Here is a 45209-nt window from a genome sequence, read left to right as displayed (position 1 = left end):
GCCCTGTCCCGCCCGCTCTACGAATGCATCCTCACCGGCGTCGTGCCCATCGACAGCGGGATCGTGCACAACAACGTCTCGCGCCTGTCGAACCAGCGCAGCATTTTCCACTACGCCACCCAGGCCGGCCTGAGCACGGCGGCTGCGGCGTATCACTGGGTCAGCGAACTCTACAACGCGTCCCCCTTCGTCGCCGGTCGCGACCGGCACACCGACAACCCCGGCCTGCCGATCCAATACGGGCATTTCTATTGGAATGACCACTACCCCGATTCCCATCTGTTCGCCGACGCCGAACACCTGCGCCTGCGCTACTTGCCGAACTTCCTGCTGGTGCACCCGATGAATATCGACGACGCCGGCCACAAGCACGGCCTCGACACCCCGCAATACCGCAACAGCGCCCGCTCGGCCGATATCAACCTGGCGGTCTATCTGCAAGCGTGGCTCGACGCCGGTTACCAGGTGCTGGTGACCGCCGACCATGGCATGAACAACGACCGTTCCCACAACGGCCTGCTGGCTGAAGAACGGGAAGTGCCGCTGTTCGTGCTGGGTGACAGCTTCAGCCTCGATCCCGCTGCCGCGCCCAAGCAGACCGAACTGTGCGGCACGATTTGCCAATTGCTCGGCGTCGACCACGACAAACCTTATTGCCAGGAGCTACTCAAGTGAACGCCATGACGCGCGGCAAATGGCTGGCAGCGTTGTGCCTGGTGCCCTTCGCGATTTTCTTCATCGTGTTCCAGATCGCCCCGCTGCTCTGGGTGCTGGTCAACAGCCTGGAATCGGAGGAGTTCGGCTGGGGCCTGGCCAACTTCAGCAAAATCTTCAGTTCGAAGTTTTATCGGCAGGCAATCCAGCACAGCCTGGAGATCAGCTTCTGGTCCAGCGTGTTCGGCATCGTCATTGCCGTGCTCGGCAGCTATTCGCTGCGCCGGGTGGATTCGCGGCTGCGCAATTTCGTCAATGCGTTCGCCAACATGACCAGCAACTTCGCCGGCGTGCCCCTGGCCTTCGCCTTCATCATCTTGCTGGGGTTCAACGGCAGCATCACGCTCATGCTCAAGCAGGCGGGGATCATCGAGGATTTCAACCTGTATTCGAAAACCGGGCTGATCATTCTCTACACCTACTTCCAGATTCCCCTGGGCGTGCTGCTGCTCTACCCGGCCTTCGACGCCCTGCGCGAAGACTGGCGCGAGTCCGCCGAGTTGCTCGGCGCCAACGGCTGGCAGTTCTGGCGGCACATCGGCTTGCCGGTGCTGACCCCGGCGCTGCTGGGCACTTTCGTGATCCTGCTGGCCAACGCCCTCGGCGCCTACGCCACGGTCTACGCGTTGACCACCGGCAACTTCAACGTGCTGCCGATCCGCATCGCCGCCATGGTCTCCGGCGACATTTCCCTCGACCCGAACATGGCCAGTGCCCTGGCCGTGATACTGGTGGCGTTGATGACCGTGGTGACCGTCGTCCATCAGTTGCTGCTCAAGAGGAGCTACCATGTCTCGCGCTGAACCGGGCTCCGTCGGGCTCTATCATCGGATAGTGGTATACCTGCTGTTCGCCATCCTGCTGCTGCCCCTGGCCGGCACACTCGTCTACTCCATCGCAAGCAGTTGGTCGGCCACCGTGCTGCCCAGCGGCTTCACCTTCAAATGGTATGTGCAGTTGTGGAGCGACCCGCGTTTTCTCCACGCCTTCGGTCAATCGCTGCTGGTCTGCGTCGGTGCGCTGGTGCTCTCGGTGGTGTTGATCCTGCCGTTGTTGTTCGTGGTGCATTACCACTTTCCCAAGCTCGACGCGCTGATGAACATCCTGATCCTGCTGCCCTTCGCGGTGCCGCCGGTGGTGTCGTCGGTGGGGCTGTTGCAACTCTATGGTTCCGGGCCGCTGGCGATGGTCGGTACGCCGTGGATCCTGATCGGTTGCTACTTCACCGTCGCCCTGCCCTTCATGTACCGGGCGATCACCAACAACCTGCAAGCGATCAACCTGCGCGACTTGATGGACGCTGCCCAACTGCTCGGCGCCAGCACCTTCCAGGCCGCGTTCCTGGTGGTGCTGCCGAACCTGCGCAAGGGCCTGATGGTGGCGCTGCTGCTGTCCTTTTCGTTTCTGTTCGGCGAGTTCGTGTTTGCCAACATTCTCGTCGGCACCCGCTATGAAACCCTGCAGGTCTACCTGAACAACATGCGCAACAGCAGCGGTCACTTCACCAGTGCCCTGGTGATTTCCTATTTCTTCTTCGTACTGGTCCTGACCTGGGCGGCCAACATCTTGAGCAAGGACAAAAGCCAATGAGCTACGTCAGCGTCCAACACCTGCAAAAAAGCTACGCCGGCACGCCGGTGTTCAGCGACATCAACTGCGAGATCGGCAAGGGCGAATTCGTCACCCTCCTCGGCCCTTCCGGTTGTGGCAAATCCACGCTGTTGCGCTGCATCGCCGGCCTGACTGCGGTGGATGCCGGCCAGATCATCCTCGACGGACAAGACATCGTCCCGCTGAGCCCGCAGAAACGCGGCATCGGCATGGTTTTCCAGAGCTACGCCTTGTTTCCCAACATGACCGTTGAGCAGAACGTCGCCTTCGGCCTGCGCATGCAGAAGGTCGATGCTGGCGACAGCCGCCAGCGCGTACTGGAGATCCTGCGCCTGGTGGAGCTGCATGAGTTTGCCGGCCGCTATCCCCATCAACTCTCCGGCGGCCAATGCCAGCGCGTCGCACTGGCCCGCTCCCTGGGCACACGGCCGCGCCTGTTGCTGCTGGACGAGCCGCTGTCGGCCCTGGATGCGCGGATTCGCAAGCACTTGCGCGAACAGATCCGACAGATCCAGCGTGAGTTGGGCCTGACCACGATCTTCGTCACACACGATCAGGAAGAAGCCCTGACCATGTCTGACCGGATTTTCCTGATGAACCAGGGAAAGATCGTACAAAGCGGCGATGCCGAAACCCTTTACACGGCGCCAGTCGATGTCTTTGCCGCCGGCTTCATCGGCAACTACAACCTCCTGGACGCCGACAGCGCGAGCAAACTGCTGCAGCGGCCGGTGAGCGGTCGCATTGCCATCCGCCCGGAAGCCATCGAGCTGAGCCGTAGCGGCGAGGCCGACGCGCTGATCCGCAGCCACAGCCTGTTGGGCAACGTCATCCGTTACCGGGTCGAGGCCCGCGGCGTGGAACTGGTGGTGGATGTGCTCAATCGCTCGGCCGCCGACCTGCATGCTGACGGCACACGGCTGGCACTTTCCATCGATCCGTCGGCCCTGTGTGAGGTAGCCTGACGGCCTTGTTGATTTTGAAGCTGATCTTAAGAAGGAAAACCTGCTGATGGCCCTGGCAATTTTTGATTTGGACGAAACCCTGATCCACGGCGACTGCGCCACCCTCTGGAGTGAGCAAATGGGCCGCCTGGGCTGGGTCGATCCCGAGTCGTTCATGCGGCGCAACAACGAGCTGATGGACGCCTACAGCCACGGCAAGTTGAGCATGGAAACGTACATGGACTTCAGCCTGGAGCCGATGATCGGCCGCACGCCCGAGGAGATCGAGCATCTGGTGGCGCCGTGGGTGGAAGATTTCATCGAGCCAATCATCTTCAGCGACGCCACCAAGGCCATTGCCGAACACCGCAAGGCCGGTGACCGGATCCTGGTGATCTCGGCCTCGGGCACACACCTGGTCAAGCCGATTGCCGAACGCCTGGGCATCGACGAAATCCTGGCCATCGAACTGGAAGTGGCCCATGGGGTGTACAGCGGCCAGACCGTCGGCACCCTGACCTACCGCGAAGGCAAGATCGCCCGGCTGCTGGACTGGCTGGATGCCGAGGAAGAGAACCTGGAAGGCGCGAGTTTTTATTCCGACTCGCGCAATGACTTGCCGCTGTTGCTCAAGGTCGATCACCCGCACGTGGTGAACCCCGACCCGGTATTGAAGGCCCATGCCGAATCGGCCGGCTGGCCGATCCATACCTGGAAATAAATACCGGACGGGAACAAAACTCCGGTCCCTGTGGCGAGGGAGCTTGCTCCCGCTCGGCTGCGAAGCAGTCGTAAAACCGGCTGACGCGGTCTACCTGGATACTTGCGTCGTCCCGATTGGGGCGGCTGCGCCACCCAGCGGGAGCAAGCTCCCTCGCCACGGGGGCGATCCATGCCTGCGAATACAAGACCTGTGGGAGCGAGCTTGCTCGCCCACAGGTTCAACCTAGCAGCAGCCAAAAACTCCAGCCGAGCAACAACACACCGCAGAGACGACTGAGCCAGAGTCCCTGGGGCAGGTTTTTTTCCAGCAAGATGAAGGCACCGATCACTGCCACCCAAAGCAGGTTCATCACACCGACCACGAACAGCAGGCCCATCAGGGCCCAGCAGCAGCCCAGGCAGTAAGCGCCATGGGCCAGGCCCATGCGCCAGCCGCCGAGCACGTCGGGGCGCCAGTAGGCGAGAAGAAAATGCAGCGGCCCGCGACAATGCTCAAGGCAGGCCGCCTTGCTTGGCAGCCACTGATAGACCCCAGCGACCAGCAACAGGCCGGCGCCCAGCCCGGTACTGGTGGTGCGCATCCCTGGGCTGAGCAAGGCGAGCTGCTCGAGCGTCCATTGCAGCGCCGTGGCGCCGAGGGCGAAGCCGGCCCAGACCACGCCATAGGCACTGCAGAACAGCAGCAGGGCCAGGTGTCGCTGCGGTGTCGGCATGCGCTTGCGCAGCATCTGCTGGTAGATCAGCAACATGGGCAGGGCGCTGGGCAGCATCATGCCGATCATCATCACCGTCCACATGGCGAACATCAGCAGCGCATCGGCCGGGCTCCAGGGCATGATCATGCCGGCCATAGCCGCATCCGCCATGCCGCCCGGCGCACTCATGTCGCGGGCCATGTGCAGCAGTGTCAGCCAGGCCAGGGAGGTCAGCGCGAGCAGGCAGAGCAGCAGGAGCCACTGCTCGCCTGTCAGCCGCTTGCCCGGGGTCGCCGCCTGGGGTTCTGCCATCGCTACGGCTCTATGCCGTGGCCGGTGAAGTGCACGTGGGCGAGGTGGCTATGACTGCCCTGGGATTGCAGCTTGAGGGCTGAATGCGTCTGGTAGCTGCCGCTGGCGACTTCGGCCTCATGGAACTCGAAGCCCTCGGGCAGGGACAAGCGGACGCGATGCGGTGAGCCGTCGATCGGGCTGCGGATCGGCTCGCCGCTGGCCTGCAACACGCCTGGAATGTCCAGGTGCGCCAAGCGCTGGTCGACATCGATGGATAGGGTGATGGGCACGAACAGCGGATCGAACGCTTCAGTCATGGTGCTGCTGAACACCTGGAACACGTTGGCCCCAGGGTCGCTCTCCAGCCCGGAAAGGATCGTCAACAGGGCCTGGCGTAGCGCCTCGTCGGCACGTTCATCGATGAACACCTGACAACTGCCGTTGCCCTCGTGGATGGCGCCCGGCCAAGCGAAGGTGGCGGCCCAGCACAAGCCGTCCAGCGCCACCTGATTGAAATACCCGTGTTCCACTCGCATCGACGCCACCGCCTGGCAGTGGCCGTGGGTCGGTGGCGCATTGAACTGGCAGGGGCAGCCCCAATTGCAGTTGCAGGCAATGAATTCGACGCCCTGCATGCGCCATTCGGCGATGGCCATGATCAACCTCTTCACCTCACGGGTGAAATGAAAGCTGCGGTTACCCCATCCCCCATTAGTTAACGCTAGCAGGACGCGCGCATCGGATACGGGCGGCCGACCGAAGGTGCACAGTAGGCGCCCCTGCAAATAAACAAACCTGTGGGAGCGAGCTTGCTCGCGATGGCGGTCGATCATTCAACAACGTCAATGACTGTCACACCGCTATCGCGAGCAAGCTCGCTCCCACAGGATCTGTATCAGCTCAGGCTTTCATCGATCAGCAGCACCAACTTCCCGGACACCTGGTTGGTCGCCAGCTCGGCAAACGCCGCTTCAGCATCCTTGATCGCGAAGGTCCGGGCCAGTTGCGGGCTCAGGCGTTTGTCGGCAAACAGCGGCCACACTTGTTGCCACAGTTCGCTGATCAGGTCGGCCTTGAACTGCTCGTCGCGACTGCGCAAGGTCGAGCCGAGCAATTGGATACGCTTGCCCAATACCTGTGCCAGATCGAGTTCGGTCGTGCGCCCGCCCATCAGGCCGATCAACACCCAGCGGCCGTCAACTGACAAAAGTTTCACGTTGAGTTTGGCGTAGCTGCCGCCCACCGGATCGAGGATCACGTCGAAGGGGCCAAGGTCGTTCAGGCTCTCCAGGCCATCGGTGCGGATTACACCGCCTTGGGCACCCAGGGCCTCGCAATAGGCCAGCCGTTCGGCCGAACCGACACTGACCCAGCACGGGTTGCCAAAGGCCTTGCACAACTGGATCGCGGCCGAACCGACACCGCTGGCGCCGGCGTGCAGCAGCACTTTCTCGCCCGGTTTGAGCGCCGCCAGCTGGAACAGATTCAGCCACGCGGTGCTGTAGACCTCAGGCAGCGCGGCCGCTTCAGCCAATGACAAGCCCTCCGGCACCGGCAACACATGCCGGCCATCGACCACCACCTCCTCGGCCATCCCGCCGCCAGCCAGCAACGCGCAAACGCGGTCGCCCACCTGCCAGGACGAGCCCGGCCCCACCTCGCTGATCACCCCCGAACACTCCAACCCCAACACTTGGCTGGCGCCGGGTGGCGGCGGGTAAAGTCCGGCTTTTTGCAACAAATCGGCCCGATTCAGGCCGGCGGCCGCCACACGGATGCGAACTTGCCCGACATCACATGCCGGACTTGGCTCATCAGCCCATACCACTTGGCCTTCAACGCCTTGCAATGCTTTCACGGTGCCTCCATAGTGAGTCTCGACTGGGCCCGCTGCTTCAACGCCGGGCTTTCTTGCATTATGCGCCCGGGCCACATGGAACCGGCGACTTCAAAGACGGCCTAATATGCGTTATCAATTGTCCCTGCGTCGAATCAGCATGAAGCACCTGTTCCCCAGCACCGCCCTCGCGCTCGTCATTGGCCTCGGCCTGTTACCGTTGTCGAACGATACGTTCGCGGCCAACAGCTGGGACAAGCTTCAGCCCGATCGCGACGAAGTGATTGCCAGCCTTAACGTCGTCGAATTGCTCAAGCGCCATCACTACAGCAAGCCTCCGCTCGATGACGCCCGCTCGGTCATCATCTACGACAGCTACTTGAAGCTGCTTGATCCATCGCGCAGTTACTTCCTGGCCAGTGACATCGCCGAATTCGACAAGTGGAAAACCCAGTTCGACGATTTCCTCAAGAGCGGCGACCTGAACGCCGGGTTCACCATCTACAAACGTTACCTGGACCGCGTGAAGGCGCGCCTGGACTACACCCTGGCCGAACTGAACAAAGGCGTCGACAAAATCGACTTCAATGCCAAGGAAACCTTGCAAGTCGACCGCAAGGACGCCCCTTGGCTCAAAAGCACGGCCGAACTCGATGACCTGTGGCGCAAGCGCGTCAAGGACGAAGTGCTGCGCATGAAGATCGCCGGCAAGGATTCCAAGCAGATCCAGGAAACCCTGACCAAGCGCTACAAGAACCAGTTGGCGCGCCTGGACCAGACCCGCGCCGAGGATATTTTCCAGGCGTACATCAATACCTTCGCCATGTCCTACGACCCGCACACCAATTACCTGTCGCCGGATAACGCGGAAAACTTCGACATCAACATGAGCCTGTCCCTGGAAGGCATCGGCGCGGTGCTGCAGAGCGATAACGATCAAGTGAAGATCGTGCGCCTGGTACCGGCCGGGCCTGCCGACAAGACCAAGCAGGTCAGCCCGGCGGACAAGATCATCGGCGTCGCCCAGGGCAACAAGGAAATGGTCGACGTGGTCGGCTGGCGCCTGGAGGAAGTGGTCAAGCTGATCCGCGGCCCGAAAGGCTCGGTGGTGCGCCTGGAGGTCATTCCGGCCAGCAATGCGCCGAACGACCAGACCAGCAAGATCGTGTCCATCACCCGTGAAGCGGTGAATCTGGATGACCAGGCAGCGAAGAAATCGGTCCTCAACCTCAAGCAGGATGGCAAGGACTACAAGATCGGCATCATCGAGATCCCGACCTTCTACCTGAACTTCAAGGCGTTCCGCGCTGGCGATCCGGACTACAAGAGCACGACTCGCGACGTCAAGAAGCTGCTGACCGAACTGCAAAAGGAAAACGTCGACGGTGTCGTCATCGACCTGCGCCACACCGGCGGCGGCTCCCTGCAGGAAGCCACCGAGTTGACCAGCCTGTTCATCGACAAGGGCCCGACCGTGCTCGTGCGCAACGCCGATGGCCGAGTGGATGTGCTGGAAGACGAAAATCCGGGCGCGTTCTACAAGGGGCCGATGGCCTTGCTGGTCAACCGCCTGTCGGCGTCGGCCTCGGAGATTTTCGCCGGCGCCATGCAGGACTATCACCGTGCGCTGATCATCGGCGGCCAGACCTTCGGCAAAGGCACCGTGCAGACCATCCAGCCGCTCAACCACGGCGAATTGAAGCTGACCCTGGCGAAGTTCTACCGGGTGTCCGGCCAGAGCACCCAGCACCAAGGCGTGCTGCCTGACATCGATTACCCGTCGATCATCGACACCAAGGAAATCGGTGAAAGCGCCCTGCCCGAAGCCATGCCGTGGGACACCATCCGACCGGCGATCAAACCTGCCGTGGACCCGTTCAAGCCGTATCTGGACCAACTCAAGTCGGACCAAGACGCGCGCTCGTCCCAGGACGCGGAGTTCGTGTTTATCCGCGACAAGCTGGCCCTGGCGCAGAAGTTGATGATGGAAAAAACCGTCACCCTCAACGAAGCCGACCGTCGGGCGCAGCATGCCGACATCGAGGCCAAGCAACTGGCCATGGAAAACCTGCGTCGCAAGGCCAAGGGCGAAGAACCGCTCAAAGAGCTGAAGAAAGAAGACGAAGACCTGATCACCGAGCCGGAGAAAACCAAGCCGGAAGACGACGCCTACCTGAGCGAGACCGGGCGGATCCTGCTGGATTACCTGAAACTCAACACGGCCATCGCCAAGCACTAAGATGATGGCCATTTAATGGTGATGCTCGTCGGAGTGTCATCAAACTGACATCAGTCTGTCGTGAAATACAGGACTGGGTGCCCCGCACCCGGTCCTTTTTTTATCGCCAGAGATTGCCATGACCACGACAGAACAGCTGGGTGCCTTGAGTTCGATCCTGGCTCAAAGCGGTTTGCACAGTCTGTTCCAACCGATCATCTGCCTTTCCGAACGGCGCATCGTGGGCTATGAAGCCTTGACCCGCGGCCCTTCCAACAGCCCGCTGCACTCCCCTATCGCATTGCTTTCGGTAGCGCGCCAAGCCGGACGCCTTAGCGAGCTGGAACTGGCCTGCCGCCGCAGCGCCTGCCAACGCTTCAATGAGCAAAAGCTGCCGGGCAAGCTGTTTCTCAACGTTTCGCCCGAATCCCTGCTGGAATCCGCGCACCAGACAGGACGCACACTGCAATTGCTGCAAGACTTCGGCATCGCCCCCAGCCAGGTGGTGATCGAACTGACCGAACAGACCCCCATCGATGACTTCCAGCTCTTGCAAACCGCCCTGCATCATTACCGGGCGATGGGTTTCTCGATTGCCTTGGACGACCTCGGTGCCGGTTATTCGAGCCTGCGGCTGTGGTCCGAATTGCGCCCCGATTATGTGAAGATCGACCGGCACTTCATCGACGGCATTCATCAGGACGCCCTCAAGCGCGAGTTCGTCGGCTCGATCCTGAAAATCGCCCGGGCTTCCCGCGCCCAGGTGATTGCCGAGGGCATCGAACTGCCGGAAGAACTGGCGGTGCTGATCGAAATGGGCGTCGACCTGGTCCAGGGCTATCTGCTGGCCCGTCCCCAGGAACAACCGTCGCGCGATGCCAGGGCACTGATGCCCCGGCAGGACAGCGGCGTGGTGGCGCTGAATGATGAGATCAACGACCTCAGTGCGCTGCTCAACGAACAGCCGGCGGTGGCTCACGACACGCCGACAGCCTCCGTGCTGGAAGCGTTCCGGCGCCAGGCCAATCTCAACTCCCTGGCGGTGCTGGACAATCAGAATCAGCCCTGTGGCATCGTCCATCGCCATTCACTCTCGGACGCCTTGCTCAAGCCCTTTGCCACCGCCCTGTTCGCCCGCAAGCCCATCAGTCGGCTGATGAGCGATGACTTCCTGGCGGTGGAGTTGAACCAGTCGCTGCAACAAGTCAGCCGCCTGATCACCAGCCGCGCCCGGCAACGCATCGAAGAAGATTTCATCATCACCCTCAACGGCGGCTACCTGGGCCTGGGCCGGGTGATCGACGTGCTCAAACTCATCACCGAACTGAAAATCCAACAGGCCCGCTACGCCAACCCCCTGACCCTGCTGCCGGGCAACGTGCCGATCCAGCAATGCCTCACGCGCCTGTTGCAACAACGGCAGGAATCGGTGATCTGCTACGTCGACATCGACAGCTTCAAACGCTTCAACGACATCTACGGCTACGGTCGCGGCGACGAAGTCCTGCTGTGCCTGGCCCAATGCCAGAACGACCGCATCGACCCCAGCCGCGACTTCGTCGGCCACATCGGCGGCGACGACTTCCTGCTGGTCCTCGGCCCGGACGACTGGCGCAAGCGTCTGGACCAGTTGCTCAGCGACTTCCAGACCCACTGCCGCCGCTTCTACCGCCCCGAGCATTTGGAGGCGGGATGCTTTACGGCGTTGAATCGGCAGGGGATTAGGCAGGAGTTCGCGGTGTTGTCATTGTCGATTGGCGTGGTGCACTTGCGTGCCGAGGCTTGTGGGGAATTGGATGCCAGCCAGTTGGCGGAATTGGCTTCGCAGGCCAAGCACCATGCCAAGGAGATTTTGGGAGGGAGTGTGTATTTGGTGGTGGGTTTGGCTGAGCGGGAGGTTGTGGTGGAGTTGGGGGTGTCGGTGTAAGTGAGTCCCGCATTGACCCGAACGCCAGGCGCTAACCCTGTGGCGAGGGAGCTTGCTCCCGCTGGGCTGCGCAGCAGCCCTAAAAACAACCCACTCGGTCAGTCAGACACACCGAGGCGTCGGTCAGAAGAGGGGGCTGCTGCGCAGCCCAGCGGGAGCAAGCTCCCTCGCCACAAAAGCGGTTTGGTGGTGCAGTAGGAACGATCATATCTCCACCTTTGAGACAAATCCCCTTATCGGCAATTCTACTATATATAATCCCAAGTAGATCTGTCCTCAGATTCAGCTTTGCGAAGATCATCCGCCCATAGCTCACTTGCCAGTCTGTATATATCTTCAAAAAAAATTCTTGGGTCGTTCATTGTGTCCCACCCGTCGGGTAGCGATGAGCACTCCTGACAATCATGTTCTAGTAAAGTCTGAAAATCATAATCGCTGTCTTGCAACGCTTCTTCTAAACTTTTATACAATGCAAATTTTTGCCTGTACGTTATTTTCCATTTTTTAGACAGCGAGTAGTTTAAGATTAATATCTCTCGATCCGCTGGGCTGTTGGGGTCATATTTTTCAAGCTCTTCCCCTAGCGTTTCTTCTCGATCATATATATCAAAACAACCCAAAAAATACGCAGGCGTGGGTATATATGGCTGGCCGGTGCTTGGATCGATCACTTTATTACTTCCTATTTTATTGGATACAGTGTAAATGGAATTTCGGTATCCCGATCAAATTTCATTTCTATACGGTTCATGTCAACCAGTTTTGGATTGGTTGGATCCTTGGAGTTTGGAATGTATCCTTTCCCCGCACCCGGTAGATCTGCCCGTAGATATTTGCTTCCGCTTTTGTCTACCAGCAGTTCATGCCCGCTATTTTTTTTTGCAATTGCTAACTCATAGGCCTTTAGCTGTAACTCCCAACTATTAAACCTTGAACTTGGATTCCCCTTCCTATGCGAAGGGGTTCTACCAGTTAAGGGATCTGTACCATCAATGGCTCGCTGCTTCCACACTTGGTCTGGAACCGCAAGGCTATGCTTACCAACCATATGCATGCCTTGCTCCCGATCTAGACGCCTGACTTCTTTTTCGGCCAACTCAGCGGCAGTCGGCTTGGGCAGCGCCGGCTCACCCTCATCCACCCCAACCTTCGCCGCCGGATCCTGATCCCCAACCGCCGGCCTACACCCACCCTTCCCCGGACAATCCACCAACCCCAACGGATCCACCCACCCCGTCGGGTTCAGGGTGTACCGGTACCCATTGAGCCCACCCACCAACTTGCTCGGATCAGGCGTCAAATAGCGGCCGGTCTCGGGATTGTAGTAGCGGTGGCGGTTGTAGTGCAGGCCGCTTTCCGGATCGAAGTATTGGCCCTGGAAACGCAGCGGTTGTTCAAGCTGTTCGCCGTCGCCATGCTTGAGTGCGGTGACTTTTCCGTAGCCGTGGTAGCGCGCCGACCAGACGATCTGGCCGTTGGGGTTGGTCAGTTCCTGGGGCGTGCCCAGGTGGTCGAGGTGGTAGTAGAACGGCGCGGCTTTTTCCGGGCCTTCTCCATTGAGCATCGCCAATGGACGGAAGGTGCCCGGCTCGTAGACGTAGCTGCGGTGGTGGCGCGGGCTGTTTTCAGCGACGAGCTGGTCGCCCTGCCAGAAAAATTCCGTGGTCAGGCCGTCCACGGTCTTGCTGATGCGTCGGCCGAAGGCGTCGTAGCGGTAGGAGGTTTCGCAGCCGTCCGCCGTGGTGATGCCGACCAGGCGGTGTTGGCTGTCGTAGCGATAAGCGCTGACCAGGGCCTCGCCGCGGCGTTCGCGGATCAGGTTGCCGAAGGCGTCGTAGTCGTAGTGGCGGTCGCCCTCCTTCAGCAGGCGGTTGCCCTTGAGGGTGGTCGGGCCGGGGCGGTCCTGCATCAGCAGGTTGCCGGCCGGGTCGTGGCTGAAGTGTTCCGGCGGTTCGCTGTGGGAAAAGTCGATGCGGGTCAGGCGATCTAGAGAATCGTACTGGTAGCTGCGGCGGCTTCGGTGGTCGGAAAGGGTTTGCAGGTTGCCCTTGGGGCTGTAGGTATAGTCGCGCCAGAGCAGTTGCTGCTGTGGGTTCTGCCACACGGTCTGGGCCTTGAGGCGGCCCTGTTCGTCGTACCTGTAGTCACTGAGCAACTGGCCTTGCTGGCGCTGTCGTTCGCGGCTGCCGTCAAAGCGGTGTTCGGTCAGGCGCGCGCCGTTGAGGTCGATGGCGGTCAGTACACCGCCTGGGGCGTGGTGGTAGTCGAGTTGGCTGTCGTCCGGCAGGCGCAGGTGGTTGAGGCGCCCGCAGGCATCGTAGCGATAACGCAGGGTGCCCCAGCCCTGGTGCTCAGTGATCAGCCGATCCTGGGCGTCGTATTCGAAGGCCAGCGGATGGTCGCTGCCATCATCGACATAAACCAGCCGGCCCAGTTCGTCGTAGCGGTACTCGATGGCCTGGCCGTCGGGCAAGGTCTTGAGTTGCAGCCGCCCGGCCGCGGCGCGCTGGTAGCGGGTGACCCATTGCGAGCCGTCCTCGCCGTGCTCGGTTTTTTCCAGCAGGTAACCGTTGAGGTCGTAGGCGTAGGCGGTGCGTTGGCCGTCGAAGCCGACTTGCTGTCGGATCAAGCCGTTGGGCGTGTAGTCCAGCTGATATTGTTCGCCGGATTCGTTCTCGATCTCGGTCAGCAACAGCCGCGCCGAGTCGTAGCGGTACTTCAGCTCACTGCCGTCGGGGTTCAGGCGACGACTGACCAGGTGCAGGTCATCGGCGTATTCGTAGCGGGTGGTCCGGCCCTGCTCGTCGCGTTCGGCGATGACCTTGCCGTAGGCGTTGTAGCTCCAGGCCCGGATGGCGCCGGTGGGCAGGGTCACTTGCAGCAGTCGGCCGACGGCGTCCCATTGGTAGTGCGTGAGGGCGCCGTGGTCGTCCCGGCGGCTGAGCAAACGTCCCAGGGCATCGTAGGAAAAATGCCGGTGACCGCCGTCGGGCAGGATTTCTTCAGTCAGTTGGCCCAGGCGACTCCAGGTGAAGCGATGTTCGCCGCCGTCCGGGTCGTACCTTGCCAGCAGTTGCCCATGGGCGTCGTAGGCATATTCCGTACGCTGGCCGTCCGGGTCGATGCTGGCGATCACATCACCGTGGTCATTGCGCCGGTAAGTCCACACTGCCTTGCCACGGGAACGGGTGTGCAGGAAACCGTTGCGGTATTCGTAGGAGGTTGGTGCCTCGTCCGGTGGAATCAACGCCAGCAGCCGTCCGACGTCGTCGTAGCGGTATTCGCGGACCGCCCCCAGCGGGTCCTGTTCGGCGATCAGCCGGCCCTGCTCGTCATAGGCCTTGAGGTGTTCGCCGCCGTCGGGCTCGACCTTGCGCACCAGCCGCGCCCGGTCGTCGTGGACATACACCTCCTGGCTGCCATCCAGGTGCCGGACCGTGACACTGCCGTCCTCGCCCCAGGTGTAGCGGCTGTCCATCTGCGCAAACGAGGCCCAATGCCGTACGCAACGGGACGCCGGCCCGACGCCTTGCCACTCCCAATAAAAACTCGCCCCGCCGGCCAATTGCCGCTGGAGTATGACGTGCTGGTCGTCGTAGTCGTAGCGTGCGCTTTCTCCGGCGGCATTGGTCGCTTCGATCAGTCGGAAACGTCCGTCGTAGCGGTAGGACACCAGCGTCTGCTCGGTCCGCCAGGCCTCGTCGAGGGTGATGGCCGGGTGGAAGCTCTGGTAGTCGACGGCGATCAGGTGGCGCTGTTCGTAGCGCAGGCGCAGGGACCGCCCGGCGCCGTTGTCCAAACGGCAGATGTCGCCGTGGATGTTGCGCTGGAGGGTCAGGCGGGTGTCGTAGCGGTCGCTGAGGGCGATCAGGTGGCCGTCGCGAAAATGCAGGAACGGGGCGTTTTCCCCAGGCTGTGCGACGATCAGTTCGTCCGGCTCGGTTCCCAGGTAGATTGCTGCGCGGGCCAGGCTGTTGTGGATTGCCGGGCGCTGGGTGGTGGGCAATGGAAAGAGCGTGCGACGGTTTTCCTGGTCGACCCAGGTGACCTGTTCGCCGTCGAGTTCCAGGCGATGGGCCAGGGCAGGGCGCCAGCCGCGTCCGAGGCCGACGTCCAGGTCGGCGGCGCTGGTGCGGTACAAACGGGTAAAAACGAACGGCAAACGGCCGTCGAGGGGGCCATCGTCGAGGGTCAGCAGTTCTTCGCCGGTGACCATCGACACCGGGCAGCCGCTGGTCTGGGTCTGGGCGGCGGTGTCGGCGCTGTCGCGGTTGGGGGTTTTCGATTGGGCGGGGGCGTCGTCGTGATGTTCGTGTTTTTTCAGCGTGGTATGGCGCTGCGCATCCCAGCGCAGTTGCATCCGACCTTTTTTTATTCCCGCCGCGATGCCGCGTGCCGCCACGGTTTTGTAGCGGTCCACGTAGGTCATGAAGCCGTTGACCATCGCGAAGATCGCACGGATGAAACGTTGCAGGGCACCCAGCAGGTGCACACCTACATTCCCCAGGCGCATCGACAGATAAGCGATACCGGCCCCCGCCCCGGTGAAGGTCAGGACGACACCGATCAACAGATCGATCAACAACTGCACCGTCACCCTCGACAAGGCTTCGGCCGTGTCACCAGCAATCTCACTGGGCGGCAGCATGTCCAGCCAGAGACTGGCGGTGCGCACCAACAGGCACAGTGCCGCTTCGTCGCTGGTCAGCAGCTGCAGCCTGGCCATCACTTGCGGCGTGTCCTGAGCCAGTTTTTTCAACTGATCAGCGCTTTCGCCCAACCGATCAACAAACTGACCGGGATCCTTGAGGATGTCCGAGAGCAAGCTGATGCTGTCCCACACACTTTCAATCGCTGCCCAACTGCCAGCGAGCAACCCGTTCCCCACCGCAGCCGCCGACGTCGCCAAGGACTGCTGCGCCCATCGCGGCTTGAAACCTTGCCACTCGCCGCGTAGCCAGTCCGTCAGATCACCGGCCAAGCCGTCGTAGGAAGAAAACAAGTTCTCTATTTGCTTGGCAGACACCTCGCCCTGAACGTGAACCCGATAGGACTGGCCCGCCTCCCCAGTGAAGGTCCCCAGGCCCTGGGCGTCCAGAGTGACCGGTGTAACCTCGCCGCCCTCCCCCGCCACCACATCCACCACGATGTCGCCCAAGGGGATGTCGTACACCGACTCGAACTTGCTCTCGATCGTCATCACGCCGCCCTGGGGGCACTGGACGACCGTGGAGAGAAAATCATCGTCACGGGTGCCGACGGCAGTGGTGCTGTCGCCGAAGCGGAGCAGCCGTTCCATGCCCATCAGCGAGGGCAAGTCGGCCGCGTGGCTGGCCCGGTCCGCCGCCCGGCTGTACCAGCGCTGAAGCTGCTCGCGGTAGACCGACAAGGTGTCTTTGAAGCTGTCGAGTTCCTGCTCGATACGGCTAACCTGCTCCATCAGGACACGGCTCGCTCAAGGGCCGGCAGGAAAAAACGGTCGAACATGGGCAATGTCTCGCAGCACTCAAGGAGCGCGAGACTGTGCCGGGGATGGCGGAGGAATTAAGTCAGGGGAACGGGACAAAGGATGTAGGGCGATTCGCTAAATTCGCCCGACTGCACCACGAATAGCCTGTGGATAACGCTAAGGGTCGCGGGCTTCGAGGGCCTTGAGCTTGATCTCGGCCAACGGATGCCCGGCTTTCGCCGCCAAGGTCCACCAGCGTGCCGCTTCGAGCGGGTCCGGCGCCTTGTTGGTGGTACCGGCCAGGCTGATCACGCCGACTTGGTAGGCGGCCTTGCCATCACCGGCCAGTGCCGCCAGGCGCAGCAGGCGAATCCCTTCTTCACGGGCGCCCAGCCCTTGGCCGCGAAAGGTGAGGATGTGCCCGTAGAAACTTTGCGCACCGACATCGCCCAGGTTGGCCATGCGCGAGAACTGGCCCTCGAGCCAGGCCCAGCCACGCGCCTGGCGAACGAACCACGACCAGTGAAACAACCGACGCGCCAGCCAATAACCGAGCCGCGCCTTGAGTCGCCAGAGCACTCAGGCCTCCGCCGACTCGGGGTATTCGTATTCAAACACCCGGACCACTTCCGAAGCGTGCCAGGAAGCGGCGGCCACCCCATCGGAAGGCCCGGAAAAGCGGCCCAGGCGTTCTACGCACTCGAAGAACCCCGTACGCGGCAACCGGCTCGCGCCCTGGCTGATCACCAGGGAACTGCGCAGCGGCTGTTCTGCCCGGGCGTCCAGCGCCGCCAGCTGCTCAAGGGCCGCGGTCAAGGTCTGCATGGCCGGGCTGGGGAGTTGCAAGCGCTCCAGCAAGGCGCGGTAAGTCAATAAATGGCGCTGGCGCCGCGCCTGGTCCAATTCACCCAACAACCCATCCCAATGCTGCCGACTGATACGTACGCTCACGATTCTTCCCTCCAACCCGGCACCGTCAACTCCCAGGCCAGACTGCGCCGAATCGCGGCATCGGGCTGTCGCTCGCCGCTCTCGATCAAGGCCAGATAAGACGGGCTGATACCTACCGTGCGAGCCAACGCCTCAATGGCGATGCCCTTTCCTTCGCGCAAACTGCGTAACTGATCCAGGCCAGGGAGAACCTGGTCGGGTGCCGCCGCGTGCCGGACTGTCGCTTCGCGCGGCGGAGCTTGATTGACACCTGCTGCTTTCAACAACGCTTGGTACTGATCCCACGGCAAAACCGCGTACTCGGGCTCTCCGTCACGTGTGATTATTTGAATATCCATGTCTACCCCGTAGGACAACAACACTTAGCGAGTCAGCCTTTTTCCTTGGAAGTGTAATCCTAAATGCCGGCTAAGGTCGCGGGGTGATGCATTCTCAGGGGATCAGGGCTTTTTCTGACCTTGGAGCTGGAGTTGTTCCGGAGTGTCGGGAAGCCTTTCGACTTTGGCCAGCGTCTCGGGTGACTGTCGATAACGCCAGGCGCGGAATGCCTCGAGCTCAACGTCGAGGGTTTTCATGATCCAGGCCAGCACCGCGATGTCATCGAACATGCCAAACATTGGCAAGAGGTCTGGAATGGCGTCCAAGGGGCTGAGGAAGTACATGAGCCCCGCCACTATCGACAGCATCGACTTGGCGCTGACCGCGCGGTATTCGCCGCGCCAGTAGGCCAGGCACAAGGCCTGCAACAGGCGCAGGTCCTCCTTGAGCTTGCCCAGCCGCCCACCCTCTCGGGCACCTTTGCTGGCGACGGCGAAGAGCAATGTCGGCAATCGACCGCGGGCCAACAGGCGGCCTGCCAAGGGCAGAAATCGCGCAAAATTCCACGGGGCCTTCATTTTTTCTCCCACTGAAATGTTATCCACACAAATTGTGGATAACCTTGTGAACAGAGCTGCATTTCACCGCTGAAGCCCCCGTTCCATAAGGGCCCGGCTTAGATCGGGCGTTTTTTACTCACATAAAAAAACCCAATATTTCATTGACTTGACCAGCCGACTGCGTCTAGCACAGCGCCTGTAATGCCTATGACTATAGCGTGCGCCGGGCGTTCGTTTTTTTGCCATCTTGCCGCCGCCCAGATGCAACAACGCCCCGCATAAGCGAGGCGTTGTCGTTATAACAGACGCGGTTACTTGGCTGCGTCTTCTTTTGCCGGATCCTTGATCGCCAGCAGCTCCAGGTCGAACACCAGGACCGAGTTGGCCGGGATGGCCGGGCTCGGGCTCTGGGCGCCGTAGGCCAGGTCGCTCGGGATGTACAGCTTGTACTTCTCGCCGACGTGCATCAGTTGCAGGCCTTCGACCCCACCTGGGATCACGCCGCTGACCGGCAGGTCAATCGGGCTGCCACGCTCGACGGAGCTGTCGAACACGGTGCCATTGGTCAGCTTGCCGGTGTAGTGAACGGTCACTACGTCGGTCGGCTTAGGCTGCGCGCCATCGGCTTTCTTGACCACTTCGTACTGCAGGCCGGAAGCGGTGGTGGTGACACCGGCTTTCTTGCCATTTTCTTCGAGGAATTTCTTGCCGGCGGCTGCCGACTCTTCGCTCATCTTGGCCATGCGCTCTTCGGCACGCTTTTGCAGCGCGGCAAAGGCTTCGACCAGTTCTTCGTCTTTCAGCTTCTGTTCTTTCTTGCCGACGGCATCTTCGATGCCCTGGGCAACCGCTTTGGAGTCCAGGTCATCCATACCTTCCTGAGCCAGGCTTTTGCCCATGTTCAGGCCGATACCGTAGGAAGCTTTCTGCGCCGGGGTTTTCAGCTCTACGCTGGTCTGCGAGTCGCAACCCGCGAGTACCAGGCCAACCAGGGCTACCGCCGCCGCCAACCGATGCTGTTTCATGCTATTTCCTTGTTCATGCGCCTAAAGGGCAATCGAGTAAAGCCGCGAGCTTATCAGGCGGCCACGACCAATGGCTACCGGCATGTGAGCCGCAAAGTGATGATAAGTTCAGGTCCGCAAACGCTTTTTAATCCCAGGCAAATGAAGCATCTGTCATCCGTTACGCACAGGGACACCTCGCCGCTCCCCCACAGGCCGGGGCTACTGGCCACTTGCCCGCCGCGCAGCGCTGAGGCATAAGGGCATATCAAAAAAAACAAGGACGTTACCGTGCGCCTCCTCTCTCGCATTCTCTTGCTGCTCCTCGCGCTGCTGATCGTCGTCGTGGCCGTGGTGCTTTATTACGTCGCCAATCCCCGGCTGCCGTTCTATGAGCCCATCCAACAGGTGCATTACCTGGATCAATGGAGCGCCGCCGAACGCCAGACCTATTACTTCACGCCCCAGGGCACCCAGGTCAAAGGCCTGCGCTACGACTGGTTCACGGCCCTCGAACTGCCGTTTTCGCAACAACGCTTCGCATCGCCGGAGTACTTGGCGCGCTTTGGCTTCCTGATCGATCCGGCCCAGAAAGCCACGCCTGAGAATCCCGGCAATCTGCCGGTGGGTTTCACCCGGCACCAGAACGCCGGCAGCGCCGACCAATTCCTCGATATCACCTGCGCTGCGTGCCACACCGGCGAATTGCGCTTCAAGGGCCAGGCGATACGAATCGACGGCGGCTCGGCACAGCACGTGCTGCCTTCCAGCGTTCCTACGCTACGCGGTGGCAGTTTCGGACAGGCATTAGTCGCCAGTCTGGCATCTACGTACTACAACCCTTGGAAATTCGAACGCTTCGCCCGCCAAGTCCTGGGCAAGGACTACGACGCCCGCCACGAGGACCTGCGCAAGGCGTTCAAGGACTCCCTGGATACTTTCCTGCGGGTGGCCTGGAACGATACCCATCGCGGCCTCTACCCCACCGAAGAAGGCCCTGGCCGTACCGACGCCTTCGGCCGCATCGCCAATGCCAGCTTCGGCGACGCCATCTCGGCGGAAAACAACCGGGTCGCCATCGCGCCGGTGGACTACCCACAGTTGTGGGAAATGTGGACCTTCGACTGGGTGCAGTGGAACGGATCGGCCCAGCAACCGATGGCCCGAAACGTCGGTGAAGCGCTGGGAGTCGGCGCCACACTGAATTTTTTCGACGCCCAGGGCAAACCGCTGCAGGGCGACGCGCGATACCCCTCCAGCGTGCGCGTGCGGGACTTGAACAAGATCGAAGAGACCCTGCAACTGCTCAAGGCGCCCGTGTGGCCGGAAGCGTTGCTGGGCGCGGTCGATAAACCGCTGGCCGCCAAGGGCCAGGCCCTGTTCGTCGAAAACTGCGCCGGCTGCCATGTGCCCAAAGTGGTCCAGGGGCCCGACAGGCCGGTACAGCAGTTGCACATGCTGCCGGTGAAAGTGATCGGCACCGACCCGGGCACTGCCAATAATATTGCTGATCACCGTTACGACCTGACCAGCCTGCAATGGGACCCGGCTGAACTGGCGAAGCTGGAAGTGCAACTGCACCCGACCCCGACGGAGCCGCTGGACCTGAGCCAACTCTCGGTCGCCAAAGGCTTGGCCTACGTCACTGCCTTCGTCGAAAACCGCGCTTACCGTGACGCCGGGGTCACCCCCGCCGAACGCCCGGCCCTGGACGGTTTCGGCCTGCCCATCGGCGTACGTGAATTGCGCGCCTACAAGGCACGGCCGTTGGCGGGTGTCTGGGCCACGCCACCGTTCCTGCACAACGGCTCGGTGCCGACGATCTACCAACTGTTGTCCCCCCAGGCTGAGCGGGCGACCACCTTCTATAAAGGCAACTTCGAATACGACCCACGCCATTTGGGCTATCGCACCGAAGCCTTCACTAACGGCTTTAACTTCGATACCCGGATTACCGGCAATCACTACAGCGGCCATGAATTCCGCGCGGGCGAACGCGGCAACGGCGTCATTGGCCGCCTGCTGCAACCGCAGGAACGCTGGGCCTTGCTGGAGTATTTAAAAGTGCTGGGCGGGCCACTGGAGTCGCAACTGTAATGATGAACCCCACCGGTAAAAGGATGTTGGCATGTTGATCACGCTCTGGCTGCGCCTCGGCGCCTTTTTGGGCAAGACGCTCCTATGGCTGCTGGGCATCGGGTTGCTCGGCTGGGCACTGTCCTCGGCCTGGTTTGCCTGGCAATACAGGGGGCCTGTCCCGGACAAGGAACAGGTGGCACCCGGCGAAGCCGCCATGACCCAGGACATCATCCAGACTGCGATCCGCATCGTCGATCAGCACCGCGAAGGCACACGCTATCTGCGGGATGCCCATGCCAAGGCGCACGGTTGCGTCATGGCCGAGGTCCAGGTGCAGAGCGACCTGCCTAGCCCGTTGCGCCAGGGGGTGTTCGCCGAACCGGGCAAGACCTGGCAGGCCACCATCCGCCTGTCCAACGGCAACGCTTATCCGCAATTCGACAGCCTGCGCGATGCCCGGGGGATGGCGATCAAGCTGCTGAACGTGCCCGGCAAGCAATTGCTGGCGGACCGGCAATCATTCGGCGAGCAGGATTTCGTGATGTTCAATCATCCGAACTTCTTTGTCAGCGATGTCGCCGAGTACCGTCAGAATGTGGCCGCTCAGGCTGACGGGAAGAAGGCGATGGCTTTTTTTCCGAGCCTGGACCCACGCACTTGGCAGATTCGGCATCTGTTCATCGCTTTGGCGACCCTCTCGCCCGCTCCTGCCAGTCCGACCCAGACCACTTATTTCTCGGTATCGCCTTATAAGTTTGGCGAAGCCAACGCCAAGTTTCGCGTCGCGCCGGATCCGGACAGCTGTCCAAGCTATACCCTGCCACCGCAGAATCAGGATTTGCCGAATTTCTTGCGCAGCGCGCTGAACCAGCAGTTATCCACAGACCGGATGCCGGCGTGTTTTGTCTTGCAGGTCCAGCGTCAGGATCCGAGCAAGTACATGCCGATCGAAGACACCAGTATTGAATGGCAGGAAAGTGATGCGCCGTTCGAAACCGTGGCGCGCATTAAGGTGCCGGCTCAGGATTTTGATACGCCCAAGTTGAATCTGGCTTGTGATAATCAGTCGTTCAATCCTTGGTTTGGGATTGAGGCGCATCGGCCGATCGGGGGGATTAATCGGTTGCGTAAGGCGGTGTATGAGGCGGTCAGCGATTATCGGCATCGGCGGAATGCTGAGCAGTAGACGGGAGGGTTGGGTGTATATCCGTTCCGCTATCGCGAGCAAGCTCGCTCCCACACCTGATCTTCAGAAGCCCACAAAACGTATATACACCGCAGAACCCAAGACTCATGAACACCCAAGATCCCCTGTGGGAGCGAGCTTGCTCGCGAAGTGGCCGGCTCATCCAACATCAATGCAAACTGCCCCACCGCCTTCGCGAGCAGGCTCGCTCCCACAATGGGTCTGCGATGAACCCAAGACTCATGGACGCCCGAGATCACCTGTGGGAGCGAGCTTGCTCGCGATGAGGCCAGCCCATCCAGCACCTTCATCGACTATGAAACCGTGGTGGGCATGAGCGCTTTGGTTACTTTCGACTGGGCCGGCTTCCGGGCTCTTCAAAGTGACCCGCCGCCAGGGCGGAACCCTAAGTCGCCGTTACTGCAGCAACGGAAACACACACAAAAAAAGAGAACAAAAAAAACGACGCTCTCCCCTCGTAAAGGAAAAGCGTCGTTTCTAGTAGCCACCTGGCGTTCAGCATTCCAGGTAACCGAATATGGCGCAGCGGACGGGACTCGAACCCGCGACCCCCGGCGTGACAGGCCGGTATTCTAACCGACTGAACTACCGCTGCGCGTAACATTGAAAGTTTGGTGGGTGATGACGGGATCGAACCGCCGACATTCTGCTTGTAAGGCAGACGCTCTCCCAGCTGAGCTAATCACCCTTCACTTTCGATGCGGGGCGCATTCTCTCACAGTTTTTTATAACGTGCTGATTTAATTAGCAAATTTAGCAAAAAAACATGAGCAACACACACCGCGGGAACTGCAAACAGCAAAAAGCCCGCGTGAGCGGGCTTTCCGTGGTGACCTGGCGTTCAGTGTTCCAGGTTACCGAATATGGCGCAGCGGACGGGACTCGAACCCGCGACCCCCGGCGTGACAGGCCGGTATTCTAACCGACTGAACTACCGCTGCGCGTAACACGTTGAGCGAATGGTGGGTGATGACGGGATCGAACCGCCGACATTCTGCTTGTAAGGCAGACGCTCTCCCAGCTGAGCTAATCACCCTTCGCTTTCGGTGTGGCGCGCATTCTACGGAGCACTCTTTAAGCTGGCAAGCACTTTTTAAATTAATTTTTTCAGGCCTTCCAAAGGCTTAGCGAAGGGTTGGCCTATGGCGCCGCGAAGAGAATAATGCCCCCCTTTGTATAAAGGAGAGACTCACCCCATGTGGTTCAAAAACCTGCTTATCTATCGCCTGACCCAAGATCTGCCTTTTGATGCCGAGGCGTTGGAAACTGCACTGGCCAGCAAACTGGCGCGTCCATGTGCAAGCCAGGAGTTGACCACTTACGGTTTCGTCGCGCCGTTTGGCAAAGGCGAAGACGCGCCGCTGGTGCACGTCAGCCAGGACTTCCTGCTGATCGCCGCGCGCAAGGAAGAACGCATCTTGCCGGGCAGCGTCGTGCGCGATGCCCTGAAGGAAAAGGTCGAAGAGATCGAAGCCGAGCAAATGCGCAAGGTCTATAAAAAGGAACGGGACCAGCTCAAGGATGAAATCATCCAGGCGTTCCTGCCCCGTGCGTTCATCCGTCGCTCGTCCACCTTTGCCGCCATCGCGCCGAAACAGGGCCTGATCCTGGTGAACTCGGCCAGCCCGAAACGCGCCGAAGACCTGCTGTCGACCCTGCGCGAAGTCATCGGTTCGCTGCCGGTACGCCCACTGACGGTCAAGATGGCCCCGACCGCCACCATGCCCGACTGGGTCAAGACCCAGAAAGCCGCGGACGACTTCTTCGTGCTGGATGAATGCGACCTGCGCGACACCCATGAAGACGGCGGCATCGTGCGTTGCAAACGCCAGGATCTGACCAGCGACGAAATCCAGCTGCACCTGAACACCGGCAAGGTGGTGACGCAACTGTCGCTGGCCTGGCAGGACAAGTTGTCCTTCGTGCTCGACGACAAGATGGTGGTCAAGCGCCTGAAGTTCGAAGACCTGTTGCAGGACCAGGCGGAGCAGGACGGCGGCGACGAAGCGCTCGGCCAACTGGACGCCAGCTTCACGCTGATGATGCTGACGTTCGGCGAGTTCTTGCCGGCGCTGGTGGAAGCGTTGGGTGGTGAAGAGATTCCCCAGGGGATCTAAAAAAGCAACGGGTTACCCTTGTGGGAGCGAGCTTGCTCGCGATAGCGGTATGACAGCCACCAAGATGTTGACTGACACTCCGCTATCGCGAGCAAGCTCGCTCCCACATTAGTATTCGGTGTTCTTAATAATAAGGATCAGGTCATGCGCGCATTGGCTGCATTAAGCCGCTTCGTCGGCAACACCTTCGCTTACTGGGTACTGTTTTTCGCGGTACTGGCTTTCCTGCAACCGCAATGGATCGTCGGCCTGAAAGTCGCAATCGTGCCGCTACTGGGCCTGGAGATGTTCGGCATGGGCCTGGCATTGAAGCTGGAGGATTTTGCCGAAGTCGCCCGCCATCCGGGACGTGTAGCCCTGGGGGTGGTTGCCCAATTCGTGATCATGCCCGGCACGGCGTGGTTGCTTTGCCAAGTATTCAGCCTGCCGCCGGAGATCGCCGTCGGCGTCATCCTGGTGGGTTGCTGCCCGAGCGGCACATCGTCCAACGTCATGGCCTGGCTGGCTCGCGGTGATTTGGCCTTGGCCGTGGCGATTTCCGCCATCACCACCCTGCTTGCTCCGCTGCTGACCCCTGCGCTGATCTGGCTGCTGGCCTCGGCCTGGTTGCCGGTGTCGTGCTCGGCGGTGTTCTGGTCGATCCTGCAAATCGTGCTGGTGCCGATCGCCCTGGGCATCGTCGCCCAACGCCTGTTGGGTGCCCGGGTTCGTCATGCCATAGACGTGCTGCCACTGATATCCGTGGTGAGCATCGTGATCATTGTGGCGGCGGTGGTCGCGGCCAGTCAGGCGAAGATCGCCGAATCCGGCCTGCTGATCATGGCCATTGTGATGCTGCACAACAGCTTTGGTTATCTGCTGGGGTACTTCACCGGGCGTTTGTTCGGCTTGCCGTTGGCCCAACGCAAAACCCTTTCATTGGAAGTCGGCATGCAGAACTCCGGCCTCGGCGCGGCGCTGGCGAGCGCGCACTTTTCGCCGCTGGCGGCGGTGCCCAGTGCGCTGTTCAGCGTCTGGCACAATATTTCCGGAGCCCTGCTCTCGACGTACTTCCGGCGCATGAGCGAAAAACAGGACCGCGAGCTACTTGACCGTCAAGCGGCAGACTGACCGAGCGACTTGACCAAACAGTCAGCATTGGGCACTCTTGCGCCCAATGCGGGGACGACCCCGCAACTCCAAAGAGTTCACTATCCGGGGACGACCCCACCCATCGATGAGGTGCGTGATGTCCTGGATCATTCTGTTTTTTGCCGGCCTGTTCGAAGTCGGCTGGGCTGTCGGCCTGAAATATACCGTCGGTTTCAGCCGCCCTCTTCCCACCGCATTGACCATCGCCGCCATGGCGATCAGCCTCGGCCTGCTCGGCCTGGCGATGAAGGAACTGCCGCTGGGGACGGCCTATGCGATCTGGACCGGGGTCGGTGCCGTGGGCACGGTGATCGCCGGGATCATTTTGTTTGGTGAGTCGATGGCGCTGGTTCGCCTCGCCAGCGTGGCGTTGATTGTCGCCGGATTGATCGGCCTCAAGGTCAGCGCCTAGCCACTGCCGCTATCGCGAGCAAGCTCGCTCCCACACTTTGACCGCATGCAGCCTAGGCGATTCGGTCCAATGTGGGAGCGAGCTTGCTCGCGAAGGAGCCCTCAAAGTCAGCAGTTACCTGACAGTCCCACGCAAATCCCCCACCAACGCCTGCAAACTCGAAGGCGTTGCCGCCTCGACTTCCACCGCCGAACCCGCCACCAACGTCACCCGCGACCAGAACCGGCGAAACAGCCCCTTGGCCGGGTCGCGACTGAAGAAACTGCCCCACAACCCCTGCAGCGCCAGGGGAATCACTGGCACCGGGGTTTCCTGGAGGATGCGCGTCAGTCCACTCTTGAACTCATTGATCTCACCGTCTGCTGTCAGTTTTCCTTCAGGGAAAATGCACACCAGCTCGCCGTCCTTCAAGTATTGGGCAATTCGCTTGAAGGCTTTTTCATAGATATGGATATCTTCCTGGCGCCCGGCAATCGGGATCGTGCCGGCGGTGCGGAAGATGAAGTTCAGCACCGGCAGGTTGTAGATCTTGTAGTACATCACGAAGCGAATCGGCCGACGCACCGCGCCGCCAATCAGCAAGGCATCGACGAAGGACACGTGATTGCAGACCAGCAGCGCTGCGCCTTCATCCGGTATCGCCTCCAGGTTGCGATGCTCCACGCGGTACATGGAATGGCTCAGCAGCCAGATCATGAAACGCATGCTGAACTCGGGGACAATCTTGAAGATGTAGGCGTTGACGCCGATATTGAGCAACGACACCACCAGGAACAGCTGCGGGATCGACAGCTTGGCCAGGCTCAGCAACACGATGGAGACAATCGCCGAGACCACCATGAACAACGCATTGAGGATATTGTTGGCAGCAATCACCCGCGCCCGCTCGTTCTCCACGGTGCGCGACTGGATCAGCGCATACAGCGGCACGATGTAGAAACCGCCAAAGACGCCCAATCCGAGGATGTCGATCAACACCAGCCAGGCATGGCCAAACCCGAGCACTTCCAGCCAACCGTGGCCCTCGACGCTGGCGGGAATCCCACCGGAAAGCCACCACAACAGCAGGCCAAACACGGTCAAACCGAACGAACCGAACGGCACCAGGCCGATCTCGACTTTGCGCCCGGAAAGCTTTTCACACAGCATCGAACCCAACGCGATCCCCACCGAGAACACTGTGAGGATCAAGGTCACCACGGTCTCGTCGCCGTGCATCCACTCCTTGGCATAGGCGGGAAGCTGCGTCAGGTAAATCGCCCCGACGAACCAGACCCACGAGTTGCCGACAATCGACCGGGACACCGCTGGGGTTTGCCCCAACCCCAATTTCAGGGTGGCCCAGGATTGGCTGAAGATGTTCCAGTTCAGACGCATTTGCGGCGAGGCCGCCGCCGCGCGCGGAATGCTGCGACTGGCCAGGTAACCGAGCACGGCGATGCCGATGATCGCGCTAGCCACCACCGGGGCGTAATGCGCCGAGGACATCATGATCCCGGCGCCAATGGTGCCTGCCAGGATCGCCAGGAACGTGCCCATCTCCACCAAGCCATTGCCGCCGACCAACTCATCTTCACGCAAGGCCTGCGGCAAGATCGAATACTTCACCGGACCGAACAACGCCGAATGCGTGCCCATGGCGAACAGCGCCAGCAGCATCAGCCACAAGTGATCGAACAGGAAACCCACCGCGCCCACCGCCATGATGGCGATTTCGCCAAGCTTGATCAGGCGAATCAACGCGTCCTTGGCGAATTTTTCCCCGAACTGCCCCGCCAATGCCGAGAACAGAAAGAATGGCAGGATGAACAGCAGCGCGCAGAGGTTGACCCAGATCGAGCGGTCGCCTTCGATGGTCAATTTGTAGAGGATGGCGAGGATCAGCGACTGCTTGAAAATGTTGTCGTTGAACGCGCCCAAGGACTGCGTGATGAAGAACGGCAGAAAACGCCGCGTGCGAAGCAAGGTGAACTGCGAAGGGTGACTCATCTTCCATGTTCCTGAGTGGCGTGGACGCTTATTGGAATGAACGTTTTTCGATCCAGGCCACACATTACCTGTCTTTAGCGATTATTTCGCCAGCCCTGCAATGCAGGGCGACACAAACAGCTCACCGTGCCAGGCACCCAGCACCGTGCGCCGCCCAACGATCAGCCACATCACCACCAGCATGGCCACCAGCACAGCACCGAACACGCCGAAGAAACCCAGGCCCAGCAGCTCGGAAAGCTTCAGTGTCGTTAGCGCGTACACGCCCAGGGGAAAGGTAAAGCCCCACCCGCCTAGGTTGAAGGGAATGCCTTCGCGCAAATAGCGCGCGGTGATCAGCAGCGCCATCAACATCCACCACAACCCCAGGCCCCACAGCGTGATGCCAGCCACCAGGCCCAAGCCGGCGGCGATGTCGCCCACGCCGGGCAGGCCATTGGCGGCAAAAATCAGCGGGGCATCGTTGCCCAGCAGCAACATGCCCAAGGCACCGGTGCCAATCGGGCCGAGGGCCAGCCAGCTCGAGGCGGCCATGTTCTCGTGAGGCAGTTTGTGCAGGGCCATGCGCAACAGCAGAATCGTCAGGATGCTGAACGCCACGGGCAGGGAAAAGGCCCAGAGCACGTAACTGGTCACCAGCATGACCAGTTGCCCATGGACGTCGGCCAGATGCGGCGCCAACAGCCCGCCGCTGGCCGCCGCGACTTCGGCGGCCACCACCGGCAACAACCACACGGCGGTCATCTGGTCGATCCGGTGTTCCTGGCGGGTGAACATCAAGAAGGGGATCAGCACGCCACAGGCCAGCGACATGGCCACGCCCTCCCCCCAGCGCGGCAGCCCAAGGACCAGAAAGCCGTTGATGATGGGCGCCAGCCCCATGGGAATGGTGCCGAAAAACATCGAGACCGTCGAATGGCCGACAATCCGTCGCGCTTCGTCGAAGAACAGCACCCAACGGGCCGTGTACATGAGGGCGAACACCACGAACAACAGCGTGTTGAACAACCACAACCCTTCGCCCAAGGCGCGCAGGCCCGGCATCTGCGCCGGCCATTGCGCCAAGGCCAGCGCCAGCACACCGGTGCCCATGGTCACGGCGAACCAGTTAGGTGTGAATTGGCGAATGGCTTCCAGCGGCCTGGGCAAATGGCTCAACGGGCGCAAGCGGTTTTTGGCGGCATAGCATGTCATGGCGAACTCCTGTCCCCGGATGAGGTGGAGCCATGCTAGGGCTGGATCGAATATCCATATAACGGGTAATTTCTCTATATGTAATCTGTTTTACAGATAAGCGTCAGACGCTGCCCTCGGTTTCGATCACCAGGATTCTCGCTTCGCCCAAAGGCTTGGCGACATGTTCGGTGCCCACCGAGGCGTAGAAAATGTCCCCAACGTCCAGCAGGGTCGCCTTTTCGACACCCTCTTCCCGATAGCACATCCGCACTTGCCCATCGAGCACCACGAAAACTTCCTGGCCGTCGTTGACGTGCCATTTGTACGGCTGATCGGTCCAGTGCAGGCGCGTGGTGATGCCGTTCATGTTGGCGATATCGAGCGCCGCCCAGGCACGGTCACCGGTGAAGGACTTGCTGCGAATGATTTTCAAGGGATCCGGCCGTAAGAAGGTTGAGGTGCCAAGACTAACCCACTGCCGGCGGCTCCTGCATGCCGGGTTTCAAGGCCGAACGCCATCGCTGACTGGTTTCACCGACTGACGCAGTCGAGCGGCTGATCAATGGGGTGCTGGCGCCGACGGTGATCCGCATTCTCTTTGCTAACGCGCCGCTGGAGGTTGGGGAGTTGTATCGGCTGGTGGATATTGCGTTGGGTCAGTAAGGTCGCCATCGCGAGCAAGCTCCCACAGTGGACTTGTGGTGTCAGCCATATCTGCGTTCACCACAAAACCCTGTGGGAGCCGAGCTTGCTCGCGATGGCGGCGGTACATCCAGCATCCCAGTGACAGGTACACCGCCTTCGCGAGCAAGCCCGCTCCCACAGTGGGCTTGCGGTGTCAGCAATATCTGCGTTCACCACAAAACCCTGTGGGCGAGCTTGCTCGCGAAGGCGGTGGCACATTCAACATCGATGCAAGCTGACCCAGCGCTTTCGCGAGCAGGCTCGCTCCCACATGGGTTCTCCAGTGGACATAAGATTTGTATCCACCACAGACCCAATGTGGGAGCGAGCCTGCTCGCGAAGAGGCCCGAAAGAACACCCAATAACCCGAGTACTCCCCCACCTGCGACACCCCCACCACGCCTCGACCTTGGTCGACACTGACGAACCCGAGCGGGCATGCGAGACTGTCCTGCCGGGCTCAAGCCCCGGTGTCTTTGTCGGGGAGTTTCCATGTCGTTGTCCAGCGGGCTGATCGCCGTTGTCGCCCTGGCCTATATGGCCATCATGTTCGCCATCGCCTTCTACGGCGACCGGCGCAGCACGCCGCTGCCGCCACGGGTGCGGGCCTGGGTCTACAGCCTGTCGCTGGCGGTCTATTGCACCAGTTGGACGTTCTTTGGCGCCGTGGGCCAGGCCGCCGAACAGCTCTGGTCATTCCTGCCGATCTACCTCGGGCCGATCCTGCTGCTGGTGTTCGCGCCGTGGGTGCTGCAGAAAATGGTGATGATCAGCAAGCAGGAGAACATCACCTCCATCGCCGACTTCATTGCCGCCCGCTACGGCAAATCCCAATCCCTGGCGGTGGTGGTCGCGTTGATCTGCCTGGTCGGCGTGCTGCCGTACATCGCCTTGCAGCTCAAGGGCATCGTGCTCGGGGTGAACCTGTTGATCGGCGCCGGCGCCGATGCCATGGGCACGCGCGCCCAGGACACCGCGCTGATCGTCTCGCTGATCCTGGCGCTGTTCACCATCGTGTTCGGTACCCGCAACCTGGACGCCACCGAACACCACCGCGGCATGGTGCTGGCGATCGCCTTCGAATCCCTGGTCAAGCTGTTCGCCTTCCTGGCCGTCGGTGCGTTCGTCACGTACGGCCTGTATGACGGCTTCGACGACCTTTTCAATCAGGCGATGCTCGCCCCACGCCTGGAGCAATACTGGAAAGAAACCATCAACTGGCCGTCCATGGTGGTGCAGACCGGGGTGGCGATGATGGCGATCATCTGCTTGCCACGGCAGTTCCACGTGACCGTGGTGGAAAACATCGAGCCCCAGGACCTGCGCCTGGCCAAATGGGTGTTTCCCGCCTACCTGGCCCTGGCCGCGCTGTTCGTGGTGCCCATCGCTCTCGCCGGGCAAATGATGCTGCCCAGCTCGGTGCTGCCGGACTCGTTCGTCAACAGCCTGCCGCTGGCCCAGGCCCACCCGGCCCTGGCCGTGCTGGCGTTCATCGGCGGCGCCTCGGCGGCCACCGGCATGGTGATCGTCGCCAGCGTGGCGCGGTCGACCATGGTTTCCAACGACATGTTGTTGCCGTGGCTGCTGCGCCGCAACGCCGCCGAACGCCCTTTCGAGGTGTTCCGCCAGTGGATGCTCTCGGTGCGCCGAGTGAGCATCGTGGTGATCCTGTTGCTGGCCTACGTCAGTTACCGTCTGCTGGGTTCGACGGCGAGCCTAGCGACCATCGGCCAGATCGCCTTCGCCGCCGTGACCCAACTGGCCCCAGCCATGCTCGGTGCGCTGTACTGGAAACAGGCCAACCGCCGCGGCGTATTCGCCGGCCTCGCCACGGGGATCTTCCTGTGGTTCTACACCTTGGTCCTGCCGATCGCCGCCCACAGCCTCGGCTGGTCGCTCAGCACCTTCCCGGGCCTGGCCTGGTTGCACGGCAATCCGCTGAACCTGCCGATTACCCCGCTGACCCAAGGAGTGGTCCTGTCCCTGGCCGGCAACTTCACGCTGTTTGCCTGGGTGTCCGTGCTGTCGCGTACACGCGTCTCGGAGCACTGGCAGGCCGGGCGCTTCATCGGCCAGGAAATCAGCGCCCGTCCCAACCCCCGCTCGATGCTGGCGGTGCACATCGAAGACCTGTTGCAACTGGCCGCGCGTTTCGTCGGTGAAGAACGCGCGCGGCAGAGTTTCATCCGCTTTGCCTACCGCCAAGGCAAAGGCTTCAACCCGAACCAGAACGCCGACAGCGAATGGATCGCCCACACCGAACGCCTGCTGGCCGGTGTACTCGGCGCCTCTTCGACACGCGCCGTGGTAAAAGCCGCTATCGAAGGTCGGGAAATGCAGCTTGAAGACGTGGTCCGGATCGCGGACGAAGCGTCGGAAGTGCTGCAGTTCAACCGCGCACTGCTGCAAGGCGCCATCGAAAACATCAGCCAGGGCATCAGCGTGGTCGACCAATCCCTTAGGCTGGTGGCGTGGAATCGTCGCTACCTGGAACTGTTCAACTACCCGGATGGCTTGATCAGTGTCGGCCGGCCCATTGCCGACATCATCCGCTACAACGCCGAACGTGGCCTCTGTGGGCCGGGCGAGGCGGAAGTCCACGTCGCCAGGCGCCTGCACTGGATGCGCCAGGGCCGCGCCCATACCTCCGAGCGACTGTTCCCCAACGGCCGGGTCATCGAGCTGATCGGCAACCCCATGCCCGGTGGTGGTTTCGTCATGAGCTTCACCGACATCACCGCCTTCCGCGAGGCCGCGCAGGCGTTGACGGAAGCCAACGAGGGGCTGGAGCAACGGGTGGCCGAACGCACGCGGGAATTGTCCCAACTGAACCTGGCCCTGACCGACGCCAAGGGCACCGCCGAAGCGGCTTACCAGTCCAAGCCCCGGTTCCTGGCCGCGGTCAGCCACGACCTGATGCAACCGCTCAACGCCGCGCGCCTGTTCTCCGCAGCGTTGTCCCATCAGCACAACGCGTTGCCGAGCGAGGCCCGGCAACTGGTGCACCACTTGGACAGTTCGCAGCGCTCGGCGGAAGACCTGATCACCGACCTGCTGGATATCTCCCGCCTGGTAAACGGCAAGATCAACCCCGACCGCAAGCCCTTCGCCCTCAACGACCTGTTCGACACCCTCGGTGCAGAGTTCACGGCGCTGGCCCAGGAGCAAGGCTTGAAGTTCCGGGTTCGCGGCTCATCCCTGCGCGTGGACAGCGATATCAAGCTGCTGCGACGTATTTTGCAGAACTTCTTGACCAACGCGTTCCGCTACGCCAAGGGGCCGGTGTTGCTGGGCGTGCGCCGGCGCAACGGCGAGTTGTGCCTGGAGGTCTGGGATCGCGGGCCGGGCATCGCCGAGGACAAGCTGCAGGTCATATTCGAAGAGTTCAAGCGCCTGGACAGCCACCAGACCCGCGCCGAAAAAGGCCTGGGGCTGGGCCTGGCCATCGCCGACGGGCTCTGTCGCGTGCTGGACCATAGCCTGCAGGTGCGCTCCTGGCCGGGGCGTGGCAGCGTGTTTAGTGTCAGCGTTCCCTTGGCCCAGACGCAAACTGTCGCACCTAGCGCCGTGACCGAGCCCAACGGTCATTTGCCAAGCGGCGCGCAGGTGCTGTGCGTCGATAACGAAGACAGCATCCTGATCGGCATGAATAGCCTGCTGACGCGCTGGGGTTGCCAGGTGTGGACGGCGCGCAACCGCGAGGAATGCGAGCGTTGGCTGGCCCAGGGCGGCCGACCGCAACTGGCGCTGGTGGACTTTCATCTGGACGACGGCGAGACCGGCACCGAACTGATGGCCTGGTTGCGCAGGCGCATGGAAGAACCGGTGCCGGGCGTGGTGATCAGCGCCGATGGTCGGCCCGAGACGGTGGCACTGGTGCATGCGGCAGGCCTGGATTACCTGGCCAAGCCGGTGAAGCCGGCGGCGTTGCGGGCGTTGTTGAGTCGGCATTTGCCGTTGTAACTTCGGCAAATGATAGCTCCTATGGCGAGGGAGCTTGCTCCCGCTTGAGTGCGCAGCACTCACAAGAAAGAGGGCCGCTGCGCAGCCCAGCGGGAGCAAGCTCCCTCGCCACAGGGTGCTGTTTTTGCCTTGAGATCTGATTCAGCCCGAGGGCGGCTTCAGCTTTGGGTTCGCTTCAGCCCTGGGTTTTCTCGCTGGCTTCTTCCGGCAACTCCGGCAGCCCATCCGCATCGGTCATCGCCCGTTCGAGCAGTTCGCTGGGCAAGCTCTTGCTGGCCCGGGCGCCAAGCAGCTTGAGTTGTTCGCTGCGGCTGACCAGGTTGCCGCGCCCTTCCGTCAGTTTGTTGCGCGCTGCGCTGTAGGCTTTGTCCAACTGCTGCAAGCGACTGCCGATCTCGTCCAGATCCTGGATAAACAAAACGAATTTGTCATACAGCCACCCGGCCCGCTCGGCGATTTCCCGGGCGTTCTGGCTCTGGCGTTCCTGCTTCCACAAGCTGTCGATCACCCGTAGTGTCGCCAGCAGCGTGGTCGGGCTGACGATCACGATGTTGCGGTCGAAGGCTTCCTGGAACAGGTTCGGCTCGGCTTGCAGGGCGGCGGAAAACGCCGCTTCGATCGGCACGAACAGCAACACGAAATCCAGGCTGTGCAAACCGTCCAGGCGCTTGTAGTCCTTGCCGGCCAAGCCTTTGACGTGAGTTCGCAACGACAGCACATGTTGCTTGAGGGCGAGTTGGCCGATGGCGGCATCTTCGGCCGCCACGTACTGCTGGTAGGCCGTGAGGCTGACCTTGGAATCGACCACCACTTGCTTGTCGCCCGGCAGGTAAATCAACACGTCCGGCTGGAAACGCTCACCGTCCGGACCCTTGAGGCTGACTTGGGTCTGATATTCGCGGCCCTTCTCCAGGCCGGCATGTTCAAGCACCCGCTCCAGGATCAGTTCGCCCCAGTTGCCCTGGGTTTTCTGGCCCTTGAGCGCGCGGGTGAGGTTGGTGGCCTCGTCGCTCAGGCGCAGGTTGAGTTGTTGCAGGCGTTCCAGTTCCTTGCCCAGGGAGACACGCTCCCGGGCCTCGGCCTGATAACTTTCTTCAACGCGTTTTTCGAAGGACTGGATGCGCTCTTTCAGCGGATCGAGCAACTGGCCCAGGCGTTGCTGGCTGGTTTCGGCGAAGCGTTGCTCACGTTCATCGAAGATCTTTCCAGCAAGCTCGGCGAACTGTGCCCGCAGCTCATCTCGCGAACCTTGCAGGTCATCCAGGCGTTGCTGATGACTTTCCTGTTGCTCGCGCAGTTCGGCCTGCAACGACGCCGCCTGGGCATCGAGCCGACGCAGCTCGGCTTCCTTGTTGGCGCGTTCAAGGTTCCAGGCGTGGGCCGCATCCCGCGCATTGTCGCGCTCGATCTGCAGCAAATCGACTTCGCGACAGGCCGCGGCAAGCTCGGCTTGCTTGGCGGCGTTGGCCTGGCTCAGGTCGCTGATCTCGTCGCGGCAGGCATCGAGCTGGGCGTTGAGGCCATCGTGGGCCATGTGGGCCGTGGCCAGGCGCTCTTCCAGCAGAGCCAATTCGGTCTGGGCAGTGGCGGCTTGGCGTTGCAGGTGCCAGGCCAGTGCCAGCAACGGCACCGCGGCGCCTGCCAGGCCAAACAACAGGCTGGTCAAATCCATAGCCATGACAATTCCTGCCGATCAAATAAAGCCCGAAGGTTAACCAAGCGGCTGGGGGTTGCCCAGCGCAGTCTGCGATTTCAGTCTTCGATTTCACCGAGGGCCCGGCGGGCACGATCATCGCCGGCCCGGGCGGCCTGGCGCAGCAGGTCGTGGCCGATGCGTCGATCCCGAGCGTTGCCGCATTCACGGCACATCAACTGCCCGAGACGACTTTGCGCAGCCACCACGCCTTCACGGGCCGGTTGCTTGAGCAAACGACCGGCGAGGTGCTTGACGCTGGGGCTGTCCCCGAGCCGCGGGCTGTCGAGCAGCCACTCAGCCACCCGCATCGACATACGCTTGGGTGGGGTAACACCAGAGGGTGCGGAAGTAACAGGATTTGATACTGAGCGAAACTTCATAAACACTGTGGGACAGATCGGAAGGCGCGCCACTTTACTCCTTTTTTCGTACGGGTAAAGCCGAAAAAAAACCGGCACGCCCGTGCTAGAGCAAGCGCTTGGGACAATCCACAGAAGCTGTGGATAAGTCAGTGGACAACCCACCCTGAACTCGCGCAAAGCCCTGTGGAACGGGGCCTGGGCTCAAACTGACGATTTTTTCACCAGTAAAAAAAAGCGATGTTTTTCATTGACTTAAATTTTGGATACAGGCACCCACCCCGGATTGTTTCGACATGACAGTAAGGTGACAAGTGGTGCGGCGAGTGTGCACAAGTAACAGCTGAACGGGTTATAACGCTGCGATTTTTTGGCGCATCTGGCGGTATGAAGCTGGGGATAACCTGAGGCCATGGGTTACGCGTGGGTAACGTAACCGCAGCAACTGCCGTTGGGATCCTGTGCTACTCCTTCGTCCTTCGAAAAACCACACCGTGGCGAGGGAGCTTGCTCCCGCTGGGCCGGGCGGGCGCTCCAGCGCGCAGCGGCCCTTTCTTTTGGGGCCGCTGCGCAGCCCAGCGGGAGCAAGCTCCCTCGCCACAGGCCATACCCGACTTGCTGCCAGGGCTAATTTGAATATTTTTCAACCACCCCTCTTCCCTTCATGGGATCGATCCGTTAGTATCCGCGGCGTTAGTACCAAGCTGAAAGTCAATTCCGGGTCGAACACATCTCCGCGGTCAGCCATCCTCCAAAGGACGCTCACCGAAAAAAGGAGACCGACCCCCTCGATGGTTTCCAGGTAAACCTTGCGCCAACACAGCCTTCGATCGAATGCGAAGGGTGTTGCCAGGCTCATTACTCTGACCGAACCAACCTGCAAAATTGATCAGGATCTTCACCCCGGGCCCAGAACCTTTGCCCTCGATGTGTTGCCTGCCCTCCTAAGTACCTACCTGCCAGCCCAAGCGCGCACTTTATATAGCGCTCAAACTGGCTGCTTTGTTCCAGTCGGGTTCTTCGTTCGACCAATGGTGGTCGACGTTACTGGAACGTTTTAACGTTGCACGGTTCTTAACCGTGTCATTTGTAGGAACACCCATAACATGTCTACTCAAATCCAGACACAGGATGCCATCCGCACCCTAACCAACGCTTTTGCTCCAATGAACTGCCTGATCATGGCCGCTCGCAAAGGCTGCTTCAGCTTCACGCTGGTCAACGAACACGGCATCGCCCGTCACAGCGAACGCCTGTACCCCGACCAGTACTCCAGCGCCGAACCGCTGCAGGCCGTGATCGAGCGTACCCGTCAGGCACTGGTTGCCTGAGACGCAGAAAGGCTGAAACCCCCAAGGCCCCGCCCATGAAGCGGGGCTTTTTATTGCCCGAAATTTCTCGATAAAGCGAAACGGCGTAAGCACCAAGGGATATAACAGTTATAACCGTTCGCCGAAGATGTTTTAAAAACAGTCCTTTACAGCGGGAATATGACACTACACTTCAAGTCAAGCGGCATGATCCGCTTCTGGCGGAGCCTGGACCGATCCACTGCTGCCAAGCCCACACTCCTCAGGCTCCGCCCACCTCACATCACGAGGGTTTTATGGGTATCGCTGCCAGCGAACTGTGTCGATATGTGATCCGCCCGACACTCCTCTACCTGGAGTGTCACAGCGCAACCGCGGAATCCTTGTTGCTGGGTATTGCCGCCAGCCAATCTGCCCTGGGTTCAGCCCTGCATGATCGCCGCGGACATGGCCTGTATCGCATCACAGAGCCCCGACACCAAGCCCTTTGGGACCATTACCTGGCGCGGGATCCGGAACGGGCCAGCCTGGTGCGCGGCCTGGCCAGCCAGCACGCCTTTCTCAGCGGCCCGCACCTGGAATTGACCGTCAACCTGCGCTACGCCACCGCCATCGCCTGGCTGTTGGTGGAGGAACAGAACACCGCGCTTCCCGACGCCGATGACCTGCTGGGCATGGCTCGCATCTGGCGCCAGACCTTTCATCCCCAAGGGCGCCTGCGAGATTTCACCTGCGCTTGGCGAAGCTGTATTTCACCGCTGAATCAGGTCGCTTGCTGACGGGAAATTTGGAAACTTCCCACAACGGTCGCGAATCTGGTCGGATTGTCCTACAAAACCGCTCTAAATCAAGCCATCCAGGCTATAGCGCTTGAACGAAAATGTTGGTAATTTTCGCCCCGGTGATCACCAGGAGTTCTAACAATGAAAAAAATGATGCTCAAAACCACACTTGGCCTTGCCGTTACCTTGGCATCCACGCAACTTTTCGCCAGTGGCTTTGCCTTGAACGAACAAAGCATCAGTGGCATGGGCACTGGTTTCGCAGGACGTTCTTCTTCTGCCGATGACGCCAGCACCGTGTTCGGCAACCCTGCCGGCATGTCGCGCCTCAAGCGCCAGCAAGTCACTGGTGGTTTCGCCGCCATTGATGCCTCGACCGACATCGACGATGCCAGCGGCACCCAGTCCGGTACCAACAAGGGCGACATGGTTCCGCTCACTGGCGTTCCGATGGGTTACTACGTCAAGCCTATCGATGATCAGTGGGCTTTCGGCTTGGGTGTCTATGCACCGTTCGGCTTGATCACCGATTATGAAAATGGCTTCCAAGGCCGTAACTTCGGCAGCAAGAGCGAAGTGAAGGTCGTCACTTTCCAGCCAACCGTCAGCTATGCCTTCAACGACAAGGTCTCGATCGGTTTCGGCCCGACCATCAACCGTATTTCCGGCTCCCTGGAATCGGATTTGACCTCGCCGCTGTCGCCGAATGACGGTAGTGTGAAGATCAAGGGTGACGACATCGGCTATGGCTACAACATCGGCTTGCTGGTCCAGGCGACCGATACCACCCGTGTTGGCCTGACCTACCACTCCAAGGTCAAGTACAAGCTCGAAGGCCACACCGAAATCAGCCCTGGGGCGGGCACGCCTCCCAGCCTGCTGAACGGCGCGCGCTACGATGCTTCGCTGGACATCACGACGCCTGAATCGGTGGACTTTTCGGTCACGCAGCAAATCAACGATGCCTGGACCGTCTACGCGGGCAGCACCTGGACGCGTTGGAGCCGCCTGAAAGAAATCACCGTGAACAATGACGGTGTGACGCCAGCGACGGGTGGCGCTTTCGCGCCGGGGTTCTTCAGCTCCATTACTGAAGAACAGAACTGGCACGACACCTGGGCCTACGCCATCGGGACCTCCTACCAGTTGAACAAGCAGTGGGTACTGCGTACCGGCCTGACCTTCGACCAGGCGCCGACCAACAACACCGACCGCTCGCCACGCATCCCGACCGGCGACCGGACCATCTTCAGCCTGGGCGCCGGTTGGAGCCCGACCGATGACCTGACCATCGACGTCGCTTATTCCTACCTCAAGGAAGAAAAAGTCAACGTCAGCGGCGACAACGCCCTCGGCCAGTCCTACAACGCCAAATACGAAAACAGCGCCAACGGTTTCGGTGTGGGTGCAACCTACCGCTTCTAATGTTTCACGGCGAAACTGAACCTCTCGCCACCTGAAGCAAAAAAAGCCCCGCTCTCTGCAAGGAAGCGGGGCTTTTTCGTGACGGGCAATCAGGGTTTTGAGGCGATGGCCGTCTCCACAGCCTTGATGAAATCCGGATCGTCAGGCTTGATCCGACTGGAAAAACTGCCAACGACTTTACCCTGGCGGTCCACCACGTACTTGTAGAAATTCCACTTCGGCGCGGCGGATTGATCAGCCAGGTGCTTGAACAGCGGTATCGCATCCGCACCACGCACCGGTTGTGGTTCGGTCATGGTAAAGGTCACGCCGTAATTGACGTAGCAGACCTTGGCGGTTTCTGCCCCGTCCTTGGCTTCCTGCTTGAAATCATTGGACGGCACGCCCAGCACTTGCAAGCCTTGGTCCTTGTAGCGCTGGTTGAGCGCCTCAAGGCCTTTGAATTGCGGGGCGAACCCACAGAAGCTGGCAGTGTTGACCACCACCAGGGGCTTGCCGGCGAAGCGCTGGCATAAGTCGACGGTTTCCTTGGCCCGCAGCTTGGGCAACGCACCCTCCAGCAACGGCGGGCAGTCGGCGGCCCAGACTTGCCCGGTCACAGCCAGCAACAGGGCGGGAACAGCAAACCAGCGCATCAACATGTCGGTATGTCCTTAAAAACGTGTCAGACCACGACGTTACTCGCCGCGTCCGATGCCGTCCATTGTTCAGCACGTGCCCATGCCCAGTTGCATCAACGCCAAGCCGCCCTGATGCCAACCCCACCAGGCAAACGCCAGCAGCAGGCCGGCACCGACAGCGATCAACCACGGGCCGACGCGACTCATGCCGCACCGACCTGGACTTGCAAGCGCGCCACTGGCCGCTCACGCACCGGCCAGTTCAACGCCGCCGCCAACAGGCTGAGCAGGATCGACACCTGCCAGATCAAGTCGTAGCTGCCGGTGCGGTCATACTCCACCCCGCCCAGCCACCCACCGAGGAACGAGCCCAACTGGTGGAACAGGAACACGATCCCACCCAACATCGAGAGATTTCGTACACCAAACAACGTCGCCACCGTGCCATTGGTCAACGGCACCGTCGACAGCCACAGAAAGCCCATCGCCATGCCGAACAGGTACGCCGTGGTGGTCGTTACCGGCAGCCACAGGAACAAACCGATCACCACCGCCCGCATCAGGTACAACCCGGTCAGCAGGCGCGGCTTGGACATGCGCCCGCCCAGCCAGCCGGCGGTATAGGTGCCGAAAATATTGAACAACCCGACCAGGGCCAACACGGTGGTACCGACGCTGGCGGGCAGGTGTTGGTCCACCAGGTACGCCGGCAGATGCACGCCGATGAACACCACCTGGAAACCGCAGACAAAGAAGCCCACCGCCAGCAGCCAGAACCCGGAATGGCTGCACGCTTCGCGCAAGGCTTCGGCCAGGGTTTGTTCATGGCCGGCCACCGGCAACGGCGAATCCTTGAGCATGCTCACCAGTGGCACGATCAACGCCACCAGCAACCCCAGCGCCAGCAGCGCCGCCGACCAACCGAGCCAGCCGATCAACCCCAACGTACCCGGCAGCATGGCGAACTGGCCGAAGGAACCGGCAGCACTGGCGATGCCCATGCCCATGCTGCGTTTTTCCGGCGGCACGGCCCGTCCGACCACGCCCAGGATCACCGAGAAAGACGTGCCCGACAGGCCGATGCCAATCAACAGCCCCGCACTCAGCGACAAGGACCATGGCGAGTCGGCCATGCCCATGAACGCCAAGCCGACGGCATAAAGAACCCCGCCGATGAGCACCACTTTCGCCGCGCCGAAGCGGTCGGCCAAGGCGCCGGTGAAAGGCTGCGCCAGGCCCCAGATCAGGTTCTGCAAGGCAATGGCGAAGGCGAACACCTCACGGCCCCAGCCGAACTCGGCACTCATGGGCGCCAGGAACAGCCCGAAGCCATGCCGCACCCCCAGTGACAACGCCAGGATCAGCGCGCTGCCCACCAGGACCCAACCACAGGTACGCCACATCGATGTCATTCTTATTCTCCGGTCGCGGGTATATACCCACTTATCATCGGACGAACCGGCTTCACGCCAGTTCATCCAGCAAGGCCAGCAAGGTCGCACGTTTTTCGGCACCCAGCTTATCGATCAGTTTCTGTTGCGCCGCTTCCCAGGCCGGCAATGCCGCCGTCAACCGGGCCTGCCCCGCCTCGGTGAGCACAACGATGCGATTACGCAAATCGTCGCCCTCAGCCAGCTTCACCAGCCCCTCGCCTTCCAGCACCCTCAGGTTGCGTCCGAGGGTGCTGCGGTCCAACCCCATGGCCTCGGCCAGGGATGAGATGCTCGGCTGGTCCAGGCGCGCCAGGTTATTGAGCAAGGAATACTGGGCAACGTTGATCCCGAAGCCATCGAGAGCGCCGTCGTAGTACCTGCTGACGCCACGGGCGGCGCGACGCAGGTTGATGCACAGACATTGGGAAGGAAGCATGGTGCGTGTATATACCCGGGATTGATTGAATGCAAATTTAAATGGAGAAATATTAAACCTGGGCTGAGGGATCTAGCGAATCCCCTTACCACAGTGAATCAACCAAATTTTAAAAAATACCAAAGATATCAATAGTTTCGGTATGACAGCCTTTCAACCATTCATCATTTCGCATCCACCACCTGTCATGTCTGACAGGTTTCAAGTGGTTTGAATCGAGCTATAACGAAACCGTTCCTACAGCCCCCAAGGTCTGAATCAGGGTCGTGCGAGCCACGCCAAGAAGTAGGGAGACTTCGCCGCCCCATGCCATTTTCGTTAAATGGGAGTGTTCATCATGTATCGCACCGACCCAATCAGCACCCATCCCGCACCTGCCCAAGGCAATTTCCAGTCCGAAGATTCGCAACAACCGACAGCGGTCAAACTCACCCGCAAGGAAACAGAGGTTCTACAGTGGAGCGCCGCCGGAAAGTCTTCCTGGGAGATCAGCCAAATCATCAACTGCAGCGAAGCCGGCGTGAACTATCACTTTGGCAATATCCGGCGAAAGTTTGGTGTGAATTCGCGCTGGACGGCGGCGTTCAAGGCGCTGGAACTGGGTTTGATCAATAAGCCACTCATTAAGTAACCCTCCTCCTCGCAATCCCTCAAGCTTCAAGAGACCGCCATCGTTGACCCAGCATGGCGGTCATGCCCAATCCAGCGGTGTGCCGAACGAGCAGAGGGTCGCTCAACCTTAGGCACCGGCCCGAACGCTGGCGCCCTCACTAACCGTCATCAGTCTCCCCAGCGCGTCGTAATCCAGCGTGCGCGCCAACTCATCCTGCGTCATGTTGCCATCGGCATCGTATTCAAGTTGGATTTGCCGAGGATAGTCAGCATGCGTGTTGGTCACCCTGCTCAGCTGTGTCGGATCCTCGCCCTCGAAAAAATAGTGAGCGTCGTTGCGCCCCTCTGGGAAGTCGGTCAGCACACGCGTCAGGTTATCCAGTGCGTCGAATCTGAATGTCTGCGCTCTGATCGCCTTACCATAAGGGTCGATTGGAGACAGGGGCCCTGTGCAGAAGTAGTTCGTCAAACGCCCCCGTAGATCGTATTCATAACGCTCGTCACGCAAAATCTCGCCACCCTCGCTCAGACATTTATGTTCCAGGGCATCCACGGCGTTGTACGCCTGCATCAATTGCTGCTGCCAGCCCGCCCGGTCGAACGTGCGCAAGATCTCGCGGCCAAGCGCGTCATATGTCAGGCCAATACGCAACCACAACATCTGTACCCCATCATGGGTTTCAATGACGCAGGTCTGCCCCAGATCATCGTAAGTAAATTGCGACACGGTAGTGCCAAGTCGGGTCGATCTCAGGCGTCCAGCGTTGTCATAGTCATAGCTTTGGGTCTGACCCAGGACATCGGTATAGCGCAACAGCCGCCCGCGAAAACTGTAGACATATCCCATCTGGTATTGACGGTCGTTTTCGCGGCGCGTCTCGCTTCTCAGCTCTCCGGTGCTGTAGTACTCCCGAACCAGTTGCTGATCGCCTTCCTGGCAATCGAGTAAACGAGCGGTAAGCTTGTCATAGCTGTAGCTGGAGTCACCGCCCGGCAAACGCCGCCGTGTGGGCTCCTCACCTAATGACGGCACATATTCGTAAACTACTTCCTGCCCCGAGGCAGTGAGTACCGAAGCGGGTTGGGCCTGGCCAGGCTCATAAATCATGTGACGTACACGGCCACCGGTATTGGACAGCGTCATACGGTCGAGCCCATCGAAACGCTGCTCACCCAATACCACGCCATCGACACTGATCTTCGTTGGCAGATCCTCGCTGCTGTGTTCAGCATATGCACGTACGATCTGTGCGTTATCGGGCAGCACGGTCACTGTCATGCGGTCATAGGCATCGTAGCGATACTCGGTGATCGCATCGCGCGCGTCAGTCTCTCGTACCGTACGCCCGAGACCGTCGTAAACATAACGGTGCACACTGATCAGTTGTCCCGCCAGATCATGACGCTCGATGCGTTCCGGTTTTTCGAACTTACCTAACCACGTTGTCTCCACGCCCGTGTGCAAGAGCTCATCACTGGAGCTCTGACGCCAGGCACGTACGATCGGCACAACCCTGTCACCGATCGGGTCGGTGATTTCGAACGTTTTGACACCGTCCGGACCGGTCACGCAGGACTGCTGGCCCCAATCATCAAATTCGTAGACGCTGGCCAATGGCAGTAATTGTGTTTCCAACCAATCAAATTCGGTTTCTTCGACCAGGTTCTCAAACACATCGTATCGAGCCGAATATACAGGCCGCCATGGCTTGCCTACCGGGTCGTCGTCCACGTCTTGGCGATCTTCCAGGACCACCCGGTTTAGTCCATCGAAGAAACTGCGCGTCCGCACCCCCTTGACGTCGATAAGCTGTTGCATCGCTTGTTGCCCATCCAGGGACGTCAAGACATAGGTGTAGTGGCGCGTGGCTTCGAACTCGGTTTCCGGCGCCACGGTTTCACTGGTCACTCGCTGGAGCGCATCGTAGGTGGTGCGGATCACGACATCATTGTCGTCCTGGCTGAGCAGCACCTGGCCATGAAGCACTGAATGCTGCCGGGTGATTATTTTTTGCACATTTCGGGCTTTGCCATTTCGATCCGGCTCGCCATGGTCGAAGCCCGTCAGGGTTTCCAGGGTCTGCAACACGGTCTCGGCACCCGCCTCCCCGTCTATCTTTTCATAGCAAAAATCCGTGGTCGTGGCGTTGCCATTCTTCAATTCAACGTGTTGCAGGGGCCTGCCGTGCCGAAAGGCATCGGTGGGGTGGTCGATGTACTCGAAGAGACTCCTGTGCTGTTCTGTTTCCCCATCCCCCCGAACCTCAAGCAGCACTTCACTGGCCATGAGCAAACTGCCCTCAGGCAGGCTATTGTCCAGCGGCGACAGTTCCATATAGCGATACCGAGTGCGCAAGACCGGCGCCTGACCCTCGTGCCCTTCGGCCGGGTGCACCGTTTGGCAACGCAGATTGCGCACGAAACCGTGCGGGTCGGCGGGGCAATGCACGTCTCCATCGTCATCGACGTAGCCGTCGACCGGGTAGTATTCGTAGTCCGTGGTTATACCGTTGGGCTGGCGCTCTTGCAGCAG

The 45209-nt window shown here is 60.6% G+C and carries 36 protein-coding genes and 4 tRNA genes; 17 read left to right on the top strand and 23 right to left on the bottom strand.

The window, feature by feature from the left end:
* From HGO40_RS21590 to HGO40_RS21570, 5 genes are all read left to right on the top strand, one after another.
* The coding region (locus HGO40_RS21590) for an alkaline phosphatase family protein (RefSeq protein ID WP_250964668.1) at positions 1 to 675 on the top strand (675 nt) is incomplete at its 5' end.
* A 5-nt stretch (positions 676 to 680) separates the two neighbouring features.
* On the top strand, positions 681 to 1517 hold the full coding sequence (locus HGO40_RS21585; protein WP_186710146.1) for an ABC transporter permease: 837 nt from the start codon (positions 681 to 683) through the stop codon (positions 1515 to 1517).
* Complete coding sequence (locus tag HGO40_RS21580) at positions 1504 to 2304, top strand: ABC transporter permease (RefSeq protein WP_250964667.1); 801 nt, start codon at positions 1504 to 1506, stop codon at positions 2302 to 2304. Before HGO40_RS21585 ends, HGO40_RS21580 begins: the two co-directional genes overlap by 14 nt.
* Positions 2301 to 3290 carry an ABC transporter ATP-binding protein gene (locus tag HGO40_RS21575; RefSeq protein ID WP_250964666.1) on the top strand — a complete coding sequence of 330 codons (990 nt, stop codon included), beginning with the start codon at positions 2301 to 2303 and terminating at the stop codon, positions 3288 to 3290. Before HGO40_RS21580 ends, HGO40_RS21575 begins: the two co-directional genes overlap by 4 nt.
* 46 nt (positions 3291 to 3336) lie before the next feature.
* The gene (locus HGO40_RS21570; protein ID WP_186710133.1) at positions 3337 to 3990 is read left to right on the top strand and encodes an HAD family hydrolase; all 654 of its coding nucleotides are present in this window, start codon (positions 3337 to 3339) and stop codon (positions 3988 to 3990) included.
* Positions 3991 to 4210: 220 nt separating this feature from the next.
* Here the strand turns inward: HGO40_RS21570 and HGO40_RS21565 are convergent, their stop codons facing one another.
* The 3 genes from HGO40_RS21565 to HGO40_RS21555 form a co-directional block, all read right to left on the bottom strand.
* Entirely contained in the window at positions 4211 to 4999 is a 789-nt protein-coding gene (locus HGO40_RS21565) for a DUF2182 domain-containing protein (RefSeq protein ID WP_250964665.1), read from the bottom strand.
* 2 nt (positions 5000 to 5001) lie between these two features.
* On the bottom strand, positions 5002 to 5637 hold the full coding sequence (locus HGO40_RS21560; RefSeq protein ID WP_250964664.1) for a DUF1326 domain-containing protein: 636 nt from the start codon (positions 5635 to 5637) through the stop codon (positions 5002 to 5004).
* Positions 5638 to 5876: 239 nt separating this feature from the next.
* The gene (locus HGO40_RS21555) at positions 5877 to 6839 is read right to left on the bottom strand and encodes an NAD(P)H-quinone oxidoreductase (protein ID WP_250964663.1); all 963 of its coding nucleotides are present in this window, start codon (positions 6837 to 6839) and stop codon (positions 5877 to 5879) included.
* A gap of 139 nt (positions 6840 to 6978) precedes the next feature.
* Between HGO40_RS21555 and HGO40_RS21550 the strand changes: the two genes are divergently transcribed.
* Both HGO40_RS21550 and HGO40_RS21545 read left to right on the top strand, forming a co-directional pair.
* On the top strand, positions 6979 to 9057 hold the full coding sequence (locus HGO40_RS21550; protein WP_250964670.1) for a carboxy terminal-processing peptidase: 2079 nt from the start codon (positions 6979 to 6981) through the stop codon (positions 9055 to 9057).
* Positions 9058 to 9175: 118 nt separating this feature from the next.
* Entirely contained in the window at positions 9176 to 10963 is a 1788-nt protein-coding gene (locus HGO40_RS21545) for a bifunctional diguanylate cyclase/phosphodiesterase (RefSeq protein WP_250964662.1), read from the top strand.
* A gap of 248 nt (positions 10964 to 11211) precedes the next feature.
* On the opposite strand, the gene HGO40_RS21540 is transcribed toward HGO40_RS21545, so the two are convergent.
* From HGO40_RS21540 to bamJ, 7 genes are all read right to left on the bottom strand, one after another.
* Complete coding sequence (locus HGO40_RS21540; protein ID WP_250964661.1) at positions 11212 to 11634, bottom strand: hypothetical protein; 423 nt, start codon at positions 11632 to 11634, stop codon at positions 11212 to 11214.
* A gap of 11 nt (positions 11635 to 11645) precedes the next feature.
* The gene (locus tag HGO40_RS21535; protein ID WP_250964660.1) at positions 11646 to 16403 is read right to left on the bottom strand and encodes an RHS repeat-associated core domain-containing protein; all 4758 of its coding nucleotides are present in this window, start codon (positions 16401 to 16403) and stop codon (positions 11646 to 11648) included.
* A gap of 186 nt (positions 16404 to 16589) precedes the next feature.
* Positions 16590 to 16991 carry an SEL1-like repeat protein gene (locus tag HGO40_RS21530; protein WP_250964659.1) on the bottom strand — a complete coding sequence of 134 codons (402 nt, stop codon included), beginning with the start codon at positions 16989 to 16991 and terminating at the stop codon, positions 16590 to 16592.
* Positions 16992 to 17363, bottom strand: coding sequence for a hypothetical protein (locus tag HGO40_RS21525; protein ID WP_250964658.1), 372 nt, complete (start codon positions 17361 to 17363; stop codon positions 16992 to 16994). It lies immediately after the preceding gene.
* Complete coding sequence (locus HGO40_RS21520) at positions 17360 to 17701, bottom strand: helix-turn-helix domain-containing protein (protein WP_186709869.1); 342 nt, start codon at positions 17699 to 17701, stop codon at positions 17360 to 17362. Before HGO40_RS21520 ends, HGO40_RS21525 begins: the two co-directional genes overlap by 4 nt.
* A 102-nt stretch (positions 17702 to 17803) precedes the next feature.
* The gene (locus HGO40_RS21515) at positions 17804 to 18259 is read right to left on the bottom strand and encodes a YkvA family protein (RefSeq protein WP_186709871.1); all 456 of its coding nucleotides are present in this window, start codon (positions 18257 to 18259) and stop codon (positions 17804 to 17806) included.
* A 293-nt stretch (positions 18260 to 18552) separates the two neighbouring features.
* Positions 18553 to 19266 (bottom strand): BamJ family beta-barrel-assembly machinery protein, encoded by a 714-nt coding sequence (bamJ, locus tag HGO40_RS21510; RefSeq protein ID WP_250964657.1) that lies wholly within the window; start codon positions 19264 to 19266, stop codon positions 18553 to 18555.
* Positions 19267 to 19536: 270 nt separating this feature from the next.
* Between bamJ and HGO40_RS21505 the strand changes: the two genes are divergently transcribed.
* Together HGO40_RS21505 and HGO40_RS21500 are read left to right on the top strand one after the other, a co-directional pair.
* Positions 19537 to 21342, top strand: coding sequence for a di-heme-cytochrome C peroxidase (locus HGO40_RS21505; protein ID WP_250964656.1), 1806 nt, complete (start codon positions 19537 to 19539; stop codon positions 21340 to 21342).
* A gap of 31 nt (positions 21343 to 21373) precedes the next feature.
* Positions 21374 to 22510, top strand: a complete 1137-nt coding sequence (locus HGO40_RS21500; protein WP_250964655.1) for a catalase family protein — start codon at positions 21374 to 21376, stop codon at positions 22508 to 22510.
* Between the two features lie 539 nt (positions 22511 to 23049).
* Here HGO40_RS21500 and HGO40_RS21495 read toward each other — a convergent pair.
* The 4 genes from HGO40_RS21495 to HGO40_RS21480 all read right to left on the bottom strand — a co-directional run bounded on the left by HGO40_RS21495 (position 23050) and on the right by HGO40_RS21480 (position 23567).
* Positions 23050 to 23126 (bottom strand) — tRNA-Asp (locus HGO40_RS21495).
* Positions 23127 to 23143: 17 nt separating this feature from the next.
* A tRNA-Val gene (locus HGO40_RS21490) sits at positions 23144 to 23219 on the bottom strand.
* 176 nt (positions 23220 to 23395) lie between these two features.
* A tRNA-Asp gene (locus HGO40_RS21485) sits at positions 23396 to 23472 on the bottom strand.
* A gap of 19 nt (positions 23473 to 23491) precedes the next feature.
* Positions 23492 to 23567: transfer RNA gene (locus HGO40_RS21480), tRNA-Val, on the bottom strand.
* Between the two features lie 160 nt (positions 23568 to 23727).
* Here HGO40_RS21480 and rdgC point away from each other — a divergent pair.
* From rdgC to sugE, 3 genes are all read left to right on the top strand, one after another.
* Complete coding sequence (gene rdgC, locus HGO40_RS21475; RefSeq protein ID WP_250964654.1) at positions 23728 to 24648, top strand: recombination-associated protein RdgC; 921 nt, start codon at positions 23728 to 23730, stop codon at positions 24646 to 24648.
* Between the two features lie 144 nt (positions 24649 to 24792).
* Positions 24793 to 25758 carry a bile acid:sodium symporter family protein gene (locus HGO40_RS21470; protein WP_250964653.1) on the top strand — a complete coding sequence of 322 codons (966 nt, stop codon included), beginning with the start codon at positions 24793 to 24795 and terminating at the stop codon, positions 25756 to 25758.
* A 118-nt stretch (positions 25759 to 25876) separates the two neighbouring features.
* Positions 25877 to 26191: a quaternary ammonium compound efflux SMR transporter SugE gene (gene sugE, locus HGO40_RS21465; RefSeq protein ID WP_250964652.1), complete on the top strand. Its 315-nt coding sequence runs from the start codon at positions 25877 to 25879 to the stop codon at positions 26189 to 26191.
* Between the two features lie 114 nt (positions 26192 to 26305).
* On the opposite strand, the gene HGO40_RS21460 is transcribed toward sugE, so the two are convergent.
* The 3 genes from HGO40_RS21460 to HGO40_RS21450 all read right to left on the bottom strand — a co-directional run bounded on the left by HGO40_RS21460 (position 26306) and on the right by HGO40_RS21450 (position 29789).
* Positions 26306 to 28180 (bottom strand): MFS transporter, encoded by a 1875-nt coding sequence (locus HGO40_RS21460; RefSeq protein ID WP_250964651.1) that lies wholly within the window; start codon positions 28178 to 28180, stop codon positions 26306 to 26308.
* Between the two features lie 81 nt (positions 28181 to 28261).
* Positions 28262 to 29374, bottom strand: coding sequence for a TDT family transporter (locus tag HGO40_RS21455; protein WP_250964650.1), 1113 nt, complete (start codon positions 29372 to 29374; stop codon positions 28262 to 28264).
* Positions 29375 to 29477: 103 nt separating this feature from the next.
* Positions 29478 to 29789 carry a cupin domain-containing protein gene (locus tag HGO40_RS21450; protein WP_250964649.1) on the bottom strand — a complete coding sequence of 104 codons (312 nt, stop codon included), beginning with the start codon at positions 29787 to 29789 and terminating at the stop codon, positions 29478 to 29480.
* Between the two features lie 743 nt (positions 29790 to 30532).
* On the opposite strand from HGO40_RS21450, the gene HGO40_RS21440 reads away from it, so the two are divergent.
* Positions 30533 to 34003: a hybrid sensor histidine kinase/response regulator gene (locus HGO40_RS21440; RefSeq protein ID WP_250964648.1), complete on the top strand. Its 3471-nt coding sequence runs from the start codon at positions 30533 to 30535 to the stop codon at positions 34001 to 34003.
* A gap of 175 nt (positions 34004 to 34178) precedes the next feature.
* On the opposite strand, the gene HGO40_RS21435 is transcribed toward HGO40_RS21440, so the two are convergent.
* Both HGO40_RS21435 and HGO40_RS21430 read right to left on the bottom strand, forming a co-directional pair.
* Complete coding sequence (locus tag HGO40_RS21435; protein WP_250964669.1) at positions 34179 to 35567, bottom strand: DNA recombination protein RmuC; 1389 nt, start codon at positions 35565 to 35567, stop codon at positions 34179 to 34181.
* Between the two features lie 188 nt (positions 35568 to 35755).
* Entirely contained in the window at positions 35756 to 36079 is a 324-nt protein-coding gene (locus tag HGO40_RS21430; RefSeq protein ID WP_186728746.1) for an SEL1-like repeat protein, read from the bottom strand.
* Between the two features lie 1085 nt (positions 36080 to 37164).
* Here HGO40_RS21430 and HGO40_RS21425 point away from each other — a divergent pair.
* The 3 genes from HGO40_RS21425 (at position 37165) to HGO40_RS21415 (ending at position 39575) form a co-directional block, all read left to right on the top strand.
* On the top strand, positions 37165 to 37389 hold the full coding sequence (locus HGO40_RS21425) for a hypothetical protein (protein ID WP_008051046.1): 225 nt from the start codon (positions 37165 to 37167) through the stop codon (positions 37387 to 37389).
* Between the two features lie 275 nt (positions 37390 to 37664).
* Positions 37665 to 38147 carry a hypothetical protein gene (locus tag HGO40_RS21420; protein WP_250964647.1) on the top strand — a complete coding sequence of 161 codons (483 nt, stop codon included), beginning with the start codon at positions 37665 to 37667 and terminating at the stop codon, positions 38145 to 38147.
* A 144-nt stretch (positions 38148 to 38291) separates the two neighbouring features.
* The gene (locus HGO40_RS21415) at positions 38292 to 39575 is read left to right on the top strand and encodes an OmpP1/FadL family transporter (RefSeq protein WP_250964646.1); all 1284 of its coding nucleotides are present in this window, start codon (positions 38292 to 38294) and stop codon (positions 39573 to 39575) included.
* Positions 39576 to 39664: 89 nt separating this feature from the next.
* Here HGO40_RS21415 and HGO40_RS21410 read toward each other — a convergent pair whose 3' ends face one another.
* The 3 genes from HGO40_RS21410 to HGO40_RS21400 form a co-directional block, all read right to left on the bottom strand.
* A complete protein-coding gene (locus HGO40_RS21410; protein WP_250964645.1) occupies positions 39665 to 40216 on the bottom strand; it encodes a glutathione peroxidase in 552 nt (183 codons plus the stop codon).
* A 182-nt stretch (positions 40217 to 40398) separates the two neighbouring features.
* A complete protein-coding gene (locus HGO40_RS21405) occupies positions 40399 to 41607 on the bottom strand; it encodes an MFS transporter (RefSeq protein WP_250964644.1) in 1209 nt (402 codons plus the stop codon).
* Between the two features lie 52 nt (positions 41608 to 41659).
* Entirely contained in the window at positions 41660 to 42064 is a 405-nt protein-coding gene (locus HGO40_RS21400) for a MarR family winged helix-turn-helix transcriptional regulator (protein WP_250964643.1), read from the bottom strand.
* 337 nt (positions 42065 to 42401) lie between these two features.
* Here HGO40_RS21400 and HGO40_RS21395 point away from each other — a divergent pair, with 337 nt between their 5' ends.
* A complete protein-coding gene (locus tag HGO40_RS21395; RefSeq protein ID WP_250964642.1) occupies positions 42402 to 42695 on the top strand; it encodes a helix-turn-helix transcriptional regulator in 294 nt (97 codons plus the stop codon).
* Between the two features lie 108 nt (positions 42696 to 42803).
* On the opposite strand, the gene HGO40_RS21390 is transcribed toward HGO40_RS21395, so the two are convergent.
* Positions 42804 to 45209: RHS repeat domain-containing protein (locus HGO40_RS21390; RefSeq protein ID WP_502943347.1), on the bottom strand; the 2406-nt coding region annotated here is incomplete at its 5' end.

The sequence above is a fragment of the Pseudomonas sp. CG7 genome, from assembly GCF_023701885.1.
Lineage (GTDB): Bacteria > Pseudomonadota > Gammaproteobacteria > Pseudomonadales > Pseudomonadaceae > Aquipseudomonas > Aquipseudomonas zanjanensis.
The sequence above is the reverse complement of the archived record's forward strand: the minus strand, read 5'-3'. Positions and strand labels throughout refer to the sequence as shown.

Excerpts from the sequence above, each read along its gene's own strand:
- sugE (WP_250964652.1), top strand. The coding sequence starts at position 25,877 with ATGTCCTGGATCATTCTGTTTTTTGCCGGCCTGTTCGAAGTCGGCTGG.
- HGO40_RS21440 (WP_250964648.1), top strand. The coding sequence starts at position 30,533 with ATGTCGTTGTCCAGCGGGCTGATCGCCGTTGTCGCCCTGGCCTATATG.
- HGO40_RS21565 (WP_250964665.1), bottom strand. The coding sequence starts at position 4,999 with ATGGCAGAACCCCAGGCGGCGACCCCGGGCAAGCGGCTGACAGGCGAG.
- HGO40_RS21455 (WP_250964650.1), bottom strand. The coding sequence starts at position 29,374 with ATGACATGCTATGCCGCCAAAAACCGCTTGCGCCCGTTGAGCCATTTG.
- rdgC (WP_250964654.1), top strand. The coding sequence starts at position 23,728 with ATGTGGTTCAAAAACCTGCTTATCTATCGCCTGACCCAAGATCTGCCT.
- HGO40_RS21515 (WP_186709871.1), bottom strand. The coding sequence starts at position 18,259 with ATGAAGGCCCCGTGGAATTTTGCGCGATTTCTGCCCTTGGCAGGCCGC.
- HGO40_RS21395 (WP_250964642.1), top strand. The coding sequence starts at position 42,402 with ATGTATCGCACCGACCCAATCAGCACCCATCCCGCACCTGCCCAAGGC.
- HGO40_RS21585 (WP_186710146.1), top strand. The coding sequence starts at position 681 with ATGACGCGCGGCAAATGGCTGGCAGCGTTGTGCCTGGTGCCCTTCGCG.
- HGO40_RS21570 (WP_186710133.1), top strand. The coding sequence starts at position 3,337 with ATGGCCCTGGCAATTTTTGATTTGGACGAAACCCTGATCCACGGCGAC.
- HGO40_RS21550 (WP_250964670.1), top strand. The coding sequence starts at position 6,979 with ATGAAGCACCTGTTCCCCAGCACCGCCCTCGCGCTCGTCATTGGCCTC.
- HGO40_RS21580 (WP_250964667.1), top strand. The coding sequence starts at position 1,504 with ATGTCTCGCGCTGAACCGGGCTCCGTCGGGCTCTATCATCGGATAGTG.
- HGO40_RS21575 (WP_250964666.1), top strand. The coding sequence starts at position 2,301 with ATGAGCTACGTCAGCGTCCAACACCTGCAAAAAAGCTACGCCGGCACG.
- HGO40_RS21405 (WP_250964644.1), bottom strand. The coding sequence starts at position 41,607 with ATGACATCGATGTGGCGTACCTGTGGTTGGGTCCTGGTGGGCAGCGCG.
- HGO40_RS21430 (WP_186728746.1), bottom strand. The coding sequence starts at position 36,079 with ATGAAGTTTCGCTCAGTATCAAATCCTGTTACTTCCGCACCCTCTGGT.
- HGO40_RS21460 (WP_250964651.1), bottom strand. The coding sequence starts at position 28,180 with ATGAGTCACCCTTCGCAGTTCACCTTGCTTCGCACGCGGCGTTTTCTG.
- HGO40_RS21410 (WP_250964645.1), bottom strand. The coding sequence starts at position 40,216 with ATGTTGATGCGCTGGTTTGCTGTTCCCGCCCTGTTGCTGGCTGTGACC.
- HGO40_RS21535 (WP_250964660.1), bottom strand. The coding sequence starts at position 16,403 with ATGGAGCAGGTTAGCCGTATCGAGCAGGAACTCGACAGCTTCAAAGAC.
- HGO40_RS21425 (WP_008051046.1), top strand. The coding sequence starts at position 37,165 with ATGTCTACTCAAATCCAGACACAGGATGCCATCCGCACCCTAACCAAC.
- HGO40_RS21420 (WP_250964647.1), top strand. The coding sequence starts at position 37,665 with ATGGGTATCGCTGCCAGCGAACTGTGTCGATATGTGATCCGCCCGACA.
- HGO40_RS21560 (WP_250964664.1), bottom strand. The coding sequence starts at position 5,637 with ATGGCCATCGCCGAATGGCGCATGCAGGGCGTCGAATTCATTGCCTGC.
- HGO40_RS21470 (WP_250964653.1), top strand. The coding sequence starts at position 24,793 with ATGCGCGCATTGGCTGCATTAAGCCGCTTCGTCGGCAACACCTTCGCT.
- HGO40_RS21520 (WP_186709869.1), bottom strand. The coding sequence starts at position 17,701 with ATGGATATTCAAATAATCACACGTGACGGAGAGCCCGAGTACGCGGTT.
- HGO40_RS21400 (WP_250964643.1), bottom strand. The coding sequence starts at position 42,064 with ATGCTTCCTTCCCAATGTCTGTGCATCAACCTGCGTCGCGCCGCCCGT.
- HGO40_RS21545 (WP_250964662.1), top strand. The coding sequence starts at position 9,176 with ATGACCACGACAGAACAGCTGGGTGCCTTGAGTTCGATCCTGGCTCAA.
- HGO40_RS21415 (WP_250964646.1), top strand. The coding sequence starts at position 38,292 with ATGAAAAAAATGATGCTCAAAACCACACTTGGCCTTGCCGTTACCTTG.
- HGO40_RS21500 (WP_250964655.1), top strand. The coding sequence starts at position 21,374 with ATGTTGATCACGCTCTGGCTGCGCCTCGGCGCCTTTTTGGGCAAGACG.
- bamJ (WP_250964657.1), bottom strand. The coding sequence starts at position 19,266 with ATGAAACAGCATCGGTTGGCGGCGGCGGTAGCCCTGGTTGGCCTGGTA.